At 41.0% G+C, this 57,671-nt stretch carries 50 protein-coding genes, 2 pseudogenes and 1 riboswitch; of the genes and pseudogenes, 15 read left to right on the forward strand and 37 right to left on the reverse strand.

Going from position 1 to position 57,671, the window contains the following annotated elements:
* Positions 1–436 precede the first annotated feature (436 nt).
* The 3 genes from CUU66_RS07760 to mgtE all read right to left on the reverse strand — a co-directional run bounded on the left by CUU66_RS07760 (position 437) and on the right by mgtE (position 3,776).
* Positions 437–1,174 (reverse strand): CotO family spore coat protein, encoded by a 738-nt coding sequence (locus CUU66_RS07760; protein ID WP_101641112.1) that lies wholly within the window; start codon positions 1,172–1,174, stop codon positions 437–439.
* A 125-nt stretch (positions 1,175–1,299) separates the two neighbouring features.
* Positions 1,300–2,073 carry an enoyl-ACP reductase FabI gene (gene fabI / locus CUU66_RS07765; protein ID WP_101641113.1) on the reverse strand — a complete coding sequence of 258 codons (774 nt, stop codon included), beginning with the start codon at positions 2,071–2,073 and terminating at the stop codon, positions 1,300–1,302.
* Positions 2,074–2,402: 329 nt separating this feature from the next.
* Positions 2,403–3,776: a magnesium transporter gene (mgtE, locus tag CUU66_RS07770; RefSeq protein ID WP_101641114.1), complete on the reverse strand. Its 1,374-nt coding sequence runs from the start codon at positions 3,774–3,776 to the stop codon at positions 2,403–2,405.
* Positions 3,777–4,093: 317 nt separating this feature from the next.
* Here mgtE and prpE point away from each other — a divergent pair, with 317 nt between their 5' ends.
* Complete coding sequence (prpE, locus tag CUU66_RS07775) at positions 4,094–4,834, forward strand: bis(5'-nucleosyl)-tetraphosphatase PrpE (RefSeq protein ID WP_101641115.1); 741 nt, start codon at positions 4,094–4,096, stop codon at positions 4,832–4,834.
* A gap of 139 nt (positions 4,835–4,973) precedes the next feature.
* The gene (locus CUU66_RS07780) at positions 4,974–5,462 is read left to right on the forward strand and encodes a CarD family transcriptional regulator (RefSeq protein WP_101641116.1); all 489 of its coding nucleotides are present in this window, start codon (positions 4,974–4,976) and stop codon (positions 5,460–5,462) included.
* A gap of 876 nt (positions 5,463–6,338) precedes the next feature.
* Here the strand turns inward: CUU66_RS07780 and CUU66_RS07785 are convergent.
* Genes CUU66_RS07785 through CUU66_RS07795 form a run of 3 tightly spaced genes read right to left on the reverse strand, consistent with a single transcriptional unit; the run spans position 6,339 to position 8,732 of the window.
* Positions 6,339–7,265, reverse strand: coding sequence for an RluA family pseudouridine synthase (locus CUU66_RS07785; RefSeq protein ID WP_101641182.1), 927 nt, complete (start codon positions 7,263–7,265; stop codon positions 6,339–6,341).
* 12 nt (positions 7,266–7,277) lie between these two features.
* A complete protein-coding gene (locus CUU66_RS07790) occupies positions 7,278–8,072 on the reverse strand; it encodes an NAD kinase (RefSeq protein WP_101641117.1) in 795 nt (264 codons plus the stop codon).
* Between the two features lie 27 nt (positions 8,073–8,099).
* Positions 8,100–8,732: a GTP pyrophosphokinase gene (locus CUU66_RS07795; protein ID WP_101641118.1), complete on the reverse strand. Its 633-nt coding sequence runs from the start codon at positions 8,730–8,732 to the stop codon at positions 8,100–8,102.
* A gap of 175 nt (positions 8,733–8,907) precedes the next feature.
* On the opposite strand from CUU66_RS07795, the gene CUU66_RS07800 reads away from it, so the two are divergent.
* The 4 genes from CUU66_RS07800 (at position 8,908) to CUU66_RS07815 (ending at position 12,549) form a co-directional block, all read left to right on the forward strand.
* Positions 8,908–9,486 (forward strand): CYTH domain-containing protein, encoded by a 579-nt coding sequence (locus CUU66_RS07800; RefSeq protein ID WP_101641119.1) that lies wholly within the window; start codon positions 8,908–8,910, stop codon positions 9,484–9,486.
* A gap of 29 nt (positions 9,487–9,515) precedes the next feature.
* Positions 9,516–10,187, forward strand: a complete 672-nt coding sequence (locus CUU66_RS07805) for a lytic transglycosylase domain-containing protein (protein WP_101641120.1) — start codon at positions 9,516–9,518, stop codon at positions 10,185–10,187.
* A 1,097-nt stretch (positions 10,188–11,284) separates the two neighbouring features.
* A complete protein-coding gene (locus tag CUU66_RS07810; RefSeq protein WP_101641121.1) occupies positions 11,285–11,689 on the forward strand; it encodes a globin domain-containing protein in 405 nt (134 codons plus the stop codon).
* A complete protein-coding gene (locus CUU66_RS07815; RefSeq protein WP_101641122.1) occupies positions 11,686–12,549 on the forward strand; it encodes a ClpXP adapter SpxH family protein in 864 nt (287 codons plus the stop codon). Before CUU66_RS07810 ends, CUU66_RS07815 begins: the two co-directional genes overlap by 4 nt.
* A 510-nt stretch (positions 12,550–13,059) precedes the next feature.
* On the opposite strand, the gene pepF is transcribed toward CUU66_RS07815, so the two are convergent.
* From pepF to spxA, 5 genes are all read right to left on the reverse strand, one after another.
* Positions 13,060–14,874: an oligoendopeptidase F gene (gene pepF / locus CUU66_RS07820; RefSeq protein WP_101641123.1), complete on the reverse strand. Its 1,815-nt coding sequence runs from the start codon at positions 14,872–14,874 to the stop codon at positions 13,060–13,062.
* A gap of 306 nt (positions 14,875–15,180) precedes the next feature.
* Positions 15,181–16,365 carry a competence protein CoiA gene (locus CUU66_RS07825; protein ID WP_101641124.1) on the reverse strand — a complete coding sequence of 395 codons (1,185 nt, stop codon included), beginning with the start codon at positions 16,363–16,365 and terminating at the stop codon, positions 15,181–15,183.
* A gap of 254 nt (positions 16,366–16,619) precedes the next feature.
* On the reverse strand, positions 16,620–18,128 hold the full coding sequence (cls, locus tag CUU66_RS07830) for a cardiolipin synthase (protein ID WP_101641125.1): 1,509 nt from the start codon (positions 18,126–18,128) through the stop codon (positions 16,620–16,622).
* A gap of 186 nt (positions 18,129–18,314) precedes the next feature.
* The gene (gene mecA, locus CUU66_RS07835) at positions 18,315–18,989 is read right to left on the reverse strand and encodes an adaptor protein MecA (protein ID WP_101641126.1); all 675 of its coding nucleotides are present in this window, start codon (positions 18,987–18,989) and stop codon (positions 18,315–18,317) included.
* A 457-nt stretch (positions 18,990–19,446) separates the two neighbouring features.
* Positions 19,447–19,842: a transcriptional regulator SpxA gene (gene spxA, locus CUU66_RS07840; protein ID WP_101641127.1), complete on the reverse strand. Its 396-nt coding sequence runs from the start codon at positions 19,840–19,842 to the stop codon at positions 19,447–19,449.
* A 512-nt stretch (positions 19,843–20,354) separates the two neighbouring features.
* Here spxA and CUU66_RS07845 point away from each other — a divergent pair.
* Entirely contained in the window at positions 20,355–20,540 is a 186-nt protein-coding gene (locus tag CUU66_RS07845) for a hypothetical protein (protein ID WP_101641128.1), read from the forward strand.
* Between the two features lie 269 nt (positions 20,541–20,809).
* Here CUU66_RS07845 and CUU66_RS07850 read toward each other — a convergent pair whose 3' ends face one another.
* The 5 genes from CUU66_RS07850 to CUU66_RS07870 form a co-directional block, all read right to left on the reverse strand.
* Positions 20,810–21,745, reverse strand: coding sequence for an ABC transporter ATP-binding protein (locus CUU66_RS07850; protein ID WP_101641129.1), 936 nt, complete (start codon positions 21,743–21,745; stop codon positions 20,810–20,812).
* A gap of 1 nt (position 21,746) precedes the next feature.
* Entirely contained in the window at positions 21,747–22,817 is a 1,071-nt protein-coding gene (locus tag CUU66_RS07855; RefSeq protein WP_101641130.1) for an ABC transporter ATP-binding protein, read from the reverse strand.
* A 17-nt stretch (positions 22,818–22,834) separates the two neighbouring features.
* Entirely contained in the window at positions 22,835–23,851 is a 1,017-nt protein-coding gene (gene opp3C / locus CUU66_RS07860) for an oligopeptide ABC transporter permease (RefSeq protein WP_101641131.1), read from the reverse strand.
* Entirely contained in the window at positions 23,851–24,780 is a 930-nt protein-coding gene (opp3b, locus tag CUU66_RS07865) for an oligopeptide ABC transporter permease (protein WP_101641132.1), read from the reverse strand. The genes opp3C and opp3b overlap by 1 nt, the downstream gene beginning before the upstream one ends.
* A 134-nt stretch (positions 24,781–24,914) precedes the next feature.
* Positions 24,915–26,576 (reverse strand): peptide ABC transporter substrate-binding protein, encoded by a 1,662-nt coding sequence (locus tag CUU66_RS07870; protein ID WP_101641133.1) that lies wholly within the window; start codon positions 26,574–26,576, stop codon positions 24,915–24,917.
* A gap of 397 nt (positions 26,577–26,973) precedes the next feature.
* Here CUU66_RS07870 and CUU66_RS07875 point away from each other — a divergent pair, with 397 nt between their 5' ends.
* Together CUU66_RS07875 and trpS are read left to right on the forward strand one after the other, a co-directional pair.
* Complete coding sequence (locus CUU66_RS07875; RefSeq protein ID WP_180955206.1) at positions 26,974–27,339, forward strand: DUF3899 domain-containing protein; 366 nt, start codon at positions 26,974–26,976, stop codon at positions 27,337–27,339.
* Positions 27,340–27,694: 355 nt separating this feature from the next.
* Positions 27,695–28,681, forward strand: coding sequence for a tryptophan--tRNA ligase (gene trpS / locus CUU66_RS07880; protein WP_101641135.1), 987 nt, complete (start codon positions 27,695–27,697; stop codon positions 28,679–28,681).
* Between the two features lie 63 nt (positions 28,682–28,744).
* On the opposite strand, the gene CUU66_RS07885 is transcribed toward trpS, so the two are convergent.
* The 4 genes from CUU66_RS07885 to CUU66_RS07900 all read right to left on the reverse strand — a co-directional run bounded on the left by CUU66_RS07885 (position 28,745) and on the right by CUU66_RS07900 (position 33,199).
* Positions 28,745–29,500, reverse strand: a complete 756-nt coding sequence (locus CUU66_RS07885; RefSeq protein ID WP_101641136.1) for a YjbA family protein — start codon at positions 29,498–29,500, stop codon at positions 28,745–28,747.
* 332 nt (positions 29,501–29,832) lie between these two features.
* Positions 29,833–30,615: a DUF2268 domain-containing protein gene (locus CUU66_RS07890; RefSeq protein ID WP_101641137.1), complete on the reverse strand. Its 783-nt coding sequence runs from the start codon at positions 30,613–30,615 to the stop codon at positions 29,833–29,835.
* Between the two features lie 361 nt (positions 30,616–30,976).
* On the reverse strand, positions 30,977–32,215 hold the full coding sequence (fabF, locus tag CUU66_RS07895) for a beta-ketoacyl-ACP synthase II (protein WP_101641138.1): 1,239 nt from the start codon (positions 32,213–32,215) through the stop codon (positions 30,977–30,979).
* A 48-nt stretch (positions 32,216–32,263) separates the two neighbouring features.
* Positions 32,264–33,199, reverse strand: a complete 936-nt coding sequence (locus CUU66_RS07900) for a beta-ketoacyl-ACP synthase III (protein WP_101641139.1) — start codon at positions 33,197–33,199, stop codon at positions 32,264–32,266.
* A 214-nt stretch (positions 33,200–33,413) separates the two neighbouring features.
* Here CUU66_RS07900 and CUU66_RS07905 point away from each other — a divergent pair, with 214 nt between their 5' ends.
* Positions 33,414–33,653 carry a hypothetical protein gene (locus tag CUU66_RS07905; RefSeq protein ID WP_101641140.1) on the forward strand — a complete coding sequence of 80 codons (240 nt, stop codon included), beginning with the start codon at positions 33,414–33,416 and terminating at the stop codon, positions 33,651–33,653.
* A gap of 42 nt (positions 33,654–33,695) precedes the next feature.
* On the opposite strand, the gene CUU66_RS07910 is transcribed toward CUU66_RS07905, so the two are convergent.
* The 3 genes from CUU66_RS07910 to CUU66_RS07925 form a co-directional block, all read right to left on the reverse strand.
* Complete coding sequence (locus tag CUU66_RS07910) at positions 33,696–33,878, reverse strand: ComZ family protein (RefSeq protein WP_101641141.1); 183 nt, start codon at positions 33,876–33,878, stop codon at positions 33,696–33,698.
* Between the two features lie 905 nt (positions 33,879–34,783).
* Positions 34,784–35,587, reverse strand: a complete 804-nt coding sequence (locus CUU66_RS07920; RefSeq protein ID WP_101641143.1) for a hypothetical protein — start codon at positions 35,585–35,587, stop codon at positions 34,784–34,786.
* A gap of 76 nt (positions 35,588–35,663) precedes the next feature.
* The gene (locus CUU66_RS07925; protein WP_101641144.1) at positions 35,664–36,392 is read right to left on the reverse strand and encodes a hydrolase; all 729 of its coding nucleotides are present in this window, start codon (positions 36,390–36,392) and stop codon (positions 35,664–35,666) included.
* A 330-nt stretch (positions 36,393–36,722) separates the two neighbouring features.
* On the opposite strand from CUU66_RS07925, the gene CUU66_RS07930 reads away from it, so the two are divergent.
* Positions 36,723–36,911: a YjzD family protein gene (locus CUU66_RS07930; RefSeq protein ID WP_101641145.1), complete on the forward strand. Its 189-nt coding sequence runs from the start codon at positions 36,723–36,725 to the stop codon at positions 36,909–36,911.
* Positions 36,912–36,957: 46 nt separating this feature from the next.
* Here CUU66_RS07930 and CUU66_RS07935 read toward each other — a convergent pair whose 3' ends face one another.
* The 9 genes from CUU66_RS07935 to argC all read right to left on the reverse strand — a co-directional run bounded on the left by CUU66_RS07935 (position 36,958) and on the right by argC (position 47,395).
* Positions 36,958–37,272, reverse strand: coding sequence for a hypothetical protein (locus CUU66_RS07935; protein ID WP_101641146.1), 315 nt, complete (start codon positions 37,270–37,272; stop codon positions 36,958–36,960).
* A 181-nt stretch (positions 37,273–37,453) separates the two neighbouring features.
* On the reverse strand, positions 37,454–37,639 hold the full coding sequence (locus CUU66_RS07940; RefSeq protein ID WP_101641147.1) for a YjzC family protein: 186 nt from the start codon (positions 37,637–37,639) through the stop codon (positions 37,454–37,456).
* A 274-nt stretch (positions 37,640–37,913) separates the two neighbouring features.
* Positions 37,914–38,870, reverse strand: a complete 957-nt coding sequence (argF, locus tag CUU66_RS07945; protein WP_101641183.1) for an ornithine carbamoyltransferase — start codon at positions 38,868–38,870, stop codon at positions 37,914–37,916.
* A gap of 2 nt (positions 38,871–38,872) precedes the next feature.
* Positions 38,873–41,986, reverse strand: a complete 3,114-nt coding sequence (locus CUU66_RS07950) for a carbamoyl phosphate synthase large subunit (RefSeq protein ID WP_101641148.1) — start codon at positions 41,984–41,986, stop codon at positions 38,873–38,875.
* Positions 41,979–43,058, reverse strand: coding sequence for a carbamoyl phosphate synthase small subunit (locus CUU66_RS07955; RefSeq protein WP_101641149.1), 1,080 nt, complete (start codon positions 43,056–43,058; stop codon positions 41,979–41,981). Before CUU66_RS07955 ends, CUU66_RS07950 begins: the two co-directional genes overlap by 8 nt.
* A 104-nt stretch (positions 43,059–43,162) precedes the next feature.
* A complete protein-coding gene (locus tag CUU66_RS07960; RefSeq protein ID WP_101641150.1) occupies positions 43,163–44,317 on the reverse strand; it encodes an acetylornithine transaminase in 1,155 nt (384 codons plus the stop codon).
* On the reverse strand, positions 44,314–45,099 hold the full coding sequence (gene argB, locus CUU66_RS07965) for an acetylglutamate kinase (protein WP_101641151.1): 786 nt from the start codon (positions 45,097–45,099) through the stop codon (positions 44,314–44,316). The genes CUU66_RS07960 and argB overlap by 4 nt, the downstream gene beginning before the upstream one ends.
* A 14-nt stretch (positions 45,100–45,113) precedes the next feature.
* The gene (gene argJ / locus CUU66_RS07970; protein ID WP_101641152.1) at positions 45,114–46,346 is read right to left on the reverse strand and encodes a bifunctional ornithine acetyltransferase/N-acetylglutamate synthase; all 1,233 of its coding nucleotides are present in this window, start codon (positions 46,344–46,346) and stop codon (positions 45,114–45,116) included.
* A 14-nt stretch (positions 46,347–46,360) separates the two neighbouring features.
* Positions 46,361–47,395, reverse strand: coding sequence for an N-acetyl-gamma-glutamyl-phosphate reductase (argC, locus tag CUU66_RS07975; protein ID WP_101641153.1), 1,035 nt, complete (start codon positions 47,393–47,395; stop codon positions 46,361–46,363).
* Positions 47,396–48,002: 607 nt separating this feature from the next.
* On the opposite strand from argC, the pseudogene CUU66_RS25360 reads away from it, so the two are divergent.
* From CUU66_RS25360 to CUU66_RS07990, 4 genes and pseudogenes are all read left to right on the forward strand, one after another.
* A pseudogene (locus CUU66_RS25360) lies at positions 48,003–48,666 on the forward strand (GntP family permease); the annotation flags it as partial.
* Between the two features lie 71 nt (positions 48,667–48,737).
* Positions 48,738–49,445: pseudogene (locus tag CUU66_RS25365) on the forward strand (GntP family permease); the annotation flags it as partial.
* Positions 49,446–49,589: 144 nt separating this feature from the next.
* Positions 49,590–50,375 (forward strand): 3-hydroxybutyrate dehydrogenase, encoded by a 786-nt coding sequence (locus CUU66_RS07985; protein WP_101641155.1) that lies wholly within the window; start codon positions 49,590–49,592, stop codon positions 50,373–50,375.
* A gap of 96 nt (positions 50,376–50,471) precedes the next feature.
* Positions 50,472–51,884 (forward strand): sigma-54 interaction domain-containing protein, encoded by a 1,413-nt coding sequence (locus CUU66_RS07990; RefSeq protein WP_101641156.1) that lies wholly within the window; start codon positions 50,472–50,474, stop codon positions 51,882–51,884.
* Positions 51,885–52,286: 402 nt separating this feature from the next.
* Here the strand turns inward: CUU66_RS07990 and CUU66_RS07995 are convergent, their stop codons facing one another.
* The 5 genes from CUU66_RS07995 to moaA all read right to left on the reverse strand — a co-directional run bounded on the left by CUU66_RS07995 (position 52,287) and on the right by moaA (position 57,466).
* Positions 52,287–53,228, reverse strand: coding sequence for an HD domain-containing phosphohydrolase (locus CUU66_RS07995; RefSeq protein ID WP_101641157.1), 942 nt, complete (start codon positions 53,226–53,228; stop codon positions 52,287–52,289).
* Between the two features lie 18 nt (positions 53,229–53,246).
* The gene (locus tag CUU66_RS08000) at positions 53,247–53,936 is read right to left on the reverse strand and encodes a hypothetical protein (protein ID WP_101641158.1); all 690 of its coding nucleotides are present in this window, start codon (positions 53,934–53,936) and stop codon (positions 53,247–53,249) included.
* Positions 53,937–54,000: 64 nt separating this feature from the next.
* A riboswitch (cyclic di-GMP riboswitch) is annotated at positions 54,001–54,086 on the reverse strand.
* Between the two features lie 606 nt (positions 54,087–54,692).
* Entirely contained in the window at positions 54,693–55,148 is a 456-nt protein-coding gene (gene mobB / locus CUU66_RS08005; RefSeq protein ID WP_101641159.1) for a molybdopterin-guanine dinucleotide biosynthesis protein B, read from the reverse strand.
* Positions 55,145–56,419: a molybdopterin molybdotransferase MoeA gene (locus CUU66_RS08010; RefSeq protein WP_101641160.1), complete on the reverse strand. Its 1,275-nt coding sequence runs from the start codon at positions 56,417–56,419 to the stop codon at positions 55,145–55,147. The genes mobB and CUU66_RS08010 overlap by 4 nt, the downstream gene beginning before the upstream one ends.
* A 27-nt stretch (positions 56,420–56,446) precedes the next feature.
* Positions 56,447–57,466 (reverse strand): GTP 3',8-cyclase MoaA, encoded by a 1,020-nt coding sequence (gene moaA / locus CUU66_RS08015; RefSeq protein WP_101641161.1) that lies wholly within the window; start codon positions 57,464–57,466, stop codon positions 56,447–56,449.
* Positions 57,467–57,671: the final 205 nt, after the last annotated feature.

Below are 57,671 nucleotides of genomic sequence, written 5' to 3' on the forward strand. Positions count from 1 at the left end.
GCACTTAACCTGAGGATAGCAGCCCCGGGTGTTTGGATCATCTAATGACCAGGATTACAAGGAGTAATGTTCACTTAGCACTTAACCTGAGGATAGCAGCCCCGGGTGTTTGGATCATCTAATGACCAGGATTGCAAGGATGAATGTTCACTTAGCACCCAGCCAGAGAATAGCCTTGTCGTTCTGTTATTCGGATGCTCATTACCTGCCATGCTTAAATGGATAAGCCTGTTCATAAAGTTGTCTGACCCTTGTCTTTAGCGGAAGTTTCTTCCCTTTTTCTAATACTATATATATGGCTTGTTTCATTGAAGTGTTTGGACAGAACACCTATTTTTTGCAAAAAAGCTGGATAAGCTGTGCTAGTCCCTCCAAAAGAATTTGCCGCAAGAAAAAAGAGTATTTCCGATAGAAAACACTCTTCGCACACATGATGTTAAAAATTTAAAAATGTAATGTATTCAATATCTTCTTTGGTGGCTGCGATTAAATTAATGCCATACGATGGCCTAATATAGATGGTGTCACCCTTCTTCTTTTCAATCTGGCCTCTAATGATCCTGCCATCTATTTTTATTTCACAAAACGGTTTTGGCACAATCCGCGGGATTCTAATTAGATATTCAAGAAGCTCATCCGTAGACATATCCGTGAACTTCTTAGCAATTTTCTTACGCGGCCCTTTTTTCTGTTCGGTATCACTGTTGTTTTCGGGCGGATCGCTGCTGTGGACGATGCGGAATGTTACTTCATCCTGATCTTCAGTAAGTCCATTTTGAGGTTCTTTATTCCCTTCGGTAAGGTCCTCAGTCTCTAATAACTCTTGGGTTTCTACTTCCTTTTTAATGCTGATCACGTTAATTTCTTCTATATCTTTTGCTTCTTTCTCCTGGACGCCTTCAGTCAGCACCACTTCTATGACAGATTCATCTTCATAGTCGATTTCAATTGCTGCCGGAAGCTGCTGCTGGCTTTCTTTGAATTCTGCAGGTTCAAGCGGCGGATTTGGCAATGTTTGTACGGGGCCTTGAATGTCTTCCACTTCAATGATTTCATCGTGATGTGTCTTTTTTATTCTGATTTCAGACTGAACGGAAGTTTTAGGCGGCGCCAGCTTTGGCTGAACTATATACATGAAAGGTTTTTGTTCTCGGACATCTTTCTTTTCCGTCATGACCTTCCCTCCTTACCTGTATTTGCACAAAAAGGGCATGCTTCTTCCTTCATCCTATTCAAGGCCGGCTTATCCCATGACAAAAAAACGGCAGACCTGAGTCTGCCGCCGGAAGGGAGATGCTATTATCTTGCTAATATATGATATCCTGAATCCACATGAATATTTTCACCAGTTATGCCGCGGGCCATACCGCTGAACAAGAATACAGCAGTATCACCGACTTCTTCCGGAGTGGTTGTCTTACGAAGCGGTGCATGCTCTTCAATGACATTTAAAACGGAATTGAAGTCACTGATACCTTTTGCAGACAGCGTACGGATCGGCCCTGCTGAGATAGAATTCACACGAATGCCTTTTGGTCCAAGGTCATTCGCCAGGTATTTAACGCTGGCATCCAGGGAAGCTTTTGCCACGCCCATAACATTGTAGTTGCTGACAACACGCTCTCCCCCAAGATAGGTGAGAGTAACAATGCTTCCGCCCTCTTCCATTAACTCCTTTGCTTCTTTTGCGATGGCAGTTAAGGAGTACGAGCTGATGTTTTGGGCAAGCAAGAAACCGTCACGCGTGGTATTCATATATTCGCCCGTTAACTCTTCTTTATTGGCGAACGCAATACAGTGGGCAATACCATGAATGACGCCTGTCTGCGCTTTTATTTCCTGGAAGCACTTGCGGATGTCTTCATCACTGGTTACATCACATGGCAGAACAAGAGATTCTCCCTCAAGAGTAGCCGCCAAATCACGGACACTCTTTTCCAGTCTTTCACCTGCGTATGTAAAAATTAATTTAGCACCCGCTGAATGCAGTGACCGTGCAATCCCCCAGGCTATACTTCTTTTATTTGCAACGCCCATAACTACGTATGTTTTTCCTTCTAAAGAAAAGCCCATTAAATATCCTCCTATTTTATAACAAGTTATTAGTACCTAGTCCTAATTTTTATTATATACAAGTTTTATCAAAGAAAAAAGCATTTTCGCTTTCAAAGTCTTAATCGCCCATTCATCAACGCTGGGTTAGAGCTCATTGTTGATTTGGCACTATGCTTTGAAATATACTTGGGACTCCTCCACATAAGAGGGGAAAAGGAACCCCACAGGCGGTAAGATGTGGCCCGCTACCCCACGCGAAAAAACGATTGCCCCTCATACCAACAACAGGCAAGCAAGCTTACCAAAGCTGCTATAGGTAAAAAAATCCGCAAGGTAAAGCTTGCGGATCATTTTAAGTAACTTATGAACAGGGTTGCCATTCCAAAATAAATTAAAACACTGATAATATCGTTAATAGTCGTTATAAAAGGGCCTGATGCCACTGCGGGGTCTATATTCATTTTATGCATTAAAAGCGGAATTAAAGAACCTGCCAGTGTAGCGACAAAAAGAGTGGCAATAATGGCTGCCCCAACCAACAGCCCCAAATAAAAATCGTCCTGCCAAAAATACACCACAAGCGTGACAAGCACACCACAGCTAAGACCGATAAGCAGTCCCGTGCTTCCTTCTTTTGCAATCAGCTTCCATTTGCTCTCTGTTTTCAAATCCCCTGTCGCAATGCCCCGCACAACCACTGCCAGTGCCTGTGTGCCTGTATTGCCAGCCATTCCAGCAATCAAGGGCATAAAAACCGCCAATATGGCTTTTTGATTTAATGTTTCTTCAAAACGGCCGATCAGGCTTGCAGTAAACATTCCTAAAAACAGCAAAATCACAAGCCATGGCAGCCTTTTCTTCGCTGCAGACAGAGCACCTTTATCTCCATGATCCATATCAGGAACACCTGCAAGCTTGGAGTAATCCTCTGAAGCCTCCTCCTGCATGACATCCACAATATCATCAATCGTTATGATCCCCATCAGGTGATTCTGAAAGTCTATGACCGGCATCGCCAGGAAGTCATAATCCCTCATTTTCCGTGCCACTTCTTCCTGGTCTTCACTCACCGAAACCGAAACAACCCGTTCGCTCATAATTTCGTGAATCATTGTATCATCATCAGCAACAATCAGATCCCTTAAAGAAATGACACCCACCAATTTTTTCTCGTCATTTACCACAAATAAATAATAAATAATTTCGGCTTCAGGCGCTTCATTTTTTAAAATATACATCGCTGACCGAACCGTCTGATTGGCTGCGATGGCTACGTATTCCGTAGTCATGATACTTCCTGCGGTATATTCTTCGTAGTGAAGCAGCTCTTTAATCTCAGCCGCTGCTTCCTTATCCATGATCGTTAAATAACTGACAACCTGCTCTTTATCTAACTCATTTAAAACATCGACCGCGTCATCAGCATACATCTCCGAAAGCATATCAGCGGCATATGCCGGATTCATTTCAGATAGTAAATCACCATATTCTTCTTCTTCTGATTTTAGATTTTCAAATAGAGCAGCCATCTCTTCAGGAGACAGGTAATGATAGACCTTTGCCCTTAACTCCTCTTCCAGCTGGCCAAAGAACTTTGCCTGATCGTAAGGATGCATTTCCATGAATTCATCACGGAAAGAATCTATTTTTCCATTCTCCAGTGCATCAATCAGCATTTTTTCTTTGATCTGCTTGTCTAGCTTTTCATGCTGTTCAGCCATCACTTTACCTCCTCTCATATAACATTTGCTTCTATATTAATGTTCAACCTGATTTATGGCGAAATTAGGAGGTATTTTTTAAACTTCAAACGGGACTAAGAAGTATACTAACCATAACAGATAAGGGAAAGCGAACCCTAGGGATATGATTTGGATCAGCCTGGATGCCAAAATGTCAGTCTGTACTTTTTTTTACACAAGGATAAAAGCCTTACGCTAAGATATTATAATATTTATAGCAAAAACGGAAGAAGCTTTACAGTTTTAAGCACACGGCTATACAAAAAAGGTGCTGGTCACCTCAGGGAGGTTACGATATGAAAATTGATATAATTGGAGACATACATGGCTGCTTCGATGAATTCTACAGGCTTACATGTAAACTTGGCTATCAATGGGATAATGGATTGCCAGCACATCCTGAGCAAAGGAAACTTGGTTTTGTTGGTGATTTAACGGATAGGGGGCCCCAATCACTAAAGGTAGTCGAAGTTGTCTGGCAGTTAGTGGTCAATCACAATGACGCTTACTATGTACCCGGAAATCACTGTGATAAACTTTATCGTTTTTTTAAAGGCAATAACGTAAAAATCGTTCATGGACTTGAAACAACTGCAGCTGAATATGAGCGGCTCTCCCCTTCGGAAAAACAAGGCATAAGCAGCAAATTCAGGGAGCTCTATGAAAAAGCCCCTTTGTACCAAGTTCTTGACGACGGTAAATTAATCATCGCCCACGCCGGTATACGCCAGGACTTAATCGGCAAAGTAAATTCCAAAGTGAAAACTTTCGTCCTATATGGAGACATCACTGGCCAAACCAACCCTGACGGCACACCCGTCAGACGGGATTGGGCAAAAAATTACCAAGGCGATGCTCTCATCGTGTACGGCCATACTCCAGTAAAACAGGCACGGATCGTTAACAACACCTACAATATCGATACAGGCGCCGTTTTCGGAGGAGAACTCACTTGTCTAAGATATCCTGAAAAGACGCTGTTTTCTGTTCCTTCCACAATGCCCTGCCTGCCAGAGAAATTCCGGGATATAAACTAGGGCAAATTAGCCGCCAAATCCTTTAGTCGAATCCACTAAAAAATACATAGATTCTCATTGACAAATCTTATTTGACTATGATATTATATAAAATTTGTCAATATTTTATATTTGTGATATAATTAACAAAGAAGTCATATTGGAGGTGGACTCTTTGTTTCAAGTTGGAGATAACATTGTGTATCCTATGCAAGGTGTAGGTGTTATTCAAGCGGTAGAAGAAAAAGAGATTCTTGGCAAGAAGGAGCTATATTTCATCATCTCATTCCCTGTTAATGACATGCAGTTGATGATTCCTGAAAGTAAAATTTCTACTTCAGGCATTCGTTCTGTAGCCGGATCACCTGCCCTCGATGAAGTATTAAACATATTCAAGAATGGCGAACGCGACACTTCCCTGTCTTGGAAACAGCGGTACAAAACAAACATGGACAAAATGAGAACAGGAGAACTGCTGGAAGGCGCTGAAGTAGTCCGGGATTTGATGCTCGTCAGCAGGGAAAAAGCACTCAACCCGAGCGAGAAACAAATGCTTGAAAAAGCACGCAAATATTTGCTCAGCGAACTTCGATTCATTAAAGGCATCTCCAAGAACCAAGCTGCAGAGCTGCTCAACGCCGCTTTATAAGATTTCAATGAATTGAATACGAAAAGACCCGCAGACCTGTTGCTCAAATGGTCTGTTTTTTTGTTTGGACGGGCTTTGGATATAAAATAAACAAGCAGCGCTTATGAGGCGCTGCTTGTTTGTGGGTTTGTCCATTCGGCAATGGCTCCAGAAAAAGAAATAGTTGAGCAGATAAAAAATAAGGTATCGGATAAATACATGCTTCGCATAACAAAATAATCGAGCGAAAACTAAAATGGCCTTGAAAGTTGCAGATTTCCTCCGAAATTCAGCCTCTTTTATGATTAAGCTCTGTTAAACATGGCTGTTGATTGCAGCTAGCAGGCACTCGCGGACCTTAGGGGCGTTCCGGGAGCCTCCTCGGCATTGACGCCTGTGGGGTCTCCCTTATTAGAAAAGCGGAGGACGGTGACTTTCTAGGTATTTTTATAAAAAGAACTGTGATGAGCAAACTTTTAAAATACCACATTATATGGAAAGTCAGACACCTGACAGACATAAGACGAGCGGCAGCGAAAGGCGCTTTTGGCCTTTTGATGGCGATTGGCTTAGGACCGAAGGTGTCAGTCCGTAGCTAGACAATACCCGTCTTTTCCCGTAGGAGTCACGCATAACCGTTCCAATCAACATCGAGCAAAAATCAACAATGACCTTTAACATAGCCTATGATTAAGCTCTAAATTGACAAGGGGCTGCTAGTTTCCAGTTAATTTCCTTTAATCTTTACTATTTGCTCCTGTTGATTCAGGTTCAACGCTGTCCCTGCTGGCTGGCTAGTCCCAACCTCCATTATGGACCGCCCCATATCCCCCGTACAGCATGGAATCCGAAAATCACCTGAGGCACTCGCCGCTCTCGTATCTAAATGGCCGCAGCCTAAACCATACGACTCAATTCATCCAACGCCTTACTCATATCCGGCGGCATTTCTTTGGTAAACGTTAACTCTTTCCTTAGAAAGGGATGATAAAATGATAGTTTCCGGCAATGGAGGGCCTGCCGCTTTATATGTCTCCGGCTGCCTCCATAGAGGTCATCACCTGTCAGGGGATATCCGATATGCGACATATGAACTCTAATTTGATGAGTCCTGCCTGTCATGAGCTTAAGGTATACATGAGTCGCTGTAGGAAGCTTTTCCTTCACCTCGACGATGGTACGGGCTGGCTTTCCATCTTCTCTTACTTCCCGTTCAATAATGCTTGTCTCTTTTCTGCCGATCGGCTCATCTATGATTCGGCGGTCTTCAGCTATTACTCCTTCAACAATGGCTTCATAATATCTATTAACAGTCCCCGATTTCTGCTGTTCACTTAATAAGTGATGCACGTGCCGATGCTTGGCTATGAGCATGAGACCGGAAGTATCACGATCCAATCTTGTTACAATATGAATGGTGGATGAGATATTGTTTCTGTCATAATAACCGGCAATCGCATTGGCAATACTGCCTGCTGGCCGGTCTCTCGATGGGATTGTATTGACTAAAGGAGGCTTTGAGATTACCATCAGATAATGATCTTCATAGACAATATCCAGCGGCAGATTCTCTTTAATTAAGCCCGTGCTTATCTGTTCCTTCGGAAAGATCACTTTAATCTTGTCATTTGGTTTCAAGATGTAACGGACGGTTACTTCTTCACCATCGACCAGAATTCGGCCGCCGTTATATTTTATATCAGTCAAAGATGCTCTTGAGATATGCTGTTCAGCCAGAAACTCACGCAGCAGCCTGCCGAGATCACGCTCCTCAGCTGTCCATTCCAAATGAAAAGGAGCTCCTGTCTTTCTTTCTTCAGGCATTGTCACATATACCTACTCCCTAATAAATGAATCTTTTACCCTCTTCCAGAAAGGAAATGGCCTGAAACGGGCAAAGCGGATTTTCTCTGCCGCCACTCTGAATTGAATGGATTTTACATCTTTGTGCAAAAGAGTGAGATGGTCGACTGTAATTTGGAAGTCTACATCATTTACAGGCTTTAACATACAGGTATGATGTGCCGGAAGCACGAGCGGAGACCCGACTGTTCTGAAAACCCGATTATTGATCGATGCCATCTCGGCAAGCTGTATGGCCGGTATAGAAGGATGCAGGATAGCTCCTCCCAATGCTTTGTTGTAGGCCGTACTTCCTGTAGGAGTGGATATACATAAGCCATCCCCTCTGAACGTTTCAAAATGCTGCCCCCGTATCTCCACATCCATAACAAGGGTGCCTTCCACTGATTTAACCGTTGATTCATTAAGAGCAAGGTATCTTGATTCTTTTCCGGCATGCTGGTAGCGGATAATGACCTCAAGCAGAGGATATTCGACAACCTGAAAAGGTGTTTTAGCGACCGCGATGACCAGTTTTTCCACTTCGTCCGGAGTCCAGTCAGCATAAAACCCTAAATGGCCAGTATGCACGCCCACAAAGGCTGTTTTGTCCAGCCGGTTCTTGTACCGGTGGAAAGCATACAGCAAAGTCCCGTCCCCGCCGACCGATATCACCATATCCGGCTGATTTTCGTCATATTGTAGATCAAAGTCATTAAGGTAAGTTCTCATCTTATGCATCAGCGCATTTGACTTAGAATCACCCTTTGAGGTTATTGCATATTTCATGGACTCCCACCCTTCAAAGTAATCGAATTATTCTTGGTCCGTGCTGTCTGTTTTCCGAGAGAACTCTATTTGTGCCTCTTTTATCTCTGAACGGATTAACGACATTTCTTCATCGAGCCAAAAGGCGGCCTCTGCTGCCCGCTGCAGGCGCATTTTAATATCCTCAGGAAACTGCCCTTTATATTTATAGTTTAAAGAACGCTCTATTGTGGCCCAAAAATTCATAGCCAAAGTCCTGATTTGAATTTCAGCCAATATCTTTCTTTCCCCATTGATGGTTTGCACGGGGTACTTGATTACAACATGATACGATCTATAACCGCTCTTTTTCTTATGGGATATATAATTTCGTTCTTCCACTATTTCAAAATCATTTCTTTTTCTTAAAAGCTCTACGACCTTCTTAATGTCGTCAACAAATTGACACATCATTCTAAGCCCCGCAATATCCTGAAGCTCACTGCCCAGTTTTTCAAGCGGAATATTCTTTTGATTTGCTTTATCCAGAATACTTGCAATAGGTTTTACCCTTCCCGTCACAAATTCAATTGGAGAGTGGCAGTTTTCCAGTTCAAATTGGCTTCTCATACCCTTCAGCTTTACTTTTAACTCCTCGACCGCCTGTTTGTACGGCGCTAAAAATTCGTCCCAGTGCTTCATATACGCCACCTGCCATTATACCCATTCTTTTTCGTTTTTTTCTTTGTTACACACGAGCGTTCAGACGGTATTATTTTACCATATCTTATAATTGTTTCATAAGAATTGATGTTTGGAATTATGAAGGGGATAATATACGTTGGCTAACTTAACTTGAATGTCCGGAGGAAATATTATGAACCAGGAACTTGAAATAGAGTTTAAAAATTTATTAACACAAGGGGAGTTTGAGCAGCTCCTGAACTATTTTCATATTTCGGAACAAGACTTTATGCTGCAGGAAAATCATTATTTTGATACTCCTTCCTTTCAATTAAGAGATCATGGGTGCGCTCTTAGAATACGTCAAAAAAATGGAAGCTATATCCTCACCTTAAAACAGCCGGCAGATACCGGTTTACTGGAAAGTCACGAACCATTAACAGAGGAACAGGCTTGTGATCTTATAAAAGGCGGAATGATCCCCAGTGAAGCTATCTACCAAATCATCAAGGCACTGCATATTGATCCGTGCCAGCTGAAGTATTTTGGAACTCTTAAAACGTCAAGAGCAGAGGTTCCCTACGAAAGAGGAATATTAGTTCTGGATCATAGTACGTATTTAGGAAAAGAGGATTACGAATTAGAATATGAAGTTCGTGAATTTGACGAAGGGCAAAACAATTTTTTCCAGTTACTAAAAACGCTAAACATTCCTATCAGATCCGCCGAAAATAAAGTTAAACGATTTTATTCAGCAAAATTTGACCGATAAGGCTTTTATAAATGGAGGCGGAGTTTCCTTTGAAGATTCAGGATTTGCAATCCTTGCTACATATACAGTCCCTGCAATCATTGTCAGGGAATCAGTCAAAAAGAGGTACTGACACGTCAGCGGGTTTATTTCAGGAGATTTTAGGGAGTATTTTAAACGAAGACAGCAGTGCTTCATCACAAGCTAGTACTCCTCTGGGCAAAACGTTAAGCACACTGGAAACTATTATACAGTTGGTTGAAGAAAAAACCAATATCGGCAATCCCTTACACTTTTCTCCTTCTCTGCCGCCAGCGATGGCTCCTGTTGCCAATAAAGTTTCAAATGGCCATTTTGATTCCATTATTGAGAAGGCTTCAAGCTTATATAATATTCCATCAAAGCTCATTAAGGCTGTTATTAAACAGGAATCCAACTTCAACCACCTGGCTTCAAGCCCGGCAGGTGCCTCAGGACTAATGCAGCTCATGCCTGGAACAGCCCGGGAGCTAGGCGTAAACAATATGATGGATCCTTATGAAAATATCATGGGAGGAAGCAAATACCTTCGCCAGATGCTTGATCAATTCAATGGTAGTACAGAGCTTGCTCTCGCTGCCTACAATGCCGGTCCTGGCAATGTGAATAAGTATAACGGAATCCCGCCTTTTGAAGAAACTCAAAAATATGTATCGAAAGTAATGAATTACTATAAAGCATAGACAGAATACCCGCCGCTACAGGCGGGTATTTTCTGTTGATATCCTTGCTTCGTACTGGCAAGATGGTTGACCATTGCCTATTATGGCAAGTATTGTAGAGAGTCGTCTGCACTTGATTTGAAGCAGCTTGCTTCTTGCTTTTTTATGTCTCCTGATTCTGGGGGGGGGGGACCGTTGAATGTGTTCTTATTATTCGACCTTGCATTGTGAGTATGTTCATGCTCTGTCCTGAATCAGATTTCATGTTTAATGTGACTGGGGTGATGTTCCAGGAGGTGCAGAGCAGAATTTGCTGAAATCATTATTTTTTGCAGCAAAATCTATCGTTTCTCTACCTTTTTTAAAGAAATTTTATACTCACCCGTTTTCAATCATTGTGATGTATGGCGGTTTTTACCAAATCGACTGATTTTACTACTATTTGAATGGTTTATGGTATCCTTTTTGGAATTTATGCTTATGTTTGCAAGGTTTATGCTTATGTTCGGAAGGTTTATGCTTATGTTCTGAGGTTTTATGCTTATGTTTTCAAAGCTTATGCTGATCTCTCATAAACAAATGCTTATGTTTTGTCCGTTATGCTTATCTTGGGGCCTTTATGCTTATCCTACCGCCATTATGCTTATCCTGCTGACTTTATGATTTGTCTTTAAATAGATATGCTTATCGTCGCACGTAGCATTCCTCTGCTTACTAGCGGACACCTTACTTTAACCGGCACAACCATTTGGTTCTTTAATTATGGATTACCGGAAAAGGTTCTTTAATAATGGATTACCGGAAAAGCACCGTTCTCCGCTTTCTCATTGTCCAGCTGCGAACTGACACCTTCAGTCATAAACCCATCGCCATCAAAAGGCAAGACCGGCCTTCTGCTGCCGCTCGTCTTATGCCTTTCAGGTATCTGCTTTTCATCCTGTATTTTTGTTCAACTCGTTTAGGATTTTCATGGTTCTCAAATAAACGATTACCGGAAAAGCACCGTTCTCCGCTTTTCTGTTTTACAACAGTTTTTCTGTTGTAGTGCTATATGTTTGAGATATTGCTAGTGGATTGTTAAAATAAGTGTACACAACAGACCTAAAGGAGCAACGGGAATGATAGAAGGCAATAAGACACCTTATGAGACTATTGGTAAAGAACAATTAGATAAGCTTATTGATTTATTTTATTCAAAAGTCGGTAACCACCCAGAACTAAAGCCTGTATTCCCGGCTGACTTATCGGAAACAGCCAGAAAACAAAAGCAGTTTATGAGTCAATATCTAGGCGGCCCCCCGCTGTATACGAGCGAGCATGGACACCCTATGCTGAGAGCCCGCCATATGCCTTTTGAGATTACACCTGCAAGAGCTGAGGCCTGGCTGCTTTGTATGAGGGAAGCAATGGATGAAATTGAATTGACCGGAGAAATCCGTGACTTCTTCTATCACCGTCTCGTTCTTACAGCTCAGCATATGGTTAATACACCTGATAACGATGCGAAAGGAGATAACAGTTGAACTCTCAAGAGCCCAATTTCAATGTTACCGACTGGATAAAATCCCAGCATTGTGAAAACATCGGGAATAAGCCAATAGAAATATATATATTTATTGATCCGCTCTGTGCTGATTGCTGGTCACTTGAACCCAGCCTTAAGAAGCTTCAGATCGAATATGGCGGATACATTAGCTTTAAGCGTGTCCTCGGTGCTCGTCTTGCTGCTTTAAATAAAGTCAAGAATTCACCTTTTAGAGAAAAAGGGTGCCTTAATGGAAGTACTGCCGAAGAAACCCAGAGTTCGGACTCGGCTGTCTCCACTCCCTATAATGCCTCCATTGCTCTGAAGGCCGCAGAACTGCAGGGGCGTAAAGCAGGCACACGTTTTCTACGCAAGCTTCAGGAAATGCTTTTCCTGGAACAGATGAATGTTTCGGATTTAGATATTCTTTTTGAATGTGCAAAAGGCGCCCAATTAGATACCGAAGAATTTATCAATGATTTTACTTCGTCTAGTGCTGCTAAGGCGTTTCAGTGTGATTTAAAAATCACAAATGAAATGGAAGTCCAGGAACTGCCTACCTTGGTTTTCTTTAATCAGAACATAGAAGAAGAAGGCATCAAGATTTCCGGCTATTATCCATATGAAGTGTATAAACACATATTAGAAGAAATGCTGGGCGGACTTCCTGAACCAGCTGAGCCGCCGTCACTAGAAACCTTCCTGCGCATGTTTGGCTTGGCCTCCTCTTCAGAAATATCCATGATATATGAACTGTCCCATCAGGAAGTAGAAAGGGAAATGAAGAAACTTGTGCTCAAACAGTTTGTTCAAAAGATCCCTGCTAAGAAAGGTCCTTTTTGGAAACTGATTGACTGATCCATTAAAATATGTAAAAAAAGTCCTTGCGAAATATCGCAAGGACTTTACTATTTATACGAACAAAGGGGTTGGGAGAAATTTTCACGGTTTCAAACAAAGGGGTATATGTTTGCTATGTGATTAACTTCACACTCATTATATTATAGGATTTCCTCTTACTTGGCAAGAGTATGTGTGATATTTCACAAGTTTGTCATAAATTTAGTATAATAATAATTCTTTATTCATAGGTTTTTATAAAGGACAAATAAGAGGTGCAAAAATGAAAATCATGATTTATTCTTTAATTGGCAGCTTATTGCTTATTTCTTTTTTCTTTCAGATCCTTAGTTTTATGCGGCTGTTTCCTTTTTATATTTCTTCTCCCTTACTTTTCTTTACTTTATTTTTAATCCTGTCTTTTCTAAATGACAAGAGAAGGTTTAAAGGCTTTTAATCATTTTATTATTCTGCAATAGAAAAAAGACGGAAGCATGGTGCCTTCCGTCCTTTTATACCGCAAGAGCCTTAAGACAATAAGCTTTCCAGCTCATTTAATTTTTCTTCAAATACTTTGCATGCCTGCTGGATTGGATCTGCTTTTTTCATATCCACTCCGGCCTTTTTAAGTACTTCAATTGGATAATCAGAGCTGCCGGATTTCAAGAACTCTAGGTATCGCTCAACAGCTGGCTGCCCTTCCTGAAGAATCGCATTGCTGAGTGCCGTTGCAGCACTAAAGCCAGTTGCATACTGGTATACATAATAATTGTAGTAGAAATGAGGAATCCTTGACCATTCTAAGCCATTTTCTTCATCAATTGTTATGTTCTCACCAAAGTACTTCTTATTAAGTTCATAGTATTCCTTTGTGAGCAGCTCAGAAGTTAAGGCTTCCCCTTCTTGGGCCTTTTGATGGATGAGATGTTCATATTCCGCAAACATAGTCTGGCGGAATACAGTACCGCGGAAACCTTCTAGATAATGATTTAAAAGGTAAATACGTTTTTTCTCATCGTCAACCGTTTTCAGCATATAATCATTCAGCAAGGCTTCATTGCATGTGGATGCTACTTCCGCGACAAAAATGGAATAGTTTCCATATGGATATGGCTGTGACTTTCTAGTGTAGTAGCTGTGTACAGAATGGCCGAATTCATGGGCAAGGGTAAATAAGTTATTTACATTATCCTGCCAGTTCATCAGGATATAAGGATTGGTTCCATATGCACCTGAGGAATAAGCACCACTGCGCTTCCCTTTATTCTCATGAACATCCACCCAGCGGTTTTCAAAGCCTTCTTTCAGAATGCCTGTATATTCCTCACCAAGCGGGGCAAGTCCCTCTAACACATAATCCTTTGCCTCTTCATAGGAAACTTTCATTTTTACATCCTTAACAAGGGGTGTGTAAAGATCGTAAATATGAAGATCCTCTAATCCCAATACCCGTTTGCGCAAATCAACATACCGATGTAAAAGGTGCAGATTGTCATTTACCGTACTGACAAGGTTGTCGTACACACTTTCAGGAATGTTATTTGCACTTAAGGCAGCATGGCGCGCAGAATCATAATTCCGGATCTTAGCATTAAAATTATCCTTTTTCACAGTACCGGCCAGTGTGCTAGCAAACGTATTCTTAAATTGGCCATATGTGCTGTATACCGCTTTAAATGCTTCTTCCCTGACTCTTCTATCTTCACTTTCTAAAAATCGAATATACCGCCCGTGTGTAATTTCAACTTCCTCTCCATCTTCATCCTTAATAGCAGGAAATTGAAGATCGGCATTATTCAGCATGCCAAACGTATTCTGAGAGGCAGACATGACTTCAGAAGCCTGAGCCAGAAGGGACTCCTGTTCTGCGGAGAGAACATGCGGGCGCTGCAGGTTAATTTCATCAAGTGCATGCTTATATAACGATAATTCCTTATTTTCATTTAAAAACTGTTCAATCTTACTCTCTTCAACACTTAGCAATTCAGGTACCACATATGAAAATGCGCTTGCTGCCTGCGTATACAAATTTTTAGCCCTGTCATCAAATCCTTGATAGTAAGCATTTGTTGTATCCTGATCATAGCGCATATGTGAATATGTATAGAGTTTCCCAAGACGTTCCATGATTTCATCCTGGAATTGAAGCGCTGCAAACAGTTTATCAGCACTTTCCCCAAGTGTGCCTTTATATGCATCAGCCTTTTTAATCTCTTCTTTTAGAGATTTGAATTCATTTTCCCAGTCTGAATCTGTTGCAAAGATATCTTCCAGCTTCCATGCATCATTAACAGGTATTTCACTTCGTGCTGGCAAAGATTTAACTGCTGACTCCTGTGACATAGAATATTCCCTCCAATTTCTTGTGAAAAAGTACATACCTTATACATTATTCGCTTTTTCTTGAAAAAATCCTCTTTTTCCTTAAAACTCTGTCAAATCTGCCTGTTGATTGCAGCTAGCAGGCACTCGCTTTCCGCGGGCCGGTCCGGGAGCCTCCTCGGCGTCTACACCTGTGGGTTTCCCTTGGCCGCATTTCCCGCAGGAGTTTCGCACCTTACTCTCGAAACAACATAGTTCCTAAAATCAACAATGAACTTTAACATAGCCTGCCTTAAAAATGTTGAAGATCCAAACGAACGCATATCGTTATATTCTGCATAATGCATTCAACATAACAAAGTATGATTTTTCCATATTCTCCTCACCATGATTGGGGACAAGCCTCCGAATGACCTTGAACTCTTTGGCATCCAAACGTTCGAGCCACTGCGTTACGGCCAATATGTTCAAAAATGAGATGATTGGAAACTTCAGTGCTGTATCACGCGGGTTAAGGGGAAGAGGTCTTATGCGGATTTCCCCTTTCTTCATTCTTCTACTCATGGCATTCTCTATGATATCAGCATTAATTCTATCCCCCACTTTCATATGCTTTAAAACATCAAGATACATATAAGTCTGCCATTCAACGGCAGGTGTTTCAACGTAGTGTCCAAAAGGAACAGGTATTCCGATAATAAAGGGCAGTGACGCCGGATGGAGGCCATTCAAGTAAAGCGTTCTATATAAAGGCGTGTGAATCGTTGCATATCTATGGCTGAATAATTGCCAGTGCTTCTTCTTTTCCATCCAAGAAAATAGCTGGGAATTTGTAATCGCTGAAGAGCTATCGAAAAGCTGAGGAAATGCCACGGAGCTGAGATGGAGATTTTTTGTATCAGCAAACGCCAGCTGAGCTGAAAAGGGGATGATAGACTGGAGCTTATGAATCACACTGGTGGACGGGCAAAAGGAAAGCAGCGAGGGGTAGGGAGATTCATTAAAAGCAAATAACCATTCAAAACCGGACAGCCTGTAGGATTCTCCCCTTTTATGATGAAGCTGCCTGCTTCCTAATATCCATATAGGATGTATTCCTGCTCTTTGATAGGCAAGCGTTCTTTTAATGAAGAGGTCCTGTGGAATTACAGAACATTGAAATTCAATCACATATTTTTTATTGCACGCCTCAAAATATAAGTCTGCTTTTTGATTGATTTCTTTTAAATAGGCCTCAAGGAAAACCTTATATCCCTGATCAGCAAGCCATTGATAGAGAATCAGCTTCCCTTGCAAATGATATTCGGATTCCGGCTCTGCATAGGACGAACAGGAGTCTATATCCCTATGCGCAAAATGCGGGATCTTGATCTTTCCTGCTTTTAGAATCACATTCTGTTCACAGCATGGGCAGAAATATGGACCCTTATTTTTTATTTTTATTACCTCCCCTTCTTGAAGCCTCCCTTTAATAGAAAAGTAAGTACCATCTTGTTTTTTTACTGTCAGCATAAAAAACCTCCTTTCATAAGGAAATTCGTCATTGAATTTGAATAACCTTCTATAAAATTCTCTTATTGCAAACTTTGTTGATATTGAACAAGGGGGGTGATTGGAACGGGAGGATGCTCGCTTTCCGCTGGGCGGGGCCTGAGCTCCTCGGCTTCGCCTGTTGTTTAAGAATTCTCATGATAAGCCCATCTTTTATCAACACAAAATTTTTGGGAAGGCAGAGACCTGTAAAAAAAATAACCTGCATAAGCAGGTTATAAAAGGGGTGATAAAAGCCGGCATGTAGATTCCAATAACCTGAGTCCAAGATGGCGCTTATTAAACGTATCCAAGTGAAGCTCTCTAGACTGGGTTAAATCCTGAATAAAGTCCTGGACCAATTTTTGTGTACTTCCGGTTTTATAAAGGAACGCATTAACTTCAAAGTTCAAATGAAAACTTCTCATGTCCATATTGGACGTTCCAATAGAAGCAAACTCTTTATCTACAATTATGATTTTACTGTGCATGAATCCCTCTTTATAAGCAAATACCCGGACACCTGCTTCCAGAAGATCTGGAAAGTAGGACCTTGATGCATGATACACGATCCACTTATCCGGATTCTGCGGAACCAGCAGCCTTACATCTATACCGCTAAGAGCTGCGACCTTTAAGGCCTGAAATATATCCTCGTCCGGGATGAAGTATGGTGAAGCAATCCAAACGGATTCTTCAGCAGAAGAAATCATCGAGAAGAAGACGTCTTTAATGACACTCCATTCATTATCTGGACCACCGGAAATCATTTGTACTCCGCCATGTTTGTGCTCGATTGGCATGGAAGAAAGATATTCATCAGTCAAGAAGCTGTGATTCGTCATATAATACCAGTCCTGCAAGAAAATAAGCTGTAAAGACCGGACCGCTTCCCCCTTAACCATTAAATGGGTATCCCGCCAGAAGCCGAAGTTTTTATCACGGCCCAGATACTCATCCCCGATATTTAGACCGCCTACAAAACCAACACTTCCGTCTATTACGATAATCTTTCTGTGATTCCTGAAGTTGAATTTATTATTTAAAAATGGAACCTTCACCGGTCCAAATGCAACGATTTCAATACCTTCATTACGCATATCCTTAATATATTGCCGTGGAAGAGTCCAGGATCCCACTGCATCGTACATAAACCGGATCTTCACGCCGGCTCGCGCTTTAGCAATTAAGAGGTTTTTAATTTCCCGGCCTATCTCATCATCACGAACAATATAGTACTCCATGTGAATGTGATGATTCGCTTTTGCCAATTCTTCAAGAATGGAGGAAAACGTTTCATCCCCATTAGTCAGGACTTTTGTTGAGCTGGCAAATGATATGGGGCTGTTGCCAATCTTTTGTGCCAGACGGAACATTTTCTGCCTATGTTCACCCATGCTGCTAATTCGTTCCTCGCTTACATCTCTTTCTCCTTCTATTTTTAGAAAAGCTTGCTTATCTAGAAAAAATTTCTTACGATACATTTTTTCTTTCTTGAAGTTTCTCCCAAATAATAAGTAAAAGAAAAAGCCAAGCAATGGAAAAGCACCGAAAACCACAAGCCAGGTCAATGTATGAACAGGCTGTCTATTCTCAAGAAATATAACAAAGCCGATAATAATTAAGGAAAGAGTAAGAACCAAACTAAAGTAGCTTACAAATTTACCGCCAAGATGATCATTAAAGAAATACCATATAATAAAAATTGCCGTTAAAAAGATACCGATACCAACCGTATTCCTCACGTGCCTCACCTACAGTTCCAAAGTCTAAAAATTCCCTTACAAATATATACCCATTTAAAATAATCTTTAAAATCTATCACAGAAGAAATAGCTTTTTTCCTTAATTAGACTCTAATTCATGATACATGGAATTCAGATAAAAAATCGAAAAAAAAAGCCCGATTTCTTACAACAGAAATCGGTCTCTTATTTGGAAAAGTACTTTTTAACTGTTTCGAAGACATCCTGGTCCATAACAGTTTTTCCATATTCCTCAAGACGGTGAACGGTCATGTTTGATTCACTGCCGTATTCAAGAAGAATGCTAAGAACGTTATCAATTTCCTCTTCATCATCTTCTTCTTCAAGAAATTCTACATAAAGATAATATTTGTTTTCAAGAGCAAATAACTTTGTATTCACACCCTCAAGCCCAGTGCTTTTGCTGAGGGAAATAACATCCTCAAAATCCTTGAAAACCATGACAAATTCCAGAATGCCATCTTCATAGCTGCTTGCCGAGGCTCCGTCTCCCTTAGATTGAAAATGTTCTTCCAATAGATCCTCAATCTTGTCATCAACAGATAGATCCTTCAGCTTTTCTTCTGATAATGGCAGTTCAAGCCGCTGTCCATCCTTAGAAAGCTGCGCCTTGGTAACTAATACTTCAAGACCTTTATCTAAAGCTTGAACTTGAATCCAGAGCGGTCCTTCTGCCATGAATTCTTCCTCTTGGTGAACTTCATCCATCATTTCCCAGAATAACTCTTCACTTCGCTCACGATTGTACCAAATTTCTTCGCGGTCAAAGCCTCTTTCCTCTATATCAACATAAGATATATAAAACTTAACGGTATTTTCGTTAATACGCTCGATTTCCATTATTCCCTCTCCCTTCTGTTTCAGTTATGGAAGGGACATTACCCCCAAGCATACTTACAAAGTCTATGGTGCAGAACCTGTTTTTCCCAATAGTCAAAATCAACCAGAACATCTTAAATATTCTGTTGACTTTATTTTATGACAAAATACTTTAGAAGGGAAACAAAAAACGAAGATTTAGAAAAAACAATTGTTCGCCTAATATTCCCTTTTTTTCGCTTATATAAACTTTACCCAGCAAGTTTATTTGTACTATCTATTGTGAACAGGAACTTATATTTTCTTTCATAAAAACACGAATGGAAAAACTTGGTTTTAGATAAAGTACAGCAATGATCATACCACTTCCAGGGAAAAGTCTCATTTATGCATCTCTCTAGACTTATTTTAACACATGAGTACAAATATAAAAAAATTTCCGGCTTAGCCAGCCGGAAAAAGAATCATGCTATAATTATTAGTTAACCATGCGCTGTGCTTCACGCAGATGGAAGGTACGCACTTTCCTTGGAAGGAAGCGGCGGATTTCATCTTCGTTATACCCAACTTGTAACCTTTTTTCATCTAAAATAATAGGTCGTCTTAATAGACCAGGATTATCTTTAATTAATTTATAAAGCTCTGGAAGAGGAAGAGACTCTACATTCACATTCAACTTCTGGAACGTCTTAGATCTTGTAGAAATAATTTCGTCCGTACCGTCCTCAGTCATGCGCAAAATCTCTTTTATTTCATCAATGGATAAAGGTTCAGAAAAAATATTTCTTTCTGTATATGAAATATCATTTTCTTCAAGCCATGCTTTAGCTTTTCTGCATGATGTACAGCTTGGCGAGGTATATAATGTTACCATTTATTTTTCACACTCCCTGAATATAGAATCGAAGATCTATGCTGGGATAACTAGATTGCCTTCCAATAAAGTCTTGATTAGAATTACTTTAAATAAGTAATATCTATTGCTATTATACACTAAAAAGGTAAAAAAAAGGGGTTATTTTTTCAAAATATGAAAAATGTAATACAATCGTTATCTCCAAGTTTAAATATGTTCGTTTTGGCCGCCTTAAAATCAGGTCAAATTTCCTTTAACATTTACATTAACTGGTTATTTTGAATGTGATGTTATTAAAGGAAAGCATTCTCCCCTTCTATGTAACTATATGATAGTTAGGAATAAACTCACATTACTGTCTATATACCCGCTGCACCAAATAAGTAAACCTCTACTCCTATATTTCCATTGTGTTATTATCTCCCTGCCTGGCATATAAATGAAAAAACCATACTATAGGATAAACTACTTTTAAATTATCAGAATCTTTTATAAAATAAAACAAAGTACTTCTTTAACGGGGGTTTTATATGGGTGAATATGTCTTTGATTTATCGATTGTGGCTGTACTGGTAATCGGCATTACTGCAATAATCGGCGTACTCACAAACGGTGCAGGAGAAACCTTCTTCGGCGGTAAGAAACGAACAGAGTATACAGACAAGTCTGCTGACGTCCAAGCTGGTTGGAAGTTAGTCGGCGGTAGCAAGAAATAGCGGCAGGGATAGAAATATAACCTTGTTCTAATGGTTGCTAATAACATAGGCTGAAAAAAAGAGGCCAAAATAGAAAGCACACCGCAGGCGGTGTGCTTTTTAGCCATCGATAAGAACCTGTAAAAGACAGGCTGGGTAGGTTTGCGTTCGTCGCCCTCGTTTATGAGGATGAGTAAATACTTAAAATTTTCAGTCTTTTCTGATTTGAAAGGGCCTTTTCAGGGTATACGAATAATATAAAAAAAACGGCCCTTAATGGACCGTTTCTCTTATTTTGCATAAATAGTTTTGTATTGCTTATATTCTTTTTCAGAACAATACACAAAATGTCCAGGCGTGATTTCGCGCATTTCAACGGCTTCGCCTTCAGCATAATTGTGGATATTCGGGTTATAGACGATTCTCTTTCTTGTTCTTTCACTCTCCGGATCTGGAAGAGGAATTGCAGAAAGCAGGGACTGTGTATAAGGATGAATCGGATTTTTGTATAGCTCTTCACTTGTAGCAAGCTCTACAAGCTTTCCGAAGTACATTACACCAATTCTATCACTGATATATTTAACCATGGAAAGGTCATGGGCAATAAACAAGTAAGTCAGACCTTTTTCCCTTTGAAGCTTTTTCATTAAGTTTACAACCTGAGCCTGAATGGATACATCCAATGCAGAAATAGGCTCATCCGCAATGATAAAATCCGGGTCTACAGCAAGCGCCCTTGCGATTCCGATACGCTGCCGCTGACCGCCGGAGAATTCATGCGGATAGCGGCTGGCATGCTCTTGGTTTAAGCCAACTGTATTTAACAGTTCATACACCTTATCCATTCTTTCTTTCCTTGTTTTAGCAAGCCCATGGATATCAATGCCTTCTGCAATGATATCTCCGACTGTCATACGGGGATTTAGAGATGCATACGGATCCTGGAAAATCATCTGCATTTTACGATTGAATTTTTTTAGATCCGAACGAGATTTTTTGCCGTGTACATTTTCACCTTCAAAAAGAACCTCCCCGTCTGTTGCGTTATATAGACGGATAATCGATCTTCCTGTTGTTGATTTGCCACAGCCGGATTCACCTACAAGGCCCAATGTCTCGCCTTTATAAATATCAAATGATATACCGTCTACAGCTTTTACCTGATTTGGTTTACCAACATTAAAATGCTGCTTCAAATTCTTAATCTCAAGAAGTTTTTCTGCCATATCAGCGAACAGCCTCCTCTACCAATCTTGGTTTTGCAAAATTAGCAGACATGGAACGGCGTCTGTCAACAACTGCTTTCGGAGGCTCAACCGCCGGAGCATTTTCATGTAGCAGCCATGTTTTTGCAAAATGTGTATCTGAAATTTGGAACATTGGCGGCTCATGCTCAAAATCAATTTCAAGAGCATATGCACTCCTTGGAGCAAAAGCGTCTCCTTTTGGAGGATGCATCAAATCCGGTGGAGTACCTGGAATGGCCGCAAGTTCTGTTTGGACACTTGTATCCAGAGATGGCATAGAAGCCAGCAAACCCCATGTATATGGATGTCTCGGATCGTAGAAAATCTCGTCAACAGTGCCCGTCTCAACAATCTGTCCGCCATACATAACCGCTACCCGGTCAGCAACGTTAGCTACAACACCGAGATCATGTGTAATGAAGATAATGCTTGTATCTATTTTATTCTGAAGGTCTTTCATAAGCTCAAGGATTTGAGCCTGTATTGTAACATCAAGTGCCGTTGTTGGTTCGTCGGCAATAAGGACTTTAGGATTACAGGAAAGTGCAACCGCAACAACCACACGCTGTCTCATACCGCCTGAAAATTGGTGCGGGTATTGGTTAATACGAACTTCCGGTTGTGGAATCCCAACTAATCTTAAAAGCTCTAACGCTCTCTCTCTGGCAGCACTTTTGCTTAAATTTTGATGTTTAATTAAACTCTCCATGATTTGAGAACCTATTTTCATGGTCGGATTTAAGGAAGTCATAGGATCCTGGAATATCATCGCTATTTCTTTTCCACGGACCTTTTGCATTTCCTTTTCAGAAAGTTTGGTTAAATCTCTGCCATCGAACAGGATTTCGCCCTTGGAAATCCGTCCCGGCGGATTAGGAATCAATCTCATCAATGCTTTTGATGTAACGGATTTTCCTGAACCGGACTCACCAACGATTGCTAGTGTTTCTCCTTTTTTTAAGTCAAAGTTGACACCGCGCACAGCCTTAACAATTCCGCCGTACGTATCGAAGGAGACATGAAGATCTTTTACTTCTAAAACTTTATCCATATTTCTTCTCCTCCTAATTACTTACGCATTTTTGGATCAAGTGCATCACGCAAGCCATCACCAAGTAAGTTGAAACTAAGGATTAATAAACTGATAACAATAGACGGGATGATTAATTGATATGGATATGTCTGAATAAATCTAAATCCATCATTAACCAAAGAACCCAGGGATGCCTGCGGAGGCGCAATCCCTAAACCGATAAAGCTCAAGAATGCTTCGGTAAAAATAGCACCAGGAACTGAAAACATCGTTGTTACAATGATTGGTCCAAGTACATTTGGAATTAAGTGTTTACCTATCAATCTGGAATTAGCAGCTCCCAATGTTTTAGAAGCTAAAACGAATTCCTGCTCTTTCATCTTTAAGATCTGCCCGCGTACGATCCGGGCCATACCGGTCCAGCCCGTTATTACCATCGCCAGGATGATGGAAGTTACCCCAGGCTTAAAGATCAAAATAAACAAAATAACGATAATCAAATGTGGAATACCTATTAAAATCTCTATAATCCTCATCATGATGTTATCTGTACGGCCGCCATAGAAACCGGCCACACCACCGTAAATGATTCCGATAAACAAGTCAATTAAGGCAGCTGCTACTGCAATCAGAAGTGAAATTCGAGTTCCCTGCCATACGCGCACCCATTGGTCACGTCCAAGGTCATCTGTACCAAACCAGTAATACTCCTTAACGTTTTTCGCTTTATATACATCAAAGCCGTCCTTATCTTTGCCGTCAACTCCCAGGAAACCTACATGTTCCAAAACAGGAATTTTAGGGGGAAGCTTTGAAAGCGCCAAGTTTTGCTCTCTATAGGTATGGCTGCTGAAAACAGGTGCGAATATTGCAAGCAGAGTAATCAAAATAACGATTATAAGCCCAAAAATGGCACCTTTATTTTTTTTCAAGCGAATCCAGGCATCCTGCCAGTAACTTAAGCTGGGTCTTCCAATCTTCTCAAGGTCTTCTTTTCCAGCGGCGGGGCGGAATAAGTCAGGAGATAGATTTTCTAGCTGTTTTTGTTCCATTATTTTCTCCCTCCTGCCAGACGAATTCGAGGATCTACAATTCCGTATAAAATATCAACAACGAAAATGATGAATATAAACAGAGCACTATAAAAAATGGTTGTACCCATAATGACTGTGTAATCATTCATGCTAATTGATTTGACAAATTGCTCCCCTAATCCTGGGATGGCGAATATTCTTTCGATTACTAAGGAACCTGTCATAATATTAACCGCAAGCGGACCTATAATTGTGATTACAGGGATTAATGCATTTCTTATAGCATGCTTGATGATGATGCCAGATTGGCTGATCCCTTTGGCCTTAGCGAGCATAATATAATCAGAAGCCATGACTTCCAATAATTCAGTCCTCATGAAACGAGATATATTGGCGATTACAAATCCTGATAATGCTAGAGTCGGCATAATTGTATAAGAGAAACCTTCCCACAGGGCTACTGGTAATAGCTGGAGTTTAACACCCAGTACGAACTGCATAAATCCTGCGAAAACAAAAGAAGGAATAGATATACCTATAACAGCCAGGAATGTAGCGCCGTAATCGAAAAACGTATTGTGCTTGATTGCAGCAATAATCCCTAAAATTAGGCCAACAATTGATCCAAGTATTAATGCTTGTAACCCTAGCTGTGCCGAAGGTCCAATTCTACCTGCAATCATTTCTGTAACAGGACGGTTATCATATTGGAAAGACAACCCTAGATCACCTTGAGCTAAATTTCCAAGGTAATTAACATATTGAACAGGAAGCGGATCATTTAATCCATACTTTTCATTAATAATTGTAATTTGTTCCGGAGTCAGCTTATCCTGGCTTTTCAGTGGTGAACCGGGAAGCAGTTTCATTAAGAAAAATGTGAGAGTAGCAATGATGAATAAAGTTATCAGCATGTAGATGATTCTTTGAAGAGTATAACGCAACATCCCGTTAGCCCCCCTTTTCTATTAGTAAATTATTCTATAAATCTTTTTATTCTGACAGTTTTGCAATAAGGGAAAAAGGAGAGTATGGGTGTTAAACCACATACTCTCCTTTGCTTCCCATGAGTACTTAGAGATTACTCAATGTGAGCCCATTTGTAGCCGAAGTCTCCACCGAATGGGTGCTCAACGATTCCTTTTACATAATCACGTTGAAGGTATGCAGTACCTCTTTGGTACATAGGAGAAATTGCAGCATCGTCCATTAGGATTTTTTCGGCATCTAGTAATGCTTTCCAGCGTGCATCAAGGTCTGAAAGAAGTGGACCTTTAGCATCAGCAACAAGCTTGTCATATTTAGGGTTAGAGTAGCCCATTTGGTTGTGAGCTCCATCTGTTACGAACATATCGATGAAAGTCATTGGATCTTGGTAGTCAGGACCCCATCCAGCGAATGAGAAGTCATAGTTACCTTTAGATTCAAGTTCAAGCTTCTGTTTGAATGGCTGTGGCTTAATGTTTACTGTTAAGCCTTCAAGATTTGTTTCTAGTTGTTCTTTAAGGTACTGAGAAATTTTTGCAGCATTGTCATCATCATAGTTAAGCATTTCTAGAGTAACTTTGTCGAATCCAGCTTCTTTTTTAGCTTTAGCCCAAAGCTTTTTAGCTTCTTCTACATCTTGTTTGCCTAGGTCTCCATTTGTTTCACGGAAGTCTTTTCCGTCTGGGCCTTGAGCGAATTTATCAGGTACTAGGTAATAAGCTGGTTTAGATCCATTGTTAAGGATTACATCAACGAATGATTTCTTATCCCAAGCCATGTCTAGAGCTTTACGAGCATTTTTGTTTGCTAATACTTCATTCTTTTCGTTTAGACGAAGGAAGTAGACAGAAGTATCAGGGGATGTGCCAAAGTTCGGGTCAGATTTGTACTTATCGACAAATTCTGCAGTCAAGCCGGCACGATCCGCTTTTTTAGTTTCGTAAAGGTTAACTGCAGTAGCAGTGTCTTTAACAATGTTGAAGTTGATTGTTTCAAGCTTTACAGCTGCATTATCCCAGTAAGTTGGGTTTTTCTTAAGCTGGAAGCTTTGTTCGTGTTTCCATTCGCTTAAAGTGAAAGGACCGTTATATACCCCAGTATTTGCTTCTAGAGCATAGTTTTTGCCTTGTTCTTTAAAGAACTTTTCGTTCTGCGGGTAGAAAGTTGCAAATGACAGAAGGGATTTGAAATAAGGAATATTATTTTTCAGAGTGATTTCTAACGTTTTATCATCAATAGCTTTAATGCCTAGAGTGTCAGGCTTTGCTTTACCAGCATTGATTTCTTCTGCACCTTTTACATCATACAGCATGTAAGCATATTCAGCAGCTGTAGCAGGATCTACTGCACGTCTCCAAGAGAAAACGAAATCTTGTGCAGTTACAGCATCTCCGTTAGACCATTTTGCATCGCGGAGTTTGAATGTATATGTTTTTCCGTCTTCACTTACTTTTGGCTCTTCTGCAGCCATACCAAGTGCAGGTTCATTTTTTTGGTCTAAACGGTATAGACCTTCGTATACGTTGTTCATAACGTTGAAAGATACGTTGTCAGTAGCAAGAGTAGAGTCCATAGACGGGATCTCAGAAGTTGCGATAAGATTTAATACTTGTTCTTTTTTAGAGTCAGCTTTGCTGTCGCCAGAGCCTGATTTAGATTCGTTGCTTGCCTTATCTCCGCCGCCGCCGCTGCATGCTGCAAGGAACGTGCTCAAAGCAAGAACAAGAACTAAAAGAAACGAAAACTTTTTGTTCATTCTAGAATGACCTCCCCAATTTTTATCTTCAAATTTTCTGAAGATTTCGTTCTTATTATAAGTTGTACTACTATAAATTTTCAATATATTTTTTACAAAAACTTTACGAATAAATTTCAACAAAACCAGTTGGTTTTTAACAAAACCCAGTAGTATCAAGGCATTGCACGTTTTCACCAGGAAAAAAATGCTTGTTTTGTAATCTAACTTTTCTCAAAATTCAACTCAAACTTGGGAAAATTTCAAGAAATTTATGTCGGTATTTGTCAAAAACTGTATGGAATTTTTTTAAAAAAGGGTGGAAATCTCCTCTCATATAATTGTAATATTACTTGCCTATCCCGTCCATAAATAGCTATACTTTTTTTACATGACACATGCCGCAGAAGGAGACGAAATGAACTATAACATAAAACGGCTGTCCATTTTAATGGGGCTGAATATACTTGCTTCAGTGGTGTTTGCTTTTTTTGGCGAAAATTCTTACTTCATTTCCTTTATGAATTCCTTGTTCTTAATCGGACTTCTATATATTGTGATAGGAGCATTCTTATTTGTTGTGCAAGGTGGCTTTTTCAATGGAATCATTTTCAGTATGAAGAACTTTCTCAAACTGGACAGGCTTGGAGCTTATGTGGCCCAATTCGACGATACAGATCTTAAAAAAACGGGTTATCCTTCTCAAAAAAGCTATAGTTTAACTCTTCCGTTTTTTGCTGCAGGAATATTATGCTGTCTGGTGAGCCTGATTGGTGTCCTATAACGCTATTTGCAAATGTATCTAGTTTTAGATAAAATTAAAGAAGGTTTTAATATTTGCAAAAGCATCGAAAACGAGCAGTGACATGCGGTTTCAATTTTACCAGCCTTCGTATATGAAAGCAGGAAGACTGCCCGCATGTAATGGACTCCCCGAGCATCGGAACTTTTTACTTAAAAAGTCTGAACGCAGCCAGCGTTAAAAGGCAGCAAAATCGGATTAGAGCATCAAAAAAACCGGGATCCCGGTATAGGGCGGCATATTGAAAAACCATTCATCCCTTTTGATCTTTGGGATAAGGATGGTTTTTTTTATAGAGAAACGGGAAGTCTTATCATTAAGTTGGGAGTTGTATAAAATGAAAACCATATTTTCCGGCATTCAGCCAACAGGTAATGTTACAATTGGAAACTACATAGGGGCGATGCAGCAATTTGTTGATTTACAGCATGATTATAACTGTTATTTCTGCATAGTAGACCAGCATGCTATTACTGTGCCTCAGGATCGTCTTGAGCTCCGAAAGAATGTGCGCAGCCTTGCTGCTTTATATCTTTCAATCGGGTTGGATCCTGAAAAAGCAACTATTTTCATTCAATCAGAGGTTCCGGCACATGCTCAGGCCGGCTGGGTTATGCAATGTATATCCTATATTGGAGAACTTGAAAGAATGACTCAGTTTAAAGATAAATCCTCCGGAAAGGATGCGGTTTCTTCAGGACTGCTTACTTATCCCCCACTCATGGCGGCCGATATCCTTCTATATAAGACGGACATTGTACCAGTTGGGGATGACCAAAAGCAGCATATTGAATTGACCCGTGATCTTGCTGAACGTTTCAATAAAAAGTATAACGAGATATTTACCATTCCAGAAATACGCCTTCCCCAGGTTGGAGCAAGAGTAATGTCCCTGCAGGAGCCAACCAAGAAAATGAGCAAATCGGATGCCAATAAAAAAGCATTCATTACCTTATTGGACGATCCTAAAACGATTGAAAAGAAAATAAAGAGTGCTGTAACGGATTCTGAGGGAATTGTGAAATTTGATAAAGAAAACAAGCCGGGTGTGTCCAATCTTTTATCCATATACTCTATCTTTAGCGGTAAATCCATTTCAGAAATTGAGGAAAGCTATGCTGGTAAAGGATATGGAGATTTTAAAGGGGATCTCGCAAAGGTAGTAATCGATGCTCTTTCTCCTATACAGGAACGGTATAACAGCCTGATCAACTCAGAAGAACTTGACGCCATTCTTGACCGGGGTGCAGAAAAAGCCAATTACGAAGCAAATAAAATGATCAGAAAAATAAATAATGCCATGGGACTTGGCAGAAAGAAATAAACGCCTCAACTAAAAAAGCACGCTCATGAGCGTGCTTTTTTAGTTGAAGCTATTTAGCTCTTACTATAATACGGATGGACTGTCTCCCACTTCCATCTCCCATAGCTTCTCAAAAAACGGCTGCCCTTTAATCAGGTTTTCGCATAATGATAGATGTTTGCTGCTCCAATCGTACCTTATGGATTCAAATAACTCGTTCCACGCAATTTCAAAATCCAGGTTTTGAATATATTCATATTTATGCGGCGACCATTCTGTGTACCAGTATCTGATTTCAGCCGTATTTTTTGAAGAATAGAGCTGATCAAGAGCCATAAAAAGCAGCTGTTTTAACTGGCGCTCTTTCCTCGTAAGCCCCTGCATTAAATTGGGTGAGGGAGAAAGGATATGATAATCCTTTGGACTGGCCTCCTGCTTCTCAAATTCATATTGGGCTTCTTCCTGGTTTTCCACCATTTCATATACAAGCTGTTCCTGTCTTGGAATAAGCCTGCTTTTCCTGATTGGAATATTGTAGCCGATCGTATCAACCGCCAGTATCCCTTTTCCATCTGTGGCGATAAAGCAATAATCCATTTGAATTCTTTCATGGTTTTTTCTTGCATACGCCTTTTGGAAAATATCATCCAGTAGTTCTTTTGGCAGCTCCGATAAGTCATTTTCAATATAGTGAAACATAGGAGACGATACTTTGATGAGCGGCACCTGATCCAGCAGTTCTATACCATCGTCTTTTCTCCATTCATGAAAGTGGCAAATATTATACCCATTCTCTTCCCCTTCAAACCAATTAACCCATACATCATGGAGATATAACATCATCTGACCCCTCACTTATTTGAAAACTGTTTGTCCATCAGTATAGGCATTTCTGAGTAAAATTATTCCTTTTTTGCTGCGAACGGTCATATTTTTCTTCCCCTGTGCCAAGTCCTTTTATAAAGACAGTCTTCCAGCTTCTATCAAGCTTACAGCTTCGTTTTATTACTGCATCCCGGCATTCAAGTAGTTTTTTTGCCCCTCAGTATCTCATATGTCCTGGAAGTTTTTCTCTTATAATTATCTTATCCTCTTGTATTCATTATGATTCCAGAGGGTGTTCCGCTTGCTTTCTTCATCCATTTCACCGGTATGTAACACGGTTTCGCTGGTCAATCCTTGAAATAATCTTCCAGAAAGTATTCAGAAGGCTTTGTCAATGTAGCAATCTCTGAAATGTATTTATTTTTCTTACGCTTTGTAACTGCATGGAACCCGCACGAGTAGCCGATCATCTTTGGGAACCGTCCCAGCCCATAAAGAAGCTGATCATGCAAGTCATCATTTTTTCTTAATTGAAGATGAGGTTTTATATACTTGGTTCCCAGCTTCAAAGCGGCATCAGAGCTGTAAAACCGAGTCCATTCAGCCAGGAAGGAAACCCCTACATTCTTGAGCACAGCATGTTCTGCGAGACCTTCAAGAATGATGGAATCCAACAATGTATAATCATTTATCTCTTTTTTTAAGAAATTAAGCCGGCATACATGATGATATTCGTGAACAAAGACAGCCTCAAGCTCCCTGTCTGACAGTCCGGGAGTATAAAAAAGGAACATTTTATCTTTGAATGCAAGTCCGGATTTATTTCCTTTATTCGAATGAAAAAATCCTGCACTGCCATGAGGAAAAATAAATATAGGTATATTAGGTCCATCCCAAAGTTTTTTATAGCGTTTAAAAAAACCTTCCACTTTGTCCCATACCTTATTTTCCAATAGCTTAGCAAAATCGTTCTGTATTCTTGCGTTATATTTGTACATGCCATTTCTGGCCAAGTAATTATAAACTCTTTGCTCTGAATCCTCTTGAAAAAGCTTTTTTATTTTCCTGCATATCTCCAAAGGATTCTTCAACGAAACTTTCAACCATTCATCCGTTTTGAGGACTCCCATTTTACCTCCTCCCTTTCAATAACTACAAGCGATGATGTATTATATGCAGAAAGCTTGAGGGAGGTTATAAGGTTATCTGATTGGCAATCTCATTGTCATGATGCTATTTTTAGAACACAATTAGAGAAAGCGTCCTTCTTTCGGATAATGAAGAGGTAGTTGGTGTGAGATTCCTACTAGGAGGATAATGGATAAAATGAGTGGATAAGTCCGCGGTGACGTCCCTCACAAGGGAGATAGAGGATAAAATTAGTACAAAATTAAGACTCGACGACCTTCATAGGTTGGATGGATGAATGACAAAATCAGATACGAATAAAAAACCCCTTGAAGAACATCTTCAAGAGGTTTGCGTTCATTTTTATTGGTATTTTTTAAATACAAGTGTTGCATTGTGGCCGCCAAAGCCAAGTGAATTGCTCATTGCAGCTTGAACTTCCATCTCACGTGCAGTGTTTGGAACATAATCTAAATCACATTCTGGATCAGCTTCTACGAGATTGATGGTTGGTGGCACGATGCTATTTTTGATAGCGAGTACTGTAAGAATCGCTTCAACGCCTCCGGCTGCTCCAAGTAGATGTCCAGTCATTGATTTCGTGGAGCTTATGGCTACCTCTTTTGCGCTTTCGCCAAATACTTCTTTTATAGCCATCGTTTCAAATTTATCATTGTATGGTGTGCTTGTTCCATGAGCATTGATATATTGAATATCACTTGGTTCTAGGCCCGCATCTTGAATAGCCATTCTCATTGCACGGACGCCGCCTTCCCCGCCTGGAGCAGGAGCTGTGATATGATGGGCATCCCCAGTAGATCCGTATCCAACGATTTCAGCATATATTTTAGCGCCTCTGGCAAGGGCATGGTCCAGATCCTCTAAAACGACAATTCCAGCTCCTTCACCGATTACAAATCCATCTCTGTTCTTATCAAACGGGCGGCTCGCCGTCTTTGGATCTGGGTTCGTCGTAAGCGCTGTGTTGGCACAGAATCCTGCAACAGCCATTCTTGATATCGGTGCTTCTGATCCTCCAGTGATCATAACATCTGCATCCCCGCGCTGTATCACTTTAAAGGCGTCACCGATGGAATTGGTTCCTGTAGCACATGCGGTCACCGTACAGGAATTAACTCCTTTTGCTCCAAGTCTGATGGAAACCTGCCCTGCCGCCATGTCGGGAATCATCATCGGTACAAAAAACGGACTTACCCGGCGCGGTCCTCTGGTAAGAAGGGTTTCAAACTGGTTTTCGAACGTTTCCATTCCGCCGATTCCGGATCCAATCCAAACACCAACACGCGGAGCATTTTCTTCAGTGATTTCAAGATTGGCATCCTTGACAGCCATTAATGAAGCCGCTACTGCATATTGGGTAAAACGGTCCATTTTTCGGGCATCTTTTCTATCAATAAAATCTTCAGCATTAAAATCATTGATTTCTGCTGCCACTTTAGCAGGATAATCATCTGCATTAATTCTTGTTAAGGGCCCTACACCTGAAACTCCCTCAACGGCATTTTTCCAGAAAGTTTCTGTATTATTCCCAATCGGAGTCAGGGAGCCTAATCCTGTTACTACAACTCTTCGTTTAGTCATTATTATTCTTCCTTTCTATATTTAAAAAATCATTTAATTGAAAGTTGTTTATCTGCCCCAGCGTAAAGCAATCGCTCCCCATGTAAGGCCCCCGCCAAAGCCGACCATTACCAGGACATCTCCATCCTTAACTTTCCCCGCTTCCAATTCATCCACTAAAGCAAGCGGAATAGAAGCTGCCGATGTGTTTCCGAACTTATGGACGGTAGATGACATCTTTTCAGGGGGAAGTTCCAGTCTTTCACGGGCTGCTTCCATGATGCGGATGTTTGCCTGATGGGGAATTAATAAATCTACATCCTCTTTAGTAAGACCAGCCTTTTCCAGAACGTTTACACTTGATTCACCCATTTGGCGCACCGCAAACTTGAAAACTTCTCTGCCATTCATACTTAGATACAAGCCATCCTGAAACAAATATTTTCCTCCAGAACCATCTGCCCCTAATTCAAAAGAAAGGATACCTTTTTCATCGGCTACAGGCCCCATGATGACAGCTCCTGCTCCATCGCCAAAAAGGACAGCTGTATTACGGTCGTTCCAATTGGTTATCTTAGAAAGTTTTTCTACACCCACGATTAAAACATGTTTATATGAGCCTGTTTTAATAAACTGGCCTGCAGTGATCATGCCATACATAAAGCCGGCACACGCGGCACTCAAGTCCATGGCTGCCGCTTTTTTTGCTCCTAGCTTTTCCTGAAGCATACAGGATACACTTGGAAATGGACGGTCCGGGGTTACTGTTGCCACAAGAATCAGATCAATTTCTTCCGGAGAAATCCCAGCATTATCGATTGCCTTTTTAGCCGCTTCATATGCCATATCAGATGTATTCACATCATCGGCAGCAATTCTGCGTTCCTGTATCCCAGTTCTCGTGCGAATCCATTCATCTGAGGTATCTACCATTTTTTCAAGGTCAAAATTTGTTAGGATCTTTTCCGGCAGATATCTGCCAATCCCGATTACACCTGCATTCATGTTTACAACCCCTCTATTTTTCAATATTAATATATTATTATCAATTATTATGACTTGGTACTAATTTTATCTAAAAACCTTACATCTGGCAATAGATTACCTTTGCACCTTTGTTAATTCTTGCCTTATCAAGGCGGCTTCAGTCTAGTCCAACGCAGATAATTACACATATAGTACAAGAGAAACAAAGTTATCGTTAAAAGGAGGCAGCATTATGAGTTCACTAAAAGGCGGAAAACAAGATCGTATCTCTGAATTCATGTTTGGAACGAGACACACAAAACAGGAAAACAAAACGCAAGATCACGGGAAAATTGCTGATTTAATCTCAACTATCGATCTAAACCAGCTGATGAATCAGGTAGACAGCATCATGACAGTATACGACCAGGTCAAACCCGCTATTAAACAACTAAGCCCGATCATGGATATCTTTTTAAAAAGAAAAAAATAAAAAGCTGCAGTGTGCAGCTTTTTATGTGAACAGATCTTGAGCTTATTCCTTTGCATCCTGTCTTCCAAGTTCGTAGGCTTCCTGCATGACTTTCTGGAATAAATCCATAAAGTGGGGAAGCACTTCCAGCGGTAGTTCAATCCCCGATTCATCCATCTTTGCCTTTGCCTCAGGAAAATACTTCATAGCAATCGCCATAAATTCCATATTTCTATTTTGTTCCATGTCCTTCTCTCCTTTACATGCGCTTCCTTAATATTATAGCTTAAAATATGATTTTTAAAGGAATATGAGCACGAAGAACAAATTGCGCCTCCCAGACTTAGCATGAATAAATGCCATTTTCGATTATCATCCTAACCGCTCCCCATATAGTTGGGTACCCACAGGATCGTGATGATTAACGTTTTCAATCTCCAAAACCTCGTTTCTTTGCTAACCTTTCGATCTCCTGGAGTTAATTTCCGATCATGATGTCTGCTGTTCCGCCCCCATCCGCTTATCATCGTTTAAATAACTTCACCATTTTTCATAAGGCTGTTTTCGCAAACTTTGTTGCTATTGAACAAGAGGTTGATTTCCTCTCCAGGATGCTCGCTTTCCGCGGGGCGGGCGGTGAGCCTCCTCGTCTTCGCCTGCGGGGTCTCACCTGTCCCGCTCTCCTGCAGGAGTCTCGCACCTTACGCTCCAATCCACCTGACTGAACAATAGGGTGCAGTAAAAAACTTATTAAAAAACAACAATCTTTTAGAAAAGAGCCTTTCATAAAAAAGAATCTGCTCCTATTCAGGCCGCAAATCCTTTTAAAAAGGTTGTTTTCACAAACTTGTTATTGAAACAGGGGGGTGATTGGAACGTGAGGATGTTCGCTCTTTCTGCGGGGCAGGCGCCCGAGCCTCCTCGGCTTTGCCTGTGGCGTCTCACCTGCCGAAAAGCGGAGGACGGCGCTTTTTTACAAGTTCCGCTGTGGGGAGTGCTTTCTCCCTATAGACGGATTGGCTTATGGCTCGAGGGTCTAAAGCCTTATAGCTGGATGAAAGAGTCTTGCACCTTACGTTATAATCAACCTGTTTAACAATAGGTTAGGTCACAGAACTTATTAAAAATGGAAAAAAGCCTTTTAAAAAAAATCATTTCCACCCCAGTAACTGCTGTGTCTTCCTATAATGCTCAGTCTGCTTAGCGATCCCCGCTTCAGGTGAGGTTTTCAGTGGAACCTTGTGGCTGTTTTCCACTTCTACTTCTAGGTTATGCTCTGTCCCTTGTTTCTGGGAAAATTCAAGCTGTTCGGCTGTAAGGACTTCTTTTGCGCATTGGGCCCACTGGTCTTCACCGGAGCTTGCAAGAATTATCTCTTTAAGTTCCAAAGTCAAGATAGAAGGAAGCTCCTCCAATAAATCGTCGATATAAATGGCGTCCCTGCAATACTCGTTTCTGATAATATCATTCAAATTTGCAGCATTCCCCTGTATGCCTGCCTGAAAAGCCATATCTTCCGGCTGCCACGCTCCATATACTGTTGGAAGGAGTATCGTTTTGCATGATTCATTTTGAAGTTGTAGAATATCCATCTCTTCTTTTCGCTCAATAGGTCCTAACAGAATGGTGTCCTTTGCTGTGCCTTCAGATTTCTTATTAATGGAATTTAATAACGCTATTGTATGTTCTGAGCGGGAAGCTGCGGTTTTATACATGTCATAATAGGAAATATAAACGACAACATCTTCGTCTTCATTCCAGGCAGCATCCCATTCCTCGAGAGTAAGAAAGGAAAAGTTAGCGTTTCTGCCAATTTCGAGATATTTGTCCTCAAAGCTCGGATTGCCTTCGTTTCTTAAGTCGATTCCTATGACTTCATTCCCCTGCTCAAGCAGTTTCTTACATAGATGAAAACCGACAAATTGAAAATTACCTACGATTATATGCTTCTGCATGTGCCTGGCCCCCCTATTTAATCTGATGGTGTATCTTATGCGTGAAAAAAGGGGAATTTCGCTTTTTTTAGAAAATTTATAGAATGTCCTCGTACTTCTTGAAGAATTGACGGGCCTGTGCAGCGATTTTGTACCGTTTTTCAGCTAACAGATACTGGATTTCAACCGAAACGTCATCTTTTACATTATCTACGAGCCTCTTATATAAATGTGACTGATCTTCTCCGCCTGTTCCGAGTACATGAATAATCTTTAGAGGGACATTAATATCGAGGTACTCCGGATGTGTGCTGTTAAGAAAAAGTTCCTTTTTATCCGTATCAAGTTCATATGCTTTAGATAGTTCACCTTTAAGTCTGTTCAAGAAAAATTTACGGTCTTTTTCCTTCTGTATCAGTTCATTCAAGGATAGGCAGGGGTTAAGAAAAACCGCTGATCTTAGGTTGCCTTTCAGAAGCTTCATAAGTTTTAATGCAGTCAGTGCCCCCGTCCCTTCTGCAAAGATATGAATCCGTTCATTTAAAATTTCACTTTTCATTATCAAATGGTGAAGCCGTTTGGCCAAAAACACAGATTTTTCACTGCCCCAGTTTGCTCCATATAAGTTTGAAGAATACAGTGTATATCCTGCCGTTTTTAACTGGTTTAAAATCTGTTCCCGTCCTGGATGCTGCAGCCAAAAGCTGCTTTTTTCATCTACAAAATGGTTTTTATCACCGATTATCATGATGGCGAACCCGCTTGGCCGGTCAGGATAATATACGATATTCCATTGGCCATCAAACTGGAAGGTACGTTGATTCATCACCGGGTTCCCCTTTGTATTCTGATTTCTCCTGAAAGTTGCGACTATAAAATTTGTACTTATCATTTTTTATCAAAGCAGTGCAGCGACTTGTCAGCTTCACTCTCCGACATATGCAGCTGCAGTGCTTAGTAACTAGAGACATATACCGCTCAGTACATGGAAAGGATGATCGCTTTCTTCCTACTATGGATTGTCCTATATATTATATTATTATAGAGGACCTTTGAATGCATGGGTGATCATGTAAAAGAATGAAAAAAACCCGTTTTATTATAGAACTGATTTATGTTAAAATATTGATGATGTATTAGGATTGAGGTGAATTCTGTGAAAGTATTCTGGACCTTTTTCTGGACTTTTTTATTAGTTCAAATGCTTACATATGTAGTAAGCGCAATGAGTGGTGTTGAGCCAAACTTTGCACAAGGAGCAATTCTTGGCGTAGTGGTAACTATTCTTATCCTGATTGTAGGCGCTATTATTCCTGATGAGCCTGCGAAAGCTTCCCATCATTAATTTTTAAGCAAAAAAGGGACACCGGAATGGATGTCCCTTTTTTGCATTATGACGGTATTATGATCAAATCTCCATTTTCTACATCAATCTGAAGGCAGTCACTCTGAAGACCCTTAATAATTTCTCGCGCAACTTTTGTTTCAATATGCTTTTGGATGTATCGTTTTAACGGTCTTGCCCCGTAGACAGGGTCGTATCCCTCTTTTGAAATTAGTTTTCTAGCTCTATGGGATACCTCAAGCTTGATTCCTTGTTCGCTGAGTCTTACGGATAATCCATTTAGGATTTTTTCGACTATTCCGGTTATCTCGTTTAATGATCTTGTGAAAATGCCGCTAGGGTTCTCTAAAAGAGCGAGCATAACATGTGAGATTTTGCAGTTCCTGATGTTTATGCTATAAGCAATTGGCCTGCGCTGCTAGTATTGCTTCCTGCATTTTTTGTGTTATATGTTCATATTTCACGCCAAACACCCCTACAACCATTTTTACCAAATAAATAAGGGAGAAACTCATTAATGAGTCCTCCCTGATTTGAAAAATTTAATGCTGTGGTTTTGGGGCGTGTATCCACTGTCTTTCATGATTTGATGTCTCTGGAAATGGATCTCCTGCTTTAAGATGAATGGTCCGCGGATCAATCACCATACTGCCGCCTACGCCCACTTCTACATAGGTCCCATTATTTGGTGCTTTGTTTCCTGGCTTAAAACGATTATTTTGACCCACCTGCGATTTCCCTCCTTTACCTCCTTATTATTGGCTAAAAAACGTTCGCCATTACAAATTTCGGCTATTTCAAATCCACAAAAAATAAACCGGGCCGCTGCCCGGTTTATTTTTTAAGAAGCAAATCGCCATCAAAAAGCAGGAGCGGCCTTTCGCTGCCGCTCGTCTTATGCCTTTCAGGTGTCTGACTTCCATCACCAAAAGATTTTGAAAAAAGTTACTTCATCATTCAGCTAATTCATAGCTTCTTTTGGGAAGTCACCGTCCTCCGCTTTTAGAGTAGATCTACCAATATAGCCTTCTGTGCATGCAGACGATTCCCCGCTTGATGGAAAATGACAGAATTCGGTCCATCTATCACTTCAGCAGTTACTTCTTCGCCACGATGTGCTGGAAGGCAGTGCATGAATAGGAAGTCTTCTTTAGCATGCTGGATTAGTGCTTCGTTAATCTGAAAGTCCTTAAACTTTTCCAGCCTTACTTCGTTCTCTTTTTCCTGTCCCATGCTGGTCCAGACATCTGAATATACTATATCGGCATTTTTTACCGCTTCCACCGCGTCCTCTGTAACCAAAATTTCGGCTCCATTATTTTCCGCTTCAAGCCTTGCAGAAGTAATACAAGCCTGATTTGGTTTATATTCCTTTGGGCATGCAATTGAAAAATGCATCCCCACTTTTGCACTGGCAGACATCAGGGAATGGGCCATATTGTTGCCATCTCCGATATAAGCCATTTTCAATCCTTTCAGCGTTCCTTTCAACTCTGAAATGGTCATTAAGTCCGCCAATGCCTGGCAGGGGTGAGCAAGATCCGTTAAACCATTAATGACAGGTATAGTGGCATATTTTGACAGTTCCTCGACTCTGTCGTGGCTGAAGGTACGAATCATAATTCCATCCAGATATTCAGAGAGCACTCTTGCAGTATCTGCTATGGTCTCACCTCGGCCTATCTGAAGATCATTGCTGCTGAGAAAAAGAGCGTTACCTCCAAGCTGAAGCATACCCACTTCAAATGATACTCTGGTGCGGGTTGAGGACTTTTCAAAGATCATCCCCAATGTTTTCCCTTTTAGCGGCAGGTACTGCTCCCCCAAGTTTTTTTGGGCTTTAATTTTTTTAGCTAACTCCAACAGATCTATGATCTGATCCGAAGAAAAATCCGATATAGCCAGAAAGTCCTTTTGACCCAAAATATTCTTTTTAACTGCTGGTGGGCTTTTCAACATCATTACCTCACTCCTACTTTGTTTTTCATCTGCCATTCCTGCAATGAGGTAACCGTTATCTCGTCATCGGCAGCAGAATCCAAGAACGCCTGGAAGGTTTCTGCTTCAGAAAACATATAAAGGCGGTATTTTACAGCCCTTTCTCTTATTAGCTGATCCTCTTCGGATGATCCCCATGCCAAAACAGCCGCTCCTTTTCCGTTCTGGAACCATTTTGCTAGATCAGATTCTCTTATGATGGTAAAACCTTTTGATTCTATCAGTGCTTTTTGTTCTTCTGACAGCTGAACACCTGGTGCTGCCAGTATCTCATTCTGCACATTAAAATTCTTATTTTTCTGCAAGAAGGCTTTTTGTAATGCTCCTTCCTTGCAATCACTAATTGAAATCCCTTCCCCCGTCGATTTCATTTCAGGTCCGATTTTCGCATCCAATCCGCTTAACGCATAAGTAGAGAAAACCGGGTATTTCACAGCTATAAAAGGAAACTCTGTTGAGATTGGTGCTTCATTCGACAAGGAGTATTTCCCGAGCAATATTTTTGTCGCTATTTGAACCATGGATACTCCTGAAAGCTTGCTAATAATCGGAATCGTCCTGCTGGCTCTTGGATTTACCTCCAGGACATACACTTTGCCACTGTCGAGAACAAATTGAATATTCATTAATCCTTTATATCGCAGCTCTTTAACGATACGGCCTGCATATTCAGACATCAAATTTTTATCCTGCTCACTGATTGTTTGCGCTGGAAGGTAAGCCATGCTGTCCCCAGAATGGACACCCGCCTTTTCTATATGTTCCACTACCATAGGAACGAAAGCCGAATCGCCATCAGCGATTACATCCACTTCCGCTTCCATACCGCGTATATACTTATCAATTAAGACAGGATAATCAATTTCCCAACCGTTTTGCATTTTAGATTTTAGCTGCTGGATAGAATCGAATACGAGCATTCCTCTGCCGCCTATTACGTAAGATGGTCTTACCAATACAGGAAACCCTACTGTTTCAGCAAGCTGATAGACTTCTTCTTCATTCCTAGCTTCATAGCCCGGAACATGCGGGATGTCAAGTTTTTGAAGCAGCTGGTAGAACCGGCTTCTATCTTCTGTTTGGTCTAATACATCAAAGCTTGTTCCAAGGAGTTTAACGCCGTTTTCCTCAAGGCCCTTTGCAAGATTAATAGCGGTCTGCCCGCCAAATTGAACCATGACGAACTCTATTTGTTCCGCTTCAATTACATTTAAAACAGATTCAAGCGTCAATGGCTCAAAGTATAATCGGTCTGATGTCGCAAAGTCTGTGCTAACTGTTTCTGGATTGTTGTTAATCATGACCGCTTCATAGCCTTTTTCTTTCAAGGCATATACAGCATGAACAGAGCAGTAATCAAACTCAATTCCCTGCCCGATCCTGATTGGACCGCTTCCTAACACCAAAACCTTTTTACTTGAAGATGGCTTTTGTTCGTTTTCGCCAAAATAAGTAGAGTAAAAATAGTTGGTATTCGATTCAAACTCAGCTGCGCAGGTGTCTACCATTTTATAAGCAGAAAGGACGCCAAACTGTTTTCTTTTGCTCCGGATCTCAGTTTCGGAGATACTCCATGCAGAGGCTAGGAAGGAATCTGAGAAACCTTGCTCCTTATAAAATTGAAGCTGTTCTTTTTCAATGGTATCAAATACTGCTGAATAAATTTCCGTCTCCGTATCAATCAAGTTCTTAAAACAATTTAAATAGAAATAATCAATTTGAGTAGCCTCATGCAGTTCGGTTACCGTAATACCTCTTCTAAGCAGCTCAAAAATGACAAAAAGGCGCTCATCCGTGCATTTCTTAAGCTGAACTTCCAAATCCGGGGTAGAAGCTGCTTTAAGCGGCAGCATTTCAAGTCCGTTCACTTTCAATTCTAATGAGACAATGGCTTTTTGCAAGGCTGCTTCCAGACTTCGTTCAATGGCCATAACTTCTCCGGTCGCTTTCATCTGGGTTCCTAATTTTCGATAGCTTTCAGGAAATTTATCAAAAGGCCAGCGCGGGAATTTCACCACCGTGTAATCCAAAGCAGGTTCAAAGCTTGCGTAAGTACTTTTTGTTACCGGGTTGATCAGTTCATCCAGTGTATACCCAACTGCAAGTTTTGCTGCAATTCTTGCTATTGGGTATCCTGTTGCTTTCGATGCAAGCGCCGATGACCTGCTTACACGTGGGTTCACTTCGATTAAATAATATTGTTTACTATGCGGATCCAGCGCAAACTGTATATTGCAGCCCCCAATGATACCTAAGGATGAGATGATCTTGATGCTGGCTGACCGAAGCAGGTTATACTCCTCATCAGTCAACGTCTGAGATGGAGCGACGACAATTGAATCTCCTGTATGGATACCAACCGGGTCAATATTTTCCATGTTACAGATCGTTATACAAGTATTTGCAGCATCTCTCATAACTTCATATTCAACTTCTTTAAAGCCTGCAATGCTCTTTTCAACCAGACATTGATGGATGGCGCTTTCCTGGAGACCAGATCGTACAAGCTCTTTATACTGCTCCATATTTTCAGCTATACCGCCGCCAGTACCTCCCAGTGTATAAGCTGGACGGATAATTATCGGGAAACCGATTTTTTCTGCGAATGTTACGGCATCTTCAATTGTATTAATAATGCTGCTTTCTGGGACAGGCTCATGAATTTCATACATTAAGCTCCGGAAGAGTTCCCTGTCTTCCCCTTTTTTAATGGATTCTATAGGGGTTCCCAGCAGTCTCACATTATATTTTTCTAATATCCCGCCTTCATATAGTTCAAAAGCCAGGTTTAATCCTGTCTGCCCTCCAAGGGTGGCGAGAAGTCCATCCGGTTTTTCTTTTTCAATTATTTTAGTTACGACTTCCTTTGTGAGGGGCTCAAAATAAACAGCATCAGCATGAATTTCATCCGTCATTATGGTCGCTGGATTACTATTTACCAAAATTACTTTATATCCTTCTTCTTTTAGAGCGAGACAGCCCTGAGTTCCTGCATAATCAAATTCAGCCGCCTGGCCGATTACAATGGGACCAGATCCAATTACTAAGATGGTTTGTAAGGTAGTATCTTTAGGCATATGCTTTTTCTCTCCCAGATTTGTGTTTCACCATTTCCATATATTCATCAAAAATATAATTACTTTCACAAGGGCCAGGGTTGGCCTCAGGGTGAAATTGTACAGATACGATAGGCAGGACTTTATGTTTAAGGCCTTCAATGCTTCCATCGTTGACGTTTTTATACAATACATTTAACGGTGCTGCTGCAATGCTTTTTTCTTTCACTACATATCCATGATTCTGAGAAGTCATGAACACTCTCTTTGTATTCATATGAATAACCGGTTGATTTGCTCCGCGGTGACCGAATAACAATCTCTCCGTATCTCCTCCAAAAGCCAGGGCAATAAGCTGATGGCCAAGGCAGATACCCATGGTTGGATAGGTTTTAATTACTTCTTTAATGAATGGCATAAAAGGCTTAATTGATTTTGGATCCCCTGGTCCGTTGGAAAGCACAATTCCATCAGGCTTTAATGAATGGATCGTTTCAGGAGAGGTTTGATATGGTACCACCGTCACTTTACAATTCCTGGAAAGAAGTTCATCAAGAATCGATCTTTTATATCCAAAATCGTATAAGACAATATGGTGTCTGCCATTGCCATAAGTGGTCATCTCCTTTGAAGTAACCTGGCTTACAAGACTAGCTCTGTTTAGAGGAAGGAGTTCCGGAACAGCTGCGGTACTTGAAGCCATTACTCCAGACATGGACCCTTCTTTTCGAATTTTCTTAACGATTGCCCTGGTATCTGCTTTTCCAAGCATCGGGATATTCCATTTATTCAGATATTCTACAAGTGAGCATTCAGCCTGATAATGGGAATGTTTCATATTTCCCTGATAAACAATTACTCCTGCTGCGTGCGGGACCTTGCTTTCAAAATCCTCTTTATTGATTCCATAGTTTCCAATCAAAGGGTAAGTGAATACAATAATCTGCCCTTTGTAGGAAGGATCGGTCAATACTTCCTGATAGCCCGTCATTCCTGTATAGAAGACTACTTCTCCTGCTGCAGGTTCTGAGGACTCGGTCAGCCATTCCCCTTCAAACTTGTCACCGTTTTTCAACTTTAAATATCCCTTCATTCTGATTCCCTCACATCTGTATATTTATTTGTTAAATAGAATATTTATGCATTTTTAAGCAGAAGAACACCAGGTTTTATCTACAACCTGTGTCCTTTTTAATTCTATACTGCCTGTGTCTTTTTTGATAAAGCTTGAGCTATAAGTGAGATGGCTTTATTTATTTCTTCTTCAGTCACTGTCAGCGGCGGGAGCAGCCTCAATACATTCGGGCCGGCAGGCAGGGTTAATAATCCCTGCTCTTGCAGCACTTTTAAATATGGTGCCGCATCCTCTTTCAGCTCTATGCCGATCATAAGCCCTATTCCTCTGATTTCTTCTGCCACTGATGAGTCCGTTAATACTTCCTGCAATCCTGCATGAAGCAGTTTTCCTTTTTCTTCAACGCTTTGAATAAATCCTTCTCTAGCAAGCTCTTTCAGCACTGCTTTTGCAGACGCTAACGAGATAGGGTTGCCGCCAAAAGTTGAACCATGGCTGCCCGGCCCAAAAAACTCGGCTAATTCTTCGGTCCCAAGCATTGCACCTACCGGAAGTCCATTTCCTAGCCCTTTCGCCAGGGTAATGATATCCGGTTTAATAGCAAAGTGCTGGAAGGCGAAAGGCTTTCCTGTCCGGCCAATCCCAGTCTGAACTTCGTCTATAATAAGCAGAGCTCCTGTCCTGCTCCGCACTTCTTCTAACTTTTTAATAAACTCAGGATTTACGGGGTGGACCCCACCTTCGCCCTGTACAATCTCCAGCATAATGGCTGCTGTATCCTCGTCAGCTGCCTTTTCCAAATCTTGAATACTATTGAACTCAATATATTCGAAGGGTTCCAGCATCTGTCCAAAGCCCGTCCGGACCTTTTCCTGTCCTGTAGCAGCCATTGTGGCAAACGTCCGGCCATGAAACGACTGATAGCAGGTGATTATTTTCGATTTACCAGTAGCTTTCCTGGCCAACTTAATGGCAGCTTCATTTGCTTCGGCACCGCTATTGGAGAAGAACACCCGGTCTAGTCCTGAAAGGTCTGCTATCATGGCTGCTGTTTCTTCTTGCACAGGCAGCGAAAATAAATTTGATGTATGCCAGAACTTATCTAATTGTTCTTTCACTGACTCTGTTATGGCTGGGTGGCAATGCCCGAAATTAAGCACGCCAATTCCTGAGGTGAAATCTAAATATACTTTACCTGACTGATCCGTTAAATAGGACCCTTTCCCCTGAATCGGTTCTATATTCCAGCGTGCGTAGGTTTGAAACAAATGGCTCATTTTGCTGCTCCCTTCATATATATTTCCTGTTCGGTAAATGCTGTTCCAATAAATGAATCCTGTTCATAGAATTTATTTTTTCCGCTTGCAATCATGACACGGTTGGCCCCCTGGCTTAAAACGGTTAGCGCCGTTTCTACCTTCGGCTTCATTCCTCCATATACGGTTCCTTCCTCAATTAGCTTCAAGGCTTCCTGTACCGTAAGCTCTTTTAGCAGTTTCCCATCTTTTAAAACACCGTCTACATCGGTAATAAACACACACATCTCAGCATTTAATGCGTTTGCAACAGCCCCTGCGGCCATATCCGCATTTACGTTTAGTTTCTGACCATCAGGACCGGAAGCAATCGGTGTAATAACAGGTGTGCAGCCTATTTCTAGAACCGATTCCAGCAGGTTTTTGTTTACGGATATGACCTTGCCCACCTGCCCAAGCGATTCCCTGTCTACAAAATCAGCTTGAAGGATCGAGCAGTCTGAACCATTTAACCCCAGTGCTTTAAGCCCCCGTGTCTCTAATAGATTCACAAATGTTCGGTTTGTTTTTCCCGACAGCACCAATTCCACTATATGCATAACCTCGTGGGTTGTTTTCCTTAAGCCATCTTTAAATTCAGGCTCAATGTTATATAAGTCCAGTGTTTCATTAATATCCGGCCCGCCCCCATGGACAAATACAGGATAAAAGCCGCTCTCTTTCAGGCTTTGGATACTTATATAAAAGTCTTCTGACAGGCTGTTTAGAATGCTTCCGCCGCACTTAATCACAATAACTTTCATTCGTACACCTCCGCCTAAGATCTGTAGCTTCCATTAATTTTAACGTAATCATATGTTAAATCGCAGCCCCACGCCGTCCCAGCCCCTGATCCTTCATTAAGCAGGACATGAATGGCAATGGAGTCCTGTTTAAGATATTCTGTTACAGTTTCTTCGCTGAACGCTGCGGGCTCACTAGACTTTAGCACGACGGTTTCTCCAAAACTGACTGTTACATCTTCGGGATTAAATGATATTCCGCTTCTGCCCATTGCTGCTACCACACGGCCCCAGTTTCCATCCGCCCCAAAAACAGCCGTCTTGACTAAATTACTTCCTACAATTGTCTTGGCTGCCATTTGTGCATCTTCTTCCGTCCTGCACCCGGAAACATTCACTTCAATCAGCTTTGTTGCACCTTCTCCATCTTTAGCGATCTGTTTTGCCAGATCCTCGGATGTCAATGTTAGGAGTTCAATGAATTTCGACCACTCAGGATGATTTTCATCCAGCTGCTTGTTCCCTGCTGTTCCATTTGCCATTACGATCACCATGTCATTGGTTGATGTATCCCCATCTACCGTAATTTGGTTAAAGGTACGGTTTGTTATCTGCAATAAAGCATCTTGCAGGGATTCTGAGCTAATCAGGGCATCAGTTGTAACAAAGCCAAGCATGGTAGCCATATTCGGGTGAATCATCCCAGAGCCCTTAGCAGCCCCGCCTGCGGTTACTTTCACTCCATCGATATAAGTAAAATATGCGGTATTTTTATTAATGGTATCTGTTGTTAATATGGCCGTTTCAAAATCAGCGGCTCCGCTATTTTCTGCTGTTGGATTCAATCCGGCTATCCCGCGCTTGATCTTTTGCATATCCAGGAATTCTCCGATAACGCCAGTGGAAGCTACTGCAACAAAATGTTCCGGAATAGCAAAAGCCTTTGCCGTACAGCTCCGCATTTCATATGCATCCTCTAAACCCCGGCTTCCTGTACAGGCATTCGCACATGCGCTGTTTACGACGATCGCCTGCAGCTTCTTTTCTATTGAAATACTATCCTTTGTAACTTGTAAAGGAGCCGCATTGAATACATTTTTTGTATAAACGGCTGCACATGAAGCAGGAACCTCAGAAACAATGATTCCCAGATCTTTTTTTGCATATCTAAGACCTGCATGCACACCTCCTGCTTTGTATCCTCGAGGGGATAGGATAGTTCCATTGCTTATTTTCTGCAGTTCGCTTTTCTCTTTAATAATCTCCATGACTTCCTCCTGATTTATGGGAATAGCGGCAGATACTGAAGCCCGTCAGTTTCATTAAAGCCAAACATCAGATTTGCATTTTGGACAGCCTGGCCCGCCGCTCCTTTCATTAAGTTATCAATTACTGATACGATCGTGATTCGGTTTGTACGATCATCGTATGCCACTCCTATATCACAATAATTAGAACCGTATACATGCTTCGTACTTGGGAATGATCCAGGCGGATGAAGCCGAACAAATGGTTTGTCCTCGTAAGCACTCTTGAATAAATCCCATATTTCCTGGAAACTTGTACCCCGGTCAACCTTCACATACATCGTAGCCATTATTCCTCTAGTCATAGGAACTAAATGGGCAGAAAAGCTTATGTTCGGTGTATGCTGGTTCCAGGCTTTGATCTGTTGTTCAATTTCCGGTGTATGCTGGTGTTCAAGAACTTTATAGATTTTTAGATTCTCATTTACTTCACTAAAATGAGATGCAGCCGAAAGGGACCTTCCAGCTCCTGATACGCCTGTCTTGGCATCTATGATTATATCTTCAATGGCAGAAAAATTTTGGATCAAGGGAGCCAGCCCTAATAATGTTGCTGTCGGAAAGCACCCAGGATTTGCAATCATGTCTGCCTGTAAGATGTTTTCTTTATTCCATTCAGATAATCCGTAGACTGCACGGCCGATCACCTCTTCATCAGCGGCTTCCTTCTTATACCACTTTTGATATTCGTCCCTGTCTTTTATTCTTAAATCCCCAGATAGGTCTATTATTTTTATATTCAAGTCTTTAAAAAATGGGGTAAGTCCTTTTGAAATCCCGTTTGGCGTTGCAAGAAAAACCAGATCCGAGGTTTTTGCCATCTGTTCAGGATTAATTTCAAGAAGAATATCATCCACTTCATGCATAAAATGTGGATATTCATTCGAAATTGCCTGACCCGTTTTTGAGGATGAATGCACACTCGCTAATGTAAGGTGCGAATGATTATTAATAATCCTGATTAGTTCTGCACCGCCATATCCTGTCGCTCCTACGATAGAAACCTTCAACTATAATCATCTCCAAGATTGGTAAAATAGTTTCCGTATATTTATTTATACATTATATGATTGAATAAAAATAAATGCAAATGCATTATTATGTATTTTTAAATTCTTCGAATGGTATTTCTGTTAAAAAGCTCCCAGTTGATGGCAGCTCGATACTAACTTTCTCTAAAAGGCGGTGCGGAAGCCTCCCGGCACGCCTCAAAGGTTTTCGTAATTTATATCCCCTGCTGGAGTCCCCCGTATCCGTCCAATCAACACAGGGTCCAAATCAACAAGTAACTAGAATATGGTCCTAATTAATAGATAAAAAGCTTCCAACTTCCGTAATTCCGGAATTTTCCGATATTCCGGTAAATAAACGTAATGGTTATTCCTTATTTCCGGAAAATCCATTTGTAAATGTTACAATTTTCCGACTTTTATTCATATAATCCTCCTTTTTTATTTTGGCACGGAATTTGCATTATAACGTTTAAGAGTTACCCAATTTTTTAAAAATTGAAACTTTTCGGAGGTGTGAATCTGGAAAAAGTGAAGTTGACAAAAAGGCGTCTGCTTTTAATTGTAAACGCTTACTGATTACTTATTGATAAAAGGGAGGATATCTATGGAGTTTGTAATCATACTGTTATCGCTTGGGCTGCTGATGTTTGTTGCATACAGAGGATTTTCCGTTATTCTTTTTGCTCCAATCTGCGCACTATTTGCTGTACTCTTAACTGAGCCCAGCCATGTACTGCCCTTTTTCTCTAATATCTTTATGGAGAAGATGGTTGGCTTTATAAAATCTTATTTCCCTGTTTTCCTGCTTGGAGCGATTTTTGGAAAAGTTGTAGAAATGTCTGGTATAGCTGAATCTATTGCTAAAACAATTGCAAAATTAGTTGGTGCAAAACGAGCTATTCTTGCTATTGTTTTGTTGGGAGCAATCCTGACTTACAGTGGTGTGAGCTTATTTGTAGTAGTATTTGCGGTATATCCATTTGCCGCCAACCTTTTTAGAGAGGCAAACATTCCAAAACGGTTAATTCCTGGGACAATTGCTCTTGGTGCCTTTACATTTACCATGGATGCTCTTCCAGGAACGCCGCAGATTCAAAACGTTATCCCGACAACATTTTTTAAAACTGACATTTATGCTGCCCCGATCCTGGGTATTGTTGGTGGAGCCTTCATTTTAATTGTCGGGATGTTGTACCTTGAGCATCAGCGTAAAAAAGCTGCTGCCGCTGGAGAAGGTTACACAGGGTTCGATTCGGAATTGGCTGCCGGGGAAGCGGGTACAGCCGCTAATCTCCAGCCTGAACATGAAAAGATTCCGGTTGGAACTGCATCTCCTCTTAGACAGATACTTGCTTTTGTACCGCTTATTCTTGTAGGTGTAATGAATAAAATATTCACCATCTATCTTCCCAAATGGTATCCTGACGGCTTTGACTTTTCTGCTATAGGGTTAGAAGCATTCGGCAAGCTGGATACATCTGCGGTGGTTGCCATCTGGTCTGTTGAAATGGCTCTTGCAATCGGTATTATAGCGTCTATTCTTTTTGATTGGAAAAAGGTCACAACAAATTTCCAGGCCGGCTTAAATTTGAGCATAGCGGGAGCACTGCTTGCAGTGATGAATACAGCATCTGAATATGGATTCGGGGGAGTCATCTCTTCCCTGCCAGGATTTACAGCAGTAAGCAAGGGAATATCCGAAACCTTTACGAACCCGCTAGTTAACGGGGCCATTACTACAACTACACTTGCTGGGGTAACTGGATCCGCATCCGGAGGCATGGGGATAGCGCTTGCTGCAATGTCAGACAAATACCTGGCTGCCATCCAGGAATTTAATATCCCGCCGGAAGTTATGCACAGAGTCATTTCCATGGCATCCGGCGGGATGGATACGCTTCCGCATAACGGAGCAGTCATAACCCTGCTGGCTGTAACAGGACTTACACATAGACAGTCTTACAAAGATATCTTCGCTATTACGATATTGAAGACATTAACAGTATTCTTAATTATCGGGTTGTACAGCCTGACTGGCATTAAGTAATATATTTAGAAAAACGGGGCAGGTCATCAGGCGGCATCGCATGGAAAGTATGCAGCTTATACGGTCCCATTTACTATAAGAGCAGAACCCTTCCTTGTAATCGGGTTCTGCTTATTAACTAAACAGCGTAGGAGGCAAATGATAATGAAATACTTATTAGAAAATAAAATCGCCTTAATTACTGGGGCAGGAAGCGGTATTGGACTGCAGATTGCAAAGGCATTCGCAGCTGAAGGAGCAAAGGTCATCTTATCAGATCTAAATGAAGCCGCAAGTAAGGAAGCAGCTTCCCAGTTAACTGCTGAGGGATTTGAAGCAATCGGACTAGCGTGTGATGTAACCAGTGAGGAAGCTATGGAAAATTGTATAAAAGAGACTGTAAACCAATTTGGAAGGCTTGATATTTTAGTCAATAATGCTGGACTTCAATATGTTTCCCCAATTGAAGACTTCCCTACTGAAAAATTCGAACTGCTTATCAAGGTTATGCTGACAGCTCCATTCATGGCTATAAAACATGCCTTTCCAATTATGAAAAAGCAAGGATCAGGCAGAATCATTAACATGGCTTCAATAAATGGACTGATAGGTTTTGCAGGGAAAGCAGCTTATAATAGCGCAAAACACGGTCTTATAGGACTTACAAAGGTATCTGCTTTAGAGGGAGCAGCCGATGGCATTACGGTGAATGCCCTCTGCCCAGGATACGTCGATACTCCGCTTGTCCGGAACCAGTTAAAGGATCTCGCGGCTACTAGAAATGTTCCTCTTGAAAAGGTGATTGAAGAAGTTCTTTATCCTTTGGTCCCACAAAAGAGACTGTTGGACGTGTCCGAGATTGCTGACTATGCCATATTCCTGGCAAGCGACAAGGCAAAGGGCGTCACAGGCCAGGCCTGTGTCCTGGACGGCGGTTATACGGTTCAATAATACTGTTATTAGAATTTTTAGATTTCAGAGTGGTCAGGCCATCTTCTTTATTAGTATAATTAATCATTATGATATTTAGATAGGTGGCCTTCTTATATGAAAGCGCAGGGAATTGATATTCTTCCGGTGGAATGGATTAAAGAAGTCATTAATAATGTGGCTGAACGATTAGTGGTTGTAGATCGCAACGGGATCATTCGATATATGGATTCGGCTTATTGTGACTTCCTGGATATAACCCCAATGGACGCCATAGGCAAACATGTAGATCAGGTTATCGAAAATACCCGCATGCATATCGTTGCTAATACCGGCATTCCGGAATTATCGTCTGTGCAGCCAATAAAAGGCAGTGAGATGGTAGCAAACCGATATCCGCTATACGTGAATAATGAACTGGTTGGTGCGGCTGGAACCGTCATTTTCCGCAACCCTCAGGAGTGGCTGGATTACTCGGGCAGAATCCAGCCGCTCCTAGAGGAACTTCAGTATTATAAACGAAAGTTCGAAAAGGAACATAAAAGTAAATACAGATTCAGTGATCTTGTCGGCAGCAATCCCCGGTTTATGGAGGCCAAACAACTGGCTGAAAGAGGATCATACAGTCAGTCATCCATTTTAATAATTGGGGAGTCCGGAACAGGGAAGGAGCTGTTTGCCCACAGTATCCACCAGAACAGCACTCGTTCGCATTATCCCTTCATTCGCGTCAATTGTGCCTCCATTCCTGAAAACTTGCTGGAATCGGAGCTGTTTGGATATGAGGAAGGTGCTTTTACAGGAGCAAAAAGAGGCGGCAAAAAGGGGAAATTTGAACTCGGGCATATGGGAACTGTTTTTTTGGATGAAATCGGAGATATGCCTCTCCTCATGCAGAGCAAGCTGCTCCGAGTCCTTCAGGAAAAGGAAATCGAAAGAATTGGCGGGCAGAGCCCTAAGTCGGTAGACGTCCGTATTATTGCTGCAACACATAGAAATCTTGAAGAGATGGTTATGGAAGGAAAGTTCCGGCAGGATTTATACTACCGCCTCAATGTACTGAAGGTCGAAATCCCGGCATTACGGGACAGAAGAGAAGATCTTCTGCCAATTGCCTATCTTCTTTTGAAAAAGCTGGAGAAAAAATTCAACAGACAGGGCATCTATTTATCGAATGCAGTAGAATTGACCCTTGAATCACATTCCTGGCCGGGAAATATCCGCGAACTGGAAAATGTATTGGAGAGGGCCATTAACGTATTAGACGGCCGGGAAATCACCATGGAACATCTCCCTTTATACCTGCGCGACCAGGAAGATTCGGCAGGCGGCAGCTTTCCTTCGCTATCTGCCAAGACCAACCAGGAGGAGCCGATCCAGCCTCTTAAGGATACAATGGCTGCTGTCGAAAAAGCAGCACTGGAAAGAGCGATTAATCTGGCTGAAGGAAATAAACAAAAAGCTGCTAAGATGCTTGGGATCAGCAAAACGAGCTTTTATGATAAGTGCAAACTTCATAACTTGCCCTAGCAGCTCTAACAAAAGCGCTGGCGCCCTTTGTTTTTAAACGATCTTCCACACAAAAAAATGCAGTGAGAAATGAACCCAGCAATAATAGAAATAAGAATAAGGTCCAAGGAGTCAGGTAAGGGATTCTACTTGCGGGTTGATAAAGCTAAAATAAGAAGTTTGCGAGTTTTTTTAGTCTGGAAATTTCCCCTTGACCTCACCAAATAGAATAGAGCCATAAATAAAAGCGAGAAGAAATGAATCTTCTCGCTTTTATTTGCCACTATTAAACTGTATATCCACAATCAATTACAACTGCAAACCTGTAACACTCTTCGCTATATCACTGGCCTAGAATAGAGTCTAATCAGCAATTTCAACAACTTCCCATTTTTCCATGGACCAGTGGAGATCCAGTCCCAGTTAAATCTGGGCTTGTTTCTGTTCCATTTTTTCAGAAAGCCTGCCATCCTGAATTAATACTTTTTCAAATGCATCTACTATATTAGCTTCATAATGCCGGTTCTTTAGGCTTTTTATTTCATTTATTGCTATTTCAGGGTCCATTCCCTTTCTATAGACGCGGTCAGACACCATAGCGTCGAAAGTGTCGGCGATTCCAATGATTTGTGCTTCAAGTGAAATCTCGCCACCCATCAGGCCACTTGGATAACCAGATCCATCAAGCCTTTCATGATGTTGTAAAATGATTTCTCCTATATGTGAATAATAAGTAGATTTAACCATTTGGCAGCCGTCAGCCGAATGCTTCTTCAAAATCTCGAATTCTTCTGGTGTAAGTTTTCCTGGCTTGTTCAGGATATCTTCAGGTATATGGATTTTTCCGACATCATGGTAGACAGATGCAAAATAAAGGTTTTCCAGTATATCCTTAGACAGCTGGAGCTCTTTGGCTATTCTCAAAGAATATGCCTGTACTCTAACACTGTGACTATACGTATAATGATCCTTCTCTTCAATCTGTTTAAGGACTTTAGTTAATTCCCCGACGCTTGCACTAACATAATGAAATGCAGGTTGAGTAGTGAACCAAAGCAGCTGCATATCTGTTTGTGCAAGAAAATAAGCCGGTTCCTTTAAATTATGGATATAGAAGTGTTCACCCGGCCGAAGAGAAATGCTTCTCTCTTTCGTTTCATATACACAAGTTCCTTCTATAATATAAAAAAATTCAAGTGTATTGGAAACATCACCAGGATAAAGATAAAAGGATTTCCCCATTCGTATTGTCTGGTAAATAACTTCAGATCCATCCCCTTTTGCTAAAAGGCGAAATTCCGTGGAATCAGGATTATTTGCCTTTTCAATAAATGTATCCTTACTGCCCAGGTAGAGTCCTTCCATCGTTATCCTCCAGTAGTCTCAGCACCCAACTCTAATTGGATCTATCCAGACCCACCTTCCTCCTAATTTAACCAGAGTCCAGTAAGCTTCGCAATAGATTCCCTTTTCTGCTGCTTTTTTAATAGCATCGTTGGACATCTTTAAAGTAGTGTCATATAAGTCATTTATTAATTGATCAAGATCCTTAGTAAACTTGGCAGTTCTTTCTGTATACTTTTCTAATTTTTTATCAAGCATTTCTTCAAGTTTAGCAATCTTTTTATCAACTTTGTCTTTTTCTTTACCATCCACAGCCAAAAGCTCAGGCAATCTGGAATCAATCTCTGCTTGAATAGAAGCCAATTTATCTTCAATTTTAGAAGTTTCTGCTTCTACTTTGGCATTAATTTGCTCTATATCTACTTTTAATTCTTCAATTTTTTTGCTGTCATTGGTTTTACCAAGCTCGTTTTCTAATTTGTTCTTTTGGTCTTTTAGTTTAATTACTGTGTCGCCTTCTTCTATCTTCTGAATATCCTTTAGATACTGTGACTCCATTTCATCGGATTCAGATACAGCTTTAGTAATTTTTGCTTCAATATCCCTGTTGGTTTTTTCGATCATTTCCACCGTTTTTTCGTAGTCTTCGTTTGTCGCCGCAAATGTGCTTGTGGCAAAGGTTGCAGTTAAAAGAGCAGAAATAGATATTGCTAATAGCTTCTTAAACATAACATTTCCTCCTGGTATTTTCCGTATGGCCATTCTTGGGGTTGAGACACGGACGGGGGAAGTGTTTAGCAGCTGGCTGGCATAGTTAGTTTACTTTAGCCCCTTTAGCTTTGCGTCCTTATCTTTTCAAATAGGTTGCCAATAGGATATAAGATTTATAACTATTATAATTATAATAGGACCATATTACCAGAAATATCGTTTGAAATTTCTAAAAATACACAAAACTTCTTATTTATCGACATCATCTTTTAAGAATTTTAGCAGGTTAATCTACACCCCTTTGACACGGTTTATATAATTTCTTTTAGTCACGATGTTTACGGAAAAACCGTGAAATTCTTTTATTAACAACTTCTTTTCCGAATCAAAAAATTTATCCATTTTTCAATTATCCATCGTTTATTTATTCTCTTACGCCTCATATTTTTATCACTGTGCGGAGACTTTCTTGGCATCCTTCTTTTATATGTAAAATTTGCAGTTATCCTAAATTCCTTGTTAAAACATGAGCTGGCAATCAATTAAACAGATGGAAGGTATAGTAAACTCTCTGCTTAGCAAACCTTGAACCGCAAAATCCTCGATTCACCACAGATAATGCTGGCGCTGATAAGTTTTATTACATACTTTCTTACTTTAGAACAAAGCCGCTCTTGGAAACATTCCAAAAGCGGCTTTCTTTTACTCCTGTTATTCATTGCTCACTTAGAATCAACTCACACAATTGCTGTGTAAGTAAAGAATCAAAAAGACTTATATACTTAATACCTTTTTTTGTATTAAACCCTCTTCTGCTTCCGGCCAGTACACGGCTGCTTTGACATTGAGAGTCTCATCAATCAGAGCTGCGTCTTCCTTATTCTTAAGCAGGACTGCCTTAGGATATTTTTCATATTTATATCCTTCAATTAATATGAGGTCCGGGTTAAAGAAAGACATGAACTGTATCTTCCGTTCCAAATCCCACTCTTTCACATTAGCAAGTAATTGAAGATCTCTCCGCCCTGCTGCAAGGGAAACAACAGCCCCTGCCTGAAGATATTTTTCGGAATCCTTTTGATTTTCTCTAACAGCTAGAGGTCCCCCGTGGCCATGATGCTTTATAACTGCAGACTCTACACCTTTATCTTTCAGGGCTTGGATCAGGGCGGTTAACAGAGTTGTCTTCCCGGAATTCTGGAATCCGCAAATTTGAAAAATCGCCGTCATACCCCCTTAAAGGCTCCTTTGCTGCCCTCATAATCCTCTAGCAGCAATACATCCACGATATCTCCCTTTTGATATCCGCGTGTACCTGATGGGAGAACAATAAGAGCATTTGCTCCCGCAAGGCTCATTACTACACTTGATTTATCGAGGCCGGATGGCTCGGCTCTCAATTTCCCCTGTTCAAATGATAAGTTGCCCCTGATCAGACGGGTAAAAGGATTAGCTTTCGGGAAATCAACATTCAGCCATGCTTCTTCTCTTCGCAGATGCGGCTTGTCCGAGAACAGCTTTGTCCGGATCACCGGCCGTACAAAAAGCTCGAAGCCAACATAACAAGCGGAGGGATTTCCGGAAAGTCCATAAAGAATTTTACGGTCTAGTTTTGCAACAGTCGTAACGCTTCCCGGCCTCATGGCCACCTTATTAAATAACACGTCCGCTTCAAGCCGCTTATAGATATCAGGCATAATATCGTAATCCCCAACGGAAACTCCGCCTGTGGTAATCAATATATCCACCTCGGTCAGCGCCTGCTTTATCGCAGAGTAGCATATGTCAATATCGTCTGGAAGCTGGCCATAATACTTTGCCTCTGCACCTGCCCTCTCAGCCTGGGCCTGAATCATATGTGCATTGCTATTCCTAATTTTACCCGGCACTAATTCTTCTGAGACCTCCAGCAGCTCGGTCCCGGTAGCAAACAGGCCGATCACCGGCTTTTTGGCTGTCTTTACCTGATGATATCCAAAGGTGGCAAGCACGGCTACCACCCCGGGGTTGATGATTGTACCTTTTTGGACAAGCAATTCCCCTTGTTTTGCATCTTCCCCTTTAAAAGAGACATTTTCACCACTGTGCTGTTTTCTTTTAATAGAGATATAGTCTTTATTATTTTTTTCGTATGTTTTAACTAGTTCCAGCATGATAACCGTATCTGCCCCATCCGGCATCTGGGCACCGGTCATGATGCGCGAAGCCTGAAAAGGACCTACCTTTTTCTCCGCAACCGTTCCTGCCGCCAGCTTTTCAATGACTTCAAATTCTATAGAGTTACCTGTTTCCGCAAGTCGGGTATCCTCAGCACGAATAGCAAATCCATCATACGGGGACCGGTTGAAATGTGGAACATCATGCTTAGCCTTAATATCTTCAGCCAAAAATCGGTTTAAACTATCCTTTAATGGAACGATTTCCGTTTCCTGATCGATTTTGATATCCATAATTTTTCCAACAGCTTCATGGATGGGTAAAGGTTTACGTTTTTCAAGCATGTTTAACTCTCCCGGAAATTAATATATTTAACCGCCAATATAAGACATTTCAATTTTGGGTTTCGTTTTTGTTTTCTGTTCATTTCTCTCATCTGAATATCTGTCATTCCGCTTATTCCAGATGGAGGTGATTTGATCCGTTATTTCCTTATCGGAAAGCCGAGAGCGCAGAGATTCCTTTAGATTAAAGCCTGCACTGCTGAACAGACACGTGTAGAACTGTCCGTTTGCTGACAGGCGTGCCCTTGTGCATGTGGAGCAGAATGATTCAGAAACAGATGTAATAAAACCGATCTCAGGTGCTTCATCACGATAACGGTACCGTTTAGCCACCTCTCCATAATAATCCGGATCTACCGGTTCTATCGAGTATCTTCTGCTGATCATTTCAATGATTTCTTTTTTTGAAATAACATGGTCCAGTTTCCACCCATTTGTATTGCCTACATCCATGAACTCGATAAAGCGCAGGATGAGATTTTCATTTTTGCAGTATTCTGCCATAGGCAGTATCTGGCTGTCATTCATTCCCTTTTTGACTACCATATTAATTTTGACTTCGAGGCCGCTCTTCTTCGCAGCTTGAATTCCCTGGAGAACCGGCTTTACACCTATGCTTCTGCCGGTTATTTCCTTAAATAAGTCATCATCGATACTATCAAGGCTTATATTTACACGCTGAAGGCCGGCATCCTTAAGCTCTTGTGCGTATCTTGGCAATAAAATTCCATTGGTAGTCAGCGCAATGTCTTTAATTCCATTTAAGTGAGAAAGCTGATTGATCAGCTTCGGCAGATTTTTCCGAAGAAGGGGTTCCCCTCCAGTCAGACGGATCTTCTCTACACCAAGCTCTGCGAATAGCCGGGCCGCTCTTTCTATTTCCTCGAAGCTTAACAGTTCTTCACTGGGGAGAAATTTATAGCTGTCACCAAAAATGTCAGCCGGCATGCAATACTGGCATCTAAGATTGCAGCGGTCGATTACTGAGATGCGTAAGTCCCTAAGCGGCCTTTGCAGGGCATCATTAATTTGTCTGATCTCTGACATAAATTCCCCTCCTCCCTTGTATTTTACCATTTTATTACGTTAGCTTAACGATTATAGCTGTTTCTGGGAAGCACGGTATTTTTCTTCAAAAAAGCATCCCGCGAAGACTCTTGCGGGATGCCTTTTTTGCACTCCTGATCATTGGCGTGATTTTGTTTTAGTCCTGCTGGAAGCTGAGGCCCTCGAGTCCTAAGCCAATGCCTTT

The sequence above is a fragment of the Peribacillus deserti genome (genome assembly GCF_002863585.1).
Classification (GTDB): domain Bacteria; phylum Bacillota; class Bacilli; order Bacillales; family DSM-1321; genus Paraperibacillus; species Paraperibacillus deserti_A.

Bases quoted from the DNA above. Each gene is read 5' to 3' on its own strand.
- CUU66_RS07760 (WP_101641112.1), bottom strand. From the start codon at position 1,174: ATGACGGAAAAGAAAGATGTCCGAGAACAAAAACCTTTCATGTATATA.
- fabI (WP_101641113.1), bottom strand. From the start codon at position 2,073: ATGGGCTTTTCTTTAGAAGGAAAAACATACGTAGTTATGGGCGTTGCA.
- mgtE (WP_101641114.1), bottom strand. From the start codon at position 3,776: ATGGCTGAACAGCATGAAAAGCTAGACAAGCAGATCAAAGAAAAAATG.
- prpE (WP_101641115.1), top strand. From the start codon at position 4,094: ATGAAAATTGATATAATTGGAGACATACATGGCTGCTTCGATGAATTC.
- CUU66_RS07785 (WP_101641182.1), bottom strand. From the start codon at position 7,265: ATGCCTGAAGAAAGAAAGACAGGAGCTCCTTTTCATTTGGAATGGACA.
- CUU66_RS07790 (WP_101641117.1), bottom strand. From the start codon at position 8,072: ATGAAATATGCAATAACCTCAAAGGGTGATTCTAAGTCAAATGCGCTG.
- CUU66_RS07795 (WP_101641118.1), bottom strand. From the start codon at position 8,732: ATGAAGCACTGGGACGAATTTTTAGCGCCGTACAAACAGGCGGTCGAG.
- CUU66_RS07800 (WP_101641119.1), top strand. From the start codon at position 8,908: ATGAACCAGGAACTTGAAATAGAGTTTAAAAATTTATTAACACAAGGG.
- CUU66_RS07810 (WP_101641121.1), top strand. From the start codon at position 11,285: ATGATAGAAGGCAATAAGACACCTTATGAGACTATTGGTAAAGAACAA.
- pepF (WP_101641123.1), bottom strand. From the start codon at position 14,874: ATGTCACAGGAGTCAGCAGTTAAATCTTTGCCAGCACGAAGTGAAATA.
- CUU66_RS07825 (WP_101641124.1), bottom strand. From the start codon at position 16,365: ATGCTGACAGTAAAAAAACAAGATGGTACTTACTTTTCTATTAAAGGG.
- mecA (WP_101641126.1), bottom strand. From the start codon at position 18,989: ATGGAAATCGAGCGTATTAACGAAAATACCGTTAAGTTTTATATATCT.
- spxA (WP_101641127.1), bottom strand. From the start codon at position 19,842: ATGGTAACATTATATACCTCGCCAAGCTGTACATCATGCAGAAAAGCT.
- CUU66_RS07845 (WP_101641128.1), top strand. From the start codon at position 20,355: ATGGGTGAATATGTCTTTGATTTATCGATTGTGGCTGTACTGGTAATC.
- CUU66_RS07850 (WP_101641129.1), bottom strand. From the start codon at position 21,745: ATGGCAGAAAAACTTCTTGAGATTAAGAATTTGAAGCAGCATTTTAAT.
- CUU66_RS07855 (WP_101641130.1), bottom strand. From the start codon at position 22,817: ATGGATAAAGTTTTAGAAGTAAAAGATCTTCATGTCTCCTTCGATACG.
- opp3C (WP_101641131.1), bottom strand. From the start codon at position 23,851: ATGGAACAAAAACAGCTAGAAAATCTATCTCCTGACTTATTCCGCCCC.
- opp3b (WP_101641132.1), bottom strand. From the start codon at position 24,780: ATGTTGCGTTATACTCTTCAAAGAATCATCTACATGCTGATAACTTTA.
- CUU66_RS07870 (WP_101641133.1), bottom strand. From the start codon at position 26,576: ATGAACAAAAAGTTTTCGTTTCTTTTAGTTCTTGTTCTTGCTTTGAGC.
- CUU66_RS07875 (WP_180955206.1), top strand. From the start codon at position 26,974: ATGAACTATAACATAAAACGGCTGTCCATTTTAATGGGGCTGAATATA.
- trpS (WP_101641135.1), top strand. From the start codon at position 27,695: ATGAAAACCATATTTTCCGGCATTCAGCCAACAGGTAATGTTACAATT.
- CUU66_RS07885 (WP_101641136.1), bottom strand. From the start codon at position 29,500: ATGTTATATCTCCATGATGTATGGGTTAATTGGTTTGAAGGGGAAGAG.
- CUU66_RS07890 (WP_101641137.1), bottom strand. From the start codon at position 30,615: ATGGGAGTCCTCAAAACGGATGAATGGTTGAAAGTTTCGTTGAAGAAT.
- fabF (WP_101641138.1), bottom strand. From the start codon at position 32,215: ATGACTAAACGAAGAGTTGTAGTAACAGGATTAGGCTCCCTGACTCCG.
- CUU66_RS07900 (WP_101641139.1), bottom strand. From the start codon at position 33,199: ATGAATGCAGGTGTAATCGGGATTGGCAGATATCTGCCGGAAAAGATC.
- CUU66_RS07905 (WP_101641140.1), top strand. From the start codon at position 33,414: ATGAGTTCACTAAAAGGCGGAAAACAAGATCGTATCTCTGAATTCATG.
- CUU66_RS07910 (WP_101641141.1), bottom strand. From the start codon at position 33,878: ATGGAACAAAATAGAAATATGGAATTTATGGCGATTGCTATGAAGTAT.
- CUU66_RS07920 (WP_101641143.1), bottom strand. From the start codon at position 35,587: ATGCAGAAGCATATAATCGTAGGTAATTTTCAATTTGTCGGTTTTCAT.
- CUU66_RS07925 (WP_101641144.1), bottom strand. From the start codon at position 36,392: ATGAATCAACGTACCTTCCAGTTTGATGGCCAATGGAATATCGTATAT.
- CUU66_RS07935 (WP_101641146.1), bottom strand. From the start codon at position 37,272: ATGCTCGCTCTTTTAGAGAACCCTAGCGGCATTTTCACAAGATCATTA.
- argF (WP_101641183.1), bottom strand. From the start codon at position 38,870: ATGTTGAAAAGCCCACCAGCAGTTAAAAAGAATATTTTGGGTCAAAAG.
- CUU66_RS07950 (WP_101641148.1), bottom strand. From the start codon at position 41,986: ATGCCTAAAGATACTACCTTACAAACCATCTTAGTAATTGGATCTGGT.
- CUU66_RS07955 (WP_101641149.1), bottom strand. From the start codon at position 43,058: ATGAAGGGATATTTAAAGTTGAAAAACGGTGACAAGTTTGAAGGGGAA.
- CUU66_RS07960 (WP_101641150.1), bottom strand. From the start codon at position 44,317: ATGAGCCATTTGTTTCAAACCTACGCACGCTGGAATATAGAACCGATT.
- argB (WP_101641151.1), bottom strand. From the start codon at position 45,099: ATGAAAGTTATTGTGATTAAGTGCGGCGGAAGCATTCTAAACAGCCTG.
- argJ (WP_101641152.1), bottom strand. From the start codon at position 46,346: ATGGAGATTATTAAAGAGAAAAGCGAACTGCAGAAAATAAGCAATGGA.
- CUU66_RS07985 (WP_101641155.1), top strand. From the start codon at position 49,590: ATGAAATACTTATTAGAAAATAAAATCGCCTTAATTACTGGGGCAGGA.
- CUU66_RS07990 (WP_101641156.1), top strand. From the start codon at position 50,472: ATGAAAGCGCAGGGAATTGATATTCTTCCGGTGGAATGGATTAAAGAA.
- CUU66_RS07995 (WP_101641157.1), bottom strand. From the start codon at position 53,228: ATGGAAGGACTCTACCTGGGCAGTAAGGATACATTTATTGAAAAGGCA.
- CUU66_RS08000 (WP_101641158.1), bottom strand. From the start codon at position 53,936: ATGTTTAAGAAGCTATTAGCAATATCTATTTCTGCTCTTTTAACTGCA.
- mobB (WP_101641159.1), bottom strand. From the start codon at position 55,148: ATGACGGCGATTTTTCAAATTTGCGGATTCCAGAATTCCGGGAAGACA.
- CUU66_RS08010 (WP_101641160.1), bottom strand. From the start codon at position 56,419: ATGCTTGAAAAACGTAAACCTTTACCCATCCATGAAGCTGTTGGAAAA.
- moaA (WP_101641161.1), bottom strand. From the start codon at position 57,466: ATGTCAGAGATCAGACAAATTAATGATGCCCTGCAAAGGCCGCTTAGG.